This is a genomic window from Streptomyces sp. NPDC056231, from assembly GCF_048270745.1.
Classification (GTDB): domain Bacteria; phylum Actinomycetota; class Actinomycetes; order Streptomycetales; family Streptomycetaceae; genus Streptomyces.
Genome location: NZ_JBLVKW010000001.1, coordinates 57,257 through 113,520, shown reverse-complemented (window position 1 = coordinate 113,520; position 56,264 = coordinate 57,257). Strand labels below are relative to the sequence as shown.

At 71.0% G+C, this 56,264-nt stretch carries 52 protein-coding genes and 1 other RNA gene (2 of these 53 running past the window's edge); 24 read left to right on the top strand and 29 right to left on the bottom strand.

The window, feature by feature from the left end:
- The 3 genes in view from ACNPQM_RS00505 to ACNPQM_RS00495 are tightly spaced (each overlapping or abutting the next) and all read left to right on the top strand, a layout consistent with a single transcriptional unit that may run on beyond the window.
- Positions 1-393 carry the 3' portion of a Nif3-like dinuclear metal center hexameric protein gene (locus tag ACNPQM_RS00505; RefSeq protein WP_358859516.1) on the top strand. 453 nt of this gene lie to the left of the window's left edge, so the window shows 393 of its 846 coding nt (coding positions 454-846); the start codon falls outside the window, past its left edge; it ends in the stop codon at positions 391-393.
- A complete protein-coding gene (locus ACNPQM_RS00500) occupies positions 390-1,133 on the top strand; it encodes a zinc ribbon domain-containing protein (RefSeq protein ID WP_358859567.1) in 744 nt (247 codons plus the stop codon). The genes ACNPQM_RS00505 and ACNPQM_RS00500 overlap by 4 nt, the downstream gene beginning before the upstream one ends.
- On the top strand, positions 1,133-2,359 hold the full coding sequence (locus tag ACNPQM_RS00495) for a bifunctional RNase H/acid phosphatase (RefSeq protein ID WP_418082377.1): 1,227 nt from the start codon (positions 1,133-1,135) through the stop codon (positions 2,357-2,359). Before ACNPQM_RS00500 ends, ACNPQM_RS00495 begins: the two co-directional genes overlap by 1 nt.
- A gap of 106 nt (positions 2,360-2,465) precedes the next feature.
- Here ACNPQM_RS00495 and eda read toward each other — a convergent pair whose 3' ends face one another.
- Both eda and yaaA read right to left on the bottom strand, forming a co-directional pair.
- Positions 2,466-3,089: a bifunctional 4-hydroxy-2-oxoglutarate aldolase/2-dehydro-3-deoxy-phosphogluconate aldolase gene (gene eda / locus ACNPQM_RS00490; RefSeq protein ID WP_358859514.1), complete on the bottom strand. Its 624-nt coding sequence runs from the start codon at positions 3,087-3,089 to the stop codon at positions 2,466-2,468.
- Positions 3,090-3,162: 73 nt separating this feature from the next.
- Positions 3,163-3,963, bottom strand: a complete 801-nt coding sequence (gene yaaA, locus ACNPQM_RS00485; RefSeq protein WP_418082376.1) for a peroxide stress protein YaaA — start codon at positions 3,961-3,963, stop codon at positions 3,163-3,165.
- Positions 3,964-4,187: 224 nt separating this feature from the next.
- Between yaaA and ACNPQM_RS00480 the strand changes: the two genes are divergently transcribed.
- Positions 4,188-5,630, top strand: a complete 1,443-nt coding sequence (locus ACNPQM_RS00480; RefSeq protein WP_418082375.1) for an RNB domain-containing ribonuclease — start codon at positions 4,188-4,190, stop codon at positions 5,628-5,630.
- 109 nt (positions 5,631-5,739) lie between these two features.
- An RNA gene (gene rnpB / locus ACNPQM_RS00475) (RNase P RNA component class A) lies at positions 5,740-6,141 on the top strand.
- A gap of 200 nt (positions 6,142-6,341) precedes the next feature.
- Here the strand turns inward: rnpB and ACNPQM_RS00470 are convergent.
- Both ACNPQM_RS00470 and ACNPQM_RS00465 read right to left on the bottom strand, forming a co-directional pair.
- Complete coding sequence (locus ACNPQM_RS00470; RefSeq protein WP_418082374.1) at positions 6,342-6,989, bottom strand: protein-L-isoaspartate(D-aspartate) O-methyltransferase; 648 nt, start codon at positions 6,987-6,989, stop codon at positions 6,342-6,344.
- A 7-nt stretch (positions 6,990-6,996) separates the two neighbouring features.
- Positions 6,997-7,293, bottom strand: coding sequence for a hypothetical protein (locus tag ACNPQM_RS00465; RefSeq protein WP_418082373.1), 297 nt, complete (start codon positions 7,291-7,293; stop codon positions 6,997-6,999).
- A 260-nt stretch (positions 7,294-7,553) separates the two neighbouring features.
- Here ACNPQM_RS00465 and ACNPQM_RS00460 point away from each other — a divergent pair, with 260 nt between their 5' ends.
- Positions 7,554-9,710 carry a hypothetical protein gene (locus ACNPQM_RS00460; protein WP_418082372.1) on the top strand — a complete coding sequence of 719 codons (2,157 nt, stop codon included), beginning with the start codon at positions 7,554-7,556 and terminating at the stop codon, positions 9,708-9,710.
- 283 nt (positions 9,711-9,993) lie between these two features.
- Here ACNPQM_RS00460 and ACNPQM_RS00455 read toward each other — a convergent pair whose 3' ends face one another.
- The 4 genes from ACNPQM_RS00455 to ACNPQM_RS00440 all read right to left on the bottom strand — a co-directional run bounded on the left by ACNPQM_RS00455 (position 9,994) and on the right by ACNPQM_RS00440 (position 13,665).
- Entirely contained in the window at positions 9,994-10,896 is a 903-nt protein-coding gene (locus tag ACNPQM_RS00455) for a MauE/DoxX family redox-associated membrane protein (protein WP_358859508.1), read from the bottom strand.
- A gap of 31 nt (positions 10,897-10,927) precedes the next feature.
- Positions 10,928-11,542: a cell wall protein gene (locus ACNPQM_RS00450; protein WP_418082371.1), complete on the bottom strand. Its 615-nt coding sequence runs from the start codon at positions 11,540-11,542 to the stop codon at positions 10,928-10,930.
- An 11-nt stretch (positions 11,543-11,553) separates the two neighbouring features.
- Positions 11,554-11,976, bottom strand: coding sequence for a hypothetical protein (locus ACNPQM_RS00445; RefSeq protein ID WP_358859506.1), 423 nt, complete (start codon positions 11,974-11,976; stop codon positions 11,554-11,556).
- A 336-nt stretch (positions 11,977-12,312) separates the two neighbouring features.
- Positions 12,313-13,665: a phosphoribosyltransferase family protein gene (locus tag ACNPQM_RS00440; RefSeq protein ID WP_418082370.1), complete on the bottom strand. Its 1,353-nt coding sequence runs from the start codon at positions 13,663-13,665 to the stop codon at positions 12,313-12,315.
- Positions 13,666-14,477: 812 nt separating this feature from the next.
- Between ACNPQM_RS00440 and ACNPQM_RS00435 the strand changes: the two genes are divergently transcribed.
- Entirely contained in the window at positions 14,478-15,953 is a 1,476-nt protein-coding gene (locus ACNPQM_RS00435) for an AAA family ATPase (RefSeq protein ID WP_418082369.1), read from the top strand.
- 63 nt (positions 15,954-16,016) lie between these two features.
- Here the strand turns inward: ACNPQM_RS00435 and ACNPQM_RS00430 are convergent, their stop codons facing one another.
- The 3 genes from ACNPQM_RS00430 to ACNPQM_RS00420 are packed head-to-tail and all read right to left on the bottom strand — an operon-like array spanning position 16,017 to position 18,867.
- A complete protein-coding gene (locus tag ACNPQM_RS00430; protein WP_418082368.1) occupies positions 16,017-17,444 on the bottom strand; it encodes an RtcB family protein in 1,428 nt (475 codons plus the stop codon).
- Between the two features lie 5 nt (positions 17,445-17,449).
- Positions 17,450-18,433: a CapA family protein gene (locus ACNPQM_RS00425; protein ID WP_358859502.1), complete on the bottom strand. Its 984-nt coding sequence runs from the start codon at positions 18,431-18,433 to the stop codon at positions 17,450-17,452.
- A gap of 26 nt (positions 18,434-18,459) precedes the next feature.
- On the bottom strand, positions 18,460-18,867 hold the full coding sequence (locus ACNPQM_RS00420; RefSeq protein ID WP_358859501.1) for an archease: 408 nt from the start codon (positions 18,865-18,867) through the stop codon (positions 18,460-18,462).
- Positions 18,868-19,487: 620 nt separating this feature from the next.
- On the opposite strand from ACNPQM_RS00420, the gene ACNPQM_RS00415 reads away from it, so the two are divergent.
- The 4 genes from ACNPQM_RS00415 to ACNPQM_RS00400 all read left to right on the top strand — a co-directional run bounded on the left by ACNPQM_RS00415 (position 19,488) and on the right by ACNPQM_RS00400 (position 23,178).
- Positions 19,488-20,012: a DUF2231 domain-containing protein gene (locus ACNPQM_RS00415; RefSeq protein ID WP_418082367.1), complete on the top strand. Its 525-nt coding sequence runs from the start codon at positions 19,488-19,490 to the stop codon at positions 20,010-20,012.
- Positions 20,013-20,242: 230 nt separating this feature from the next.
- Complete coding sequence (locus ACNPQM_RS00410) at positions 20,243-21,172, top strand: LLM class F420-dependent oxidoreductase (protein ID WP_358859499.1); 930 nt, start codon at positions 20,243-20,245, stop codon at positions 21,170-21,172.
- A 674-nt stretch (positions 21,173-21,846) separates the two neighbouring features.
- Positions 21,847-22,656 carry a hypothetical protein gene (locus ACNPQM_RS00405; RefSeq protein ID WP_418082366.1) on the top strand — a complete coding sequence of 270 codons (810 nt, stop codon included), beginning with the start codon at positions 21,847-21,849 and terminating at the stop codon, positions 22,654-22,656.
- Between the two features lie 81 nt (positions 22,657-22,737).
- Positions 22,738-23,178, top strand: coding sequence for a GNAT family N-acetyltransferase (locus ACNPQM_RS00400; RefSeq protein WP_358859497.1), 441 nt, complete (start codon positions 22,738-22,740; stop codon positions 23,176-23,178).
- A 54-nt stretch (positions 23,179-23,232) separates the two neighbouring features.
- Here the strand turns inward: ACNPQM_RS00400 and ACNPQM_RS00395 are convergent, their stop codons facing one another.
- The 5 genes from ACNPQM_RS00395 to ACNPQM_RS00375 all read right to left on the bottom strand — a co-directional run bounded on the left by ACNPQM_RS00395 (position 23,233) and on the right by ACNPQM_RS00375 (position 28,050).
- A complete protein-coding gene (locus ACNPQM_RS00395) occupies positions 23,233-24,135 on the bottom strand; it encodes a glycosyltransferase family 2 protein (RefSeq protein ID WP_418082365.1) in 903 nt (300 codons plus the stop codon).
- A 159-nt stretch (positions 24,136-24,294) separates the two neighbouring features.
- Positions 24,295-24,957: a ScbR family autoregulator-binding transcription factor gene (locus ACNPQM_RS00390; RefSeq protein WP_358858532.1), complete on the bottom strand. Its 663-nt coding sequence runs from the start codon at positions 24,955-24,957 to the stop codon at positions 24,295-24,297.
- Between the two features lie 185 nt (positions 24,958-25,142).
- Positions 25,143-26,021, bottom strand: a complete 879-nt coding sequence (locus ACNPQM_RS00385) for a PhzF family phenazine biosynthesis protein (protein ID WP_418082364.1) — start codon at positions 26,019-26,021, stop codon at positions 25,143-25,145.
- Between the two features lie 172 nt (positions 26,022-26,193).
- The gene (locus ACNPQM_RS00380) at positions 26,194-26,967 is read right to left on the bottom strand and encodes an SDR family oxidoreductase (RefSeq protein ID WP_418082363.1); all 774 of its coding nucleotides are present in this window, start codon (positions 26,965-26,967) and stop codon (positions 26,194-26,196) included.
- Positions 26,968-27,048: 81 nt separating this feature from the next.
- Positions 27,049-28,050 carry a Gfo/Idh/MocA family protein gene (locus tag ACNPQM_RS00375; RefSeq protein ID WP_418082362.1) on the bottom strand — a complete coding sequence of 334 codons (1,002 nt, stop codon included), beginning with the start codon at positions 28,048-28,050 and terminating at the stop codon, positions 27,049-27,051.
- Positions 28,051-28,129: 79 nt separating this feature from the next.
- On the opposite strand from ACNPQM_RS00375, the gene ACNPQM_RS00370 reads away from it, so the two are divergent.
- Complete coding sequence (locus ACNPQM_RS00370; protein WP_418082570.1) at positions 28,130-29,437, top strand: multidrug effflux MFS transporter; 1,308 nt, start codon at positions 28,130-28,132, stop codon at positions 29,435-29,437.
- A gap of 317 nt (positions 29,438-29,754) precedes the next feature.
- Here ACNPQM_RS00370 and ACNPQM_RS00365 read toward each other — a convergent pair whose 3' ends face one another.
- The gene (locus ACNPQM_RS00365; RefSeq protein ID WP_418082361.1) at positions 29,755-31,083 is read right to left on the bottom strand and encodes a hypothetical protein; all 1,329 of its coding nucleotides are present in this window, start codon (positions 31,081-31,083) and stop codon (positions 29,755-29,757) included.
- A 177-nt stretch (positions 31,084-31,260) separates the two neighbouring features.
- Here ACNPQM_RS00365 and ACNPQM_RS00360 point away from each other — a divergent pair, with 177 nt between their 5' ends.
- Complete coding sequence (locus tag ACNPQM_RS00360) at positions 31,261-32,262, top strand: small ribosomal subunit Rsm22 family protein (RefSeq protein ID WP_418082360.1); 1,002 nt, start codon at positions 31,261-31,263, stop codon at positions 32,260-32,262.
- 56 nt (positions 32,263-32,318) lie between these two features.
- On the opposite strand, the gene ddaH is transcribed toward ACNPQM_RS00360, so the two are convergent.
- On the bottom strand, positions 32,319-33,158 hold the full coding sequence (gene ddaH / locus ACNPQM_RS00355; protein ID WP_358858526.1) for a dimethylargininase: 840 nt from the start codon (positions 33,156-33,158) through the stop codon (positions 32,319-32,321).
- 245 nt (positions 33,159-33,403) lie between these two features.
- On the opposite strand from ddaH, the gene ACNPQM_RS00350 reads away from it, so the two are divergent.
- Together ACNPQM_RS00350 and ACNPQM_RS00345 are read left to right on the top strand one after the other, a co-directional pair.
- Entirely contained in the window at positions 33,404-34,018 is a 615-nt protein-coding gene (locus tag ACNPQM_RS00350; RefSeq protein WP_358858525.1) for a TetR/AcrR family transcriptional regulator, read from the top strand.
- A 182-nt stretch (positions 34,019-34,200) separates the two neighbouring features.
- Positions 34,201-34,947, top strand: a complete 747-nt coding sequence (locus ACNPQM_RS00345) for a bifunctional DNA primase/polymerase (RefSeq protein ID WP_418082359.1) — start codon at positions 34,201-34,203, stop codon at positions 34,945-34,947.
- Between the two features lie 63 nt (positions 34,948-35,010).
- Here the strand turns inward: ACNPQM_RS00345 and ACNPQM_RS00340 are convergent, their stop codons facing one another.
- The 4 genes from ACNPQM_RS00340 to efeO are packed head-to-tail and all read right to left on the bottom strand — an operon-like array spanning position 35,011 to position 39,322.
- A complete protein-coding gene (locus ACNPQM_RS00340) occupies positions 35,011-35,946 on the bottom strand; it encodes a hypothetical protein (RefSeq protein ID WP_418082358.1) in 936 nt (311 codons plus the stop codon).
- Complete coding sequence (efeU, locus tag ACNPQM_RS00335; RefSeq protein WP_358858522.1) at positions 35,879-36,850, bottom strand: iron uptake transporter permease EfeU; 972 nt, start codon at positions 36,848-36,850, stop codon at positions 35,879-35,881. The genes ACNPQM_RS00340 and efeU overlap by 68 nt, the downstream gene beginning before the upstream one ends.
- A gap of 34 nt (positions 36,851-36,884) precedes the next feature.
- Entirely contained in the window at positions 36,885-38,165 is a 1,281-nt protein-coding gene (gene efeB / locus ACNPQM_RS00330) for an iron uptake transporter deferrochelatase/peroxidase subunit (RefSeq protein ID WP_358858521.1), read from the bottom strand.
- Positions 38,166-38,185: 20 nt separating this feature from the next.
- On the bottom strand, positions 38,186-39,322 hold the full coding sequence (efeO, locus tag ACNPQM_RS00325) for an iron uptake system protein EfeO (protein WP_418082357.1): 1,137 nt from the start codon (positions 39,320-39,322) through the stop codon (positions 38,186-38,188).
- 326 nt (positions 39,323-39,648) lie between these two features.
- On the opposite strand from efeO, the gene ACNPQM_RS00320 reads away from it, so the two are divergent.
- A complete protein-coding gene (locus ACNPQM_RS00320) occupies positions 39,649-40,332 on the top strand; it encodes a PhzF family phenazine biosynthesis protein (RefSeq protein ID WP_358858519.1) in 684 nt (227 codons plus the stop codon).
- 113 nt (positions 40,333-40,445) lie between these two features.
- On the opposite strand, the gene map is transcribed toward ACNPQM_RS00320, so the two are convergent.
- A complete protein-coding gene (map, locus tag ACNPQM_RS00315; RefSeq protein ID WP_266986302.1) occupies positions 40,446-41,303 on the bottom strand; it encodes a type I methionyl aminopeptidase in 858 nt (285 codons plus the stop codon).
- A gap of 58 nt (positions 41,304-41,361) precedes the next feature.
- On the opposite strand from map, the gene ACNPQM_RS00310 reads away from it, so the two are divergent.
- On the top strand, positions 41,362-41,592 hold the full coding sequence (locus ACNPQM_RS00310; protein WP_327249565.1) for a hypothetical protein: 231 nt from the start codon (positions 41,362-41,364) through the stop codon (positions 41,590-41,592).
- Between the two features lie 198 nt (positions 41,593-41,790).
- On the opposite strand, the gene ACNPQM_RS00305 is transcribed toward ACNPQM_RS00310, so the two are convergent.
- Positions 41,791-43,110 (bottom strand): MFS transporter, encoded by a 1,320-nt coding sequence (locus ACNPQM_RS00305; protein ID WP_418082356.1) that lies wholly within the window; start codon positions 43,108-43,110, stop codon positions 41,791-41,793.
- Positions 43,111-43,175: 65 nt separating this feature from the next.
- On the bottom strand, positions 43,176-43,778 hold the full coding sequence (locus tag ACNPQM_RS00300; protein WP_418082355.1) for a hypothetical protein: 603 nt from the start codon (positions 43,776-43,778) through the stop codon (positions 43,176-43,178).
- Between the two features lie 136 nt (positions 43,779-43,914).
- On the opposite strand from ACNPQM_RS00300, the gene npdG reads away from it, so the two are divergent.
- Both npdG and ACNPQM_RS00290 read left to right on the top strand, forming a co-directional pair.
- The gene (gene npdG, locus ACNPQM_RS00295) at positions 43,915-44,625 is read left to right on the top strand and encodes an NADPH-dependent F420 reductase (RefSeq protein ID WP_358858516.1); all 711 of its coding nucleotides are present in this window, start codon (positions 43,915-43,917) and stop codon (positions 44,623-44,625) included.
- A 98-nt stretch (positions 44,626-44,723) separates the two neighbouring features.
- Positions 44,724-44,897, top strand: coding sequence for a hypothetical protein (locus ACNPQM_RS00290; protein WP_358858515.1), 174 nt, complete (start codon positions 44,724-44,726; stop codon positions 44,895-44,897).
- A gap of 23 nt (positions 44,898-44,920) precedes the next feature.
- On the opposite strand, the gene ACNPQM_RS00285 is transcribed toward ACNPQM_RS00290, so the two are convergent.
- Positions 44,921-45,721: a site-2 protease family protein gene (locus ACNPQM_RS00285; protein ID WP_418082354.1), complete on the bottom strand. Its 801-nt coding sequence runs from the start codon at positions 45,719-45,721 to the stop codon at positions 44,921-44,923.
- Between the two features lie 209 nt (positions 45,722-45,930).
- Here ACNPQM_RS00285 and ACNPQM_RS00280 point away from each other — a divergent pair, with 209 nt between their 5' ends.
- A complete protein-coding gene (locus tag ACNPQM_RS00280) occupies positions 45,931-49,308 on the top strand; it encodes an AfsR/SARP family transcriptional regulator (protein WP_418082353.1) in 3,378 nt (1,125 codons plus the stop codon).
- Between the two features lie 12 nt (positions 49,309-49,320).
- Here the strand turns inward: ACNPQM_RS00280 and ACNPQM_RS00275 are convergent, their stop codons facing one another.
- The 3 genes from ACNPQM_RS00275 to panB form a co-directional block, all read right to left on the bottom strand.
- Positions 49,321-50,172 carry an ABC transporter permease gene (locus ACNPQM_RS00275; protein ID WP_418082352.1) on the bottom strand — a complete coding sequence of 284 codons (852 nt, stop codon included), beginning with the start codon at positions 50,170-50,172 and terminating at the stop codon, positions 49,321-49,323.
- A complete protein-coding gene (locus ACNPQM_RS00270; protein WP_418082351.1) occupies positions 50,169-51,194 on the bottom strand; it encodes an ATP-binding cassette domain-containing protein in 1,026 nt (341 codons plus the stop codon). The genes ACNPQM_RS00275 and ACNPQM_RS00270 overlap by 4 nt, the downstream gene beginning before the upstream one ends.
- Positions 51,195-51,441: 247 nt before the next feature.
- The gene (gene panB / locus ACNPQM_RS00265) at positions 51,442-52,326 is read right to left on the bottom strand and encodes a 3-methyl-2-oxobutanoate hydroxymethyltransferase (protein ID WP_358858510.1); all 885 of its coding nucleotides are present in this window, start codon (positions 52,324-52,326) and stop codon (positions 51,442-51,444) included.
- Positions 52,327-52,481: 155 nt separating this feature from the next.
- Between panB and ACNPQM_RS00260 the strand changes: the two genes are divergently transcribed.
- The 4 genes from ACNPQM_RS00260 to ACNPQM_RS00245 all read left to right on the top strand — a co-directional run.
- Entirely contained in the window at positions 52,482-54,092 is a 1,611-nt protein-coding gene (locus tag ACNPQM_RS00260) for an MFS transporter (RefSeq protein ID WP_418082350.1), read from the top strand.
- A 150-nt stretch (positions 54,093-54,242) separates the two neighbouring features.
- On the top strand, positions 54,243-54,941 hold the full coding sequence (locus ACNPQM_RS00255; RefSeq protein ID WP_418082349.1) for a TetR/AcrR family transcriptional regulator: 699 nt from the start codon (positions 54,243-54,245) through the stop codon (positions 54,939-54,941).
- A gap of 295 nt (positions 54,942-55,236) precedes the next feature.
- On the top strand, positions 55,237-56,154 hold the full coding sequence (locus ACNPQM_RS00250; protein WP_418082569.1) for an endonuclease/exonuclease/phosphatase family protein: 918 nt from the start codon (positions 55,237-55,239) through the stop codon (positions 56,152-56,154).
- A gap of 81 nt (positions 56,155-56,235) precedes the next feature.
- Positions 56,236-56,264, top strand: partial view of a globin domain-containing protein gene (locus tag ACNPQM_RS00245; protein WP_418082348.1) — the 5' end (the start) only. It continues 1,177 nt past the right edge of the window; the window shows 29 of its 1,206 coding nt (coding positions 1-29); it begins with the start codon at positions 56,236-56,238; its stop codon lies beyond the right edge, outside the window.

Genomic DNA, 56,264 nt, shown 5'->3' with positions numbered 1-56,264 from the left:
GAGACCCTCCGCGACTTCGCGGCCCGCGCTGCCGCGCGGCTGCCCGCCACCGCGCAGGGCATCCGCATGGCCGGCGACCCGGACGCGCTCGTGCGTACCGTCGCGGTCAGCGGCGGCTCCGGCGACAGCCTCTTCGACGCCGTGCGCGCCGCGGGCGTCGACGCCTTCCTCACCGCAGATCTGCGCCACCACCCGGCGTCCGAGGCCGTTCAGCAGTCTCCGATCGGCCTGATCGACGCCGCGCACTGGGCCACCGAATGGCCTTGGTGTGAGCAGGCCGCGGCGCAGCTCGACGCGATTTCCGACCGCCACGGATGGGACCTGCGGGTCCATGTCTCGAAGCAGGTCACCGACCCCTGGACCACCCACCACTCTTCTGGAGCCCCCAACTGAACGCCGCGCCCGCCGACCAGATCCGACTTCTCGACGTCCAGGCCCTCGACGTACGGCTGTCGCAGCTTGCCCACAAGCGCAAGTCGCTGCCCGAGCACGCCGAGATCGACTCGCTCACCGCCGACCTCGCACAGAAGCGTGACCTGCTGGTCGCCTCGCAGACCGAGGAGAGCGACACCGCCCGCGAGCAGACCAAGGCGGAGCAGGACGTCGACCTGGTGCGCCAGCGCGCCGTCCGCGACCAGCAGCGCCTGGACTCCGGCGCGGTCACCTCGCCGAAGGACCTGGAGAGCCTGCAGCACGAGATCACCTCGCTGGCCAAGCGCCAGGGTGACCTGGAGGACGTCGTCCTCGAGGTCATGGAGCGCCGCGAGTCCGCACAGGAGCGCGTCACCGAGCTGACCGCACGGGTCTCCGCCGTCCAGGCCAAGGCCGACGACGCGACCGCCCGCCGGGACGCCGCGACGCGGGAGCTCGACGACGAGGCCGCGACCGTCACGAAGGAGCGCGAGCTCGTCGCCGCCTCCGTACCGGCCGATCTCCTCAAGCTGTACGACAAGCTCCGTGCCCAGTCGGGCGGGGTCGGCGCCGCCCGGCTCTACCAGCGCCGTTGCGAGGGCTGCCGGCTGGAGCTGAACATCACCGAGATCAACGACGTGAAGGCGGCGTCCCCGGACACGGTGCTGCGGTGCGAGAACTGCCGCCGCATCCTGGTCCGTACGGCGGAATCGGGCCTGTAATGACGGAGCCGCGTCAGTTCGTCATCGAGGCCGACGGAGGCTCCCGGGGCAACCCGGGGCCCGCCGGGTACGGCGCGGTCGTGATCGACCCGGTCACGGGGGAGACGCTCGCCGAGGCCGCCGAGTACATCGGCATCGCGACGAACAACGTGGCCGAGTACAAGGGCCTCATCGCGGGCCTGAAAGCCGCGAAGGCGCTGGTGCCGGACGCGTCGGCGGACGGTGCGCTGCGGGTGCGCGTCCGGATGGACTCCAAGCTGGTCGTGGAACAGATGTCGGGCCGCTGGAAGATCAAGCACCCCGACATGAAGCCGCTCGCGGCGGAGGCGGCCCGGATCCTTCCGGCGTCCGCCGTCACGTACGAGTGGATCCCGCGCGAGAAGAACAGGCACGCAGACCGGCTCGCCAACGAGGCGATGGACGCGGGCCAGCGAGGCAAGCAGTGGGAGCCGTCGGCGTCGACGGCCGCACTCGACCTGCCTCCGGTCAGCGGTCCTCCCGGGGACGCGGCGGCAGGCGCCGCGAAGGCACGGGCGGCGATGTCCACCCGTCGTGAACCCGCGGCCACCCCACAGGTCGGCTGGGGTGCCGCCCCCGACCTGGGTGCGCCCGCGACGTTCGTCCTGCTCCGTCACGGCGAGACGGCCCTCACCCCCGAGAAACGGTTCTCCGGCAGTGGTGGCACCGACCCCGAACTCTCGGCGGCCGGCCGCCACCAGGCGGAGCGCGTGGCCGAGTACCTCGCGGCCCGCGGCACCATCCAGGAGATCGTCAGCTCGCCCCTGCGCCGATGCCGCGAAACGGCGGCGACGGTGGCCGCGCGCCTGGGCCTGACCGTCGAGATCGAGGAAGGCCTGCGTGAGACGGACTTCGGTGCCTGGGAAGGCCTGACGTTCGCCGAGGTCCGTGAACGGTACGGCCCCGACCTGGACGCCTGGCTTGCCTCCACGAGGACGCCCCCCACGGGCGGCGGCGAGAGCTTTGCCGAGGTGGCCCGCCGGGTCTCGTCCACCCGCGACCGCCTGACCACCCGCTACGCGGGCCGCACGGTGCTCCTGGTCACGCACGTGACCCCGATCAAGACCCTGGTCCGCCTGGCTCTGGGCGCCCCGCCCGAGTCCCTGTTCCGCATGGAACTCTCGGCGGCGTCGCTGTCCGCGGTGGCGTATTACACGGACGGCAACGCGTCACTACGACTGCTGAACGACACATCGCACCTCCGGTAGAAAGCGGAAGCCGCCGCTTCCCCGGGACACGGAGTCCTCCGTGACCCCTCGGCACCCACCGGGGTCCGGGGCGGAGGCCCGGCTCGGGAAGGGGCGGGGCGGGGAATCAGCCGCGCAGCGCCGCCGCCTCGCCCGCCAGCCGCTCCACCCGCGCCCAGTCCCGTGCCGCCACCGCGTCCCTGGGCACCATCCAACTGCCGCCCACGCAGCTGACGTTCGGCAGTGCCAGGTACGACGGAGCCGAGGCGAGCGAGATGCCGCCCGTCGGGCAGAACCGGGCCTGGGGGAGCGGTGCGGACAGCGCCCCGAGGTAGGCCGTGCCACCCGCCGCCTGGGCCGGGAAGAACTTCATCTCGGTGACCCCGCGCTCCAGTAGAGCCACGACCTCGGACGTCGTCGAGACGCCCGGCAGGAATGGCACCCCCGACGACTTCATCGCGTCCAGCAGCACATCCGTCCAGCCCGGGCTGACCAGGAACCGGGCCCCGGCCGCCACCGTCTCGGCGACGTTCTGCGGGGAGATCACGGTGCCCGCGCCCACCACCGCATCCGGCACCTCGGACGCGATCGCCCTGATCGCGTCCAGCGCCGCCGCCGTCCGCAGTGTCACCTCGATGGCCGGGAGCCCGCCCGCGACCAGGGCCCGGGCCAGCGGCACTGCGTCGGCGGCGTCCTCCAGGACGACTACGGGAACTACGGGGGCGAGGTCCAGCACAGAGGAGGAGGGCATGGCCACATCCTGCCGCGCTTACAGCACAGTACGCAACGAGCGTTGCACATGCTGCAACGGTATGTGTTCGGTGTCAGTGGATCTCCGTCACGACCACATCGAGTGCCCACGGCCGCCCCGCCCGCACCGGAGCCTCCGCCTCCACCACGTATCCCAGCTCCCGCAACGCTTCCACCAGCTCCGCAGGCCCCTTCGGCCGGTCCCCCGACTGCAGCAGGTCGCGGACCATCCGCCCCTTCGTCGCCTTGTTGAAGTGACTGACCACCGACCGCTTCTCCACCCCGTCCACCATCTGGGAGTGCAGCACCCGCACGCTCGCCGTACGCTCCGCCACCGCACCCTTCGGCTTCCACGCCGCCGTGTACGCCGACGACCGCAGATCCAGCACGAGCCCGTCCCCGGCCGCTTCCGGCATCACCTCGGCCATCGGCGCCCGCCAGTACGCGCCCAAGGCGCCGAGCCCCGGCAGCTTCACCCCCATCGAGCAGCGGTACGACGGAATTCGGTCGCCCACCCGTACCGCGCCCCACAGCCCGGAGAAGACCAGCAGCGACTTCCCGGCCCGCCGCCGGGCCGCCGTGTCCAGGGACGCCAGGTCCAGGGCGTCGTACAACACCCCGGTGTAGATCTCCCCGGCGGGCCGTGTCCCCGCCGTCCGCAGCTCGACGTTCTTCGCGATCTCGCCGCGCAGCCCTTCGCTGAGACCGAGCACCTCGCGGGCCTTCTCGTCGTCCGCCACGCACAGCTCGACCAGCTCGTCGACGACCGCGGTCCGGGCCTCGGCGAGCCCCGGCAGCGACAGCGACTCCGGCTTCAGGGGTGCTCCGCGACCCGAGGCGGCCTTTCCTTCGGAGGGCGGCAACAGCACGAGCACGGCGGTTCTCCTTCATACGAACAGGGAAGCGGCCCCGCGACTGCCCAAGGCCCGCCTGCCAGAGTAAGGGGACGCCCGGACCGCCCGGCCCGGCCCCCGGACCGCAGGCGCACGGCAGCCGGACCGCAGCACCACTCGTCCCGGACCGCACGACCACCCGTCCCGGACCGCAGACGGCCCGCACCCGGGATGCCGGTCGCCCCGCTCCGCCATACGCTCGGTCCATGCCCCGCCGCCATCTCCACATGACCGGCGCAGCCGACACCCCGCTGCGGGCTGCCCTGCGCGGACTGCGCACCACGCTCGGACTGCCCGCCGATTTTTCGCGCGAGGTCCTCGCGGAGGCGGCGCAGGCGGCGAAGTCTCTCGTCCTGACCGGACACCAGGACGCGACCGACCTCCCCCTCTTCACCATCGACCCGCCCACCTCCACCGACCTCGATCAGGCGATGCACCTCGAACGCCGGGCGCACGGCTTCCGGGTCCACTACGCCATCGCCGACGTCGCCGCCTTCGTCCGCCCCGGCGGCGCACTCGACACCGAGGCCCACCGCCGGATGACGACCCTCTATTTCCCCGACGGCAAGGTGCCGCTGCACCCCGCCGTGCTCTCCGAGGGCGCAGCCAGCCTCCTTCCCGGGCAGACCCGCCCCGCCGTGCTCTGGCGGATCGACCTCGATGCGGAGGGCCGCGCGGGCGCCACCGACGTACGCCGGGCCCTGGTCCGCAGCCGGGCCAAGCTGGACTACGCGGGCGTCCAGCGGCAGATCGACGCGGGCACCGCCGAGGAATCCCTGGCCCTGCTGAAGGACATCGGCCGGCTCCGCGAGGAGCAGGAGGTCGACCGAGGCGGGATTTCGCTCGATGTGCCCGAACAGGAGATCGTCCAGCGTGACGGCGCGTACGGCCTGGAGTACCGGGCCCCGCTGCCCGCCTACGGCTGGAACGCCCAGATCTCCCTCCTCACCGGGATGACCGCCGCCCATCTGATGACCGAGGCGGGCACCGGCATCCTGCGTACGCTTCCGGTCGCCCCGGACGGTGCCGTCGCCCGGCTGCGCCGCTCGGCCGAGGCGCTGCACATCGACTGGCCTCACCACGTCCCGTACGCCCAGGTCGTTCGGTCGCTCGACCCGAAAAGGGCGAGCCATGCCGCGTTCCTGCAGGAGTGCACCACCCTGCTGCGCGGCGCCGGATACACGGTCTTCGACCACGGTGAACTCCCCACCCCCGCCGTCCACGCCGCCGTGGCCGACCTCTACACGCACTGCACCGCGCCGCTGCGCCGCCTCGTCGACCGGTACGCGGCCGAACTGTGCGTCGCGGCAGTCGCGGACCAGGAGCCGCCCGCGTGGGTGACGGCCGCGCTCCCCGTCCTCCCGAGGGAAATGGCCGAGGGCGCCCGCCGCGCCAACACAGTGGAACGCGAGTGCGTCGACCTGGTCGAGGCGGCACTCCTCAGCGGCCGGGTGGGCGAGGTCTTCGACGCGTATGTGGTCGACGTACAGGACCAGGAACCCACCATCGGCACGGTCCACATCGAGCACCCCGCCATCGTGGCCCGCATCGACGGCGGCACGACGAAGCTCCCCCTGGGCGAACGGCTTCGGGTCCGCCTCACCCAGGCGGACCCGGGGGCGGCGAAGGTACTGTTCGCCCCCGCGTGAGAGCGGTGACGGCGGCGCGCGGACGGCCGGCCCCGGGCTGATCCACGAAGATCGACAGGACAGGACCTGGGCCTCCCGCGCGTCCGGGTAGCATGGTCGACACGGCAGACGAGCCGGGCGGACGGCCGCGTGGGGATTTTCGGATCCTCCCGAGGAACGTCCGGGCTCCACAGGGCAGGGTGGTGGCTAACGGCCACCCGGGGTGACCCGCGGGACAGTGCCACAGAAAACAAACCGCCGGGGACTTCGGTCCTCGGTAAGGGTGAAACGGTGGTGTAAGAGACCACCAGCGCCTGAGGTGACTCAGGCGGCTAGGTAAACCCCACCCGGAGCAAGGTCAAGAGGGGCCGTCTCAGGACGGCCCTGCGCGAACGTCCGAGGGCTGCCCGCCCGAGTTCGCGGGTAGACCGCACGAGACCGGCAGCAATGCCGGTCCTAGATGGATGGCCGTCTCCCCGGCCGCCGCGAGGCGACCGGGTGACAGAACCCGGCGTACAGCCCGACTCGTCTGCCGCCTTCTCACTGCCTGGAGGTGCTTCCTCCGGGACCGGGCGTCCCCGTATCAGGCGGTCCAGCCCCAAGGGGGAACCTCGGAGGGGAGAAGGCCGGCCGTGTGTGGGAGCCGAGTCGCAGCGGCACACCGGCTCAGTGGCCAGATCGGACGCGACGGCCTGTCCGCGGAAAGAGGCGGCGGTCTGTCGGTCTGCCGGTCTAGGGAAAGCCGTACCGCCCCCGCAGACGCACGAAACGGGCCGCCGTCAGCAGCCGCACGGTGACCAGCCCCGAGGAGGTGCGCCGGAAGGACATGACGTCCTCGTCCCCTCCCGGCCCGATGGGCTGTACCAGACGGCCGCCGAGCCGCAACTGCTCAATCAGTGGCACGGGGACATCGGGGAACGCGGCGGACACGAGGATGGCGTCATAGGGAGCGAGGTCCGGCACGCCGCCGCTGCCGTCCCCGATCCGTAGTTCCACGTTCCGGATGTCCTGGCCGGCCAGATTGCGCCGGGCCTGAGCCGCGATGTCCGGCCACATCTCGATGCTCACCACGTCGGCTGTCAGCCGGGCGAGCAGCGCGGTCTGGAAGCCGAGTCCCGTACCGACCTCCAGTACGTGCTCGTCCCCGTCCAGGCCGAGACTCTCGATCATCATGGCCGACAGCGAGGGCTGCGTGGTCACCTGCTCGTAGCCGATCGGCACCGGTACGTCGTCGTAGGCGGCCGCCGCACGGTTGCTGGGGACGAACTGCTCTCGCGGCGTCGTACGCACAGCCTGGAGCAGGCGCTCATCGCCGATCCCCGCCGCACGAAGGGCCCGTACGAGATCATCGGGAGTACGAGCAGAATCTCGCGAGCGCACCGGGTGCTCAGGTGTGATCGACGAGCTGCGCGAACCTCTGCCGGTAGGCGCAGTGCGCACAGCGGAAGAACTGCCCCTCGGCCTGCAAACCGCAGTCGGGAGTGTGGCTCCGACAGTCGGTGCACACCGGAGCCAACTGCGGGGCAGCGCGTTCCGCACTGTCGGGGACGTGGACAGCTCCCTCCGCCGCTACCTCGAAAGAGGTCAGTGGGATGCGCTCGGGGGGACCCTCGCGCCGGCGGACCCCCGGTACGAACCGTGGGTCCCAGCGGACCCGGTGACAGATCTGGTCGATGGTCCGCATCACGCCTCCTTTTCCGCCCTCACACCTTCTCTTCCTCCAGGGTGCCGCGTGCACCCTGTCCTTTCGATGCCGTCGCCGCCACGCTCACGCTCCGCTGCCGCGCGGGCGTCCCCGAAGGGTGCCTTCCGTACCCGTCGTCCGTACTCGGCTGTCTTTCCCTTCTCGGCGCCTTGTCGGCGCTGGGCCCGGCTTGCCCGCGGCCGGTAGCGTGGGCAGCGGAGACGGAGCCCTGAGAGAGGCAAGAGCGGGAAATCATGCGGATGATCTTCAATCCCGCGGAGGAGAACGAGTACGAGGCGGCCTGTGATCTCTTTGTCCACCGGTTCGACCGGTGGGCCCGGGAGAACGGGATCGACGCCGATCCGTTTGTCGCCGAAGCCGCTCTGGAGTACCGCCATATCGGTACGCCGGACGGCAGGCTGGGACTATGGGACCAGCGGCACATCGAGGAGTTCCTGCTCGACTGGGTTCCGCGGTCGGTGACCGTACTTCCCGACGAGGAGCCCGCCGATGCGCCGGGCACTCTGCGGGCCCTGCTGCGGTATCTGGATGCCGTCCACCTCGCGGATCCCCGAGGGGCGTCCCTGTCCGAGGGGCTGGAGGCCGTCGAAGCGGCAGCGCCGCGCTACGCGGATGCGATGGCCGACCGCAGCCGCTGGGGCATGGCGAAGTTCTGGGTCACCACCGCCGCGGAGCAAGGCGTCGACGTCCACGACGAGCAGGCGTTGCAGGACTTCGTGGCGAGGGCACAGCGCGAAGAGGTGACCTACGACCCCGAGGTGCTTCAGGCCGTCGTCGAGCGGCAGTTGCGCAGTTCCGGGCCCGTACGGTCCGAGCCGCAGCTCCCGATCGCGCTCCCGGGCGACGACGTCCTGCGGGAGCAGGCCGAGCGGTCACCGGTGCTGCGGCAGCTGCGCGGCCTTGCCGAATGGGCGGGGCGCGAGGGCCGGGCGCTCACCGGCTCCGGCAGGCTGCGGCTGTCCGATGCGCGGGAGCTCGCGGAGCGGCTGGACACCGGAGACAGCCCCGACTCGGTCCGCTCGTCCGCGGATCTGCCGCGCCTCAACCTCCTTGTGGAGTGGGCCAAGACAGCGAGGCTGATACGAGTCGCCAAGGGCAAGCTGTACGTGGTGGCCAAGGCGGAGCCCGTGCTGAACGACCCGCTTGGACTGTGGCGGCGCGCCTTCGACGCGTTCCGCGAGCTGCGCGGGCCAGTGAGGGGCGCGCGCGGTGGCAGGTCCGGAAATTCCGTGCTGTCCGCCTACGACGCCTACGACGCCTACGACGTGTACGACGTCATCCTGCCCGACGTACTGGCAACCCTCTACAGCCTGCCGTACCCCATGCCCTGGCCCGCGTTGCGGGACACCGTCCACCTCGCCCACCGTTCGCGTTCGCTGCTCGGCGCCTTCGCCACGTTCGAGCAAGCCGACGACGATCTGCGCACCGTGCTGGCTGTGCTGGAGAGCCTGGGGGCGATCGAGTGCCACTGGGGGATGGCCGATCCCGTCTTCGCGGATCCGGCGACGAGCGAGAACGACATCGCGGGGTGGGCCGGAATACCGACCGAGGACGATGGCGACCCCGAGACGTCGCCCGGCGTGCTGCCGGGGATGCCGACCGGACGTGCCGGACTGCTGGGCGACGTCCTGTCGGATGACGCCCTGTTGGACGGCGCCCTGTTGGACGAGGAGGCTACCCGGCGGGCCCGGAAACTGAAGTCCGAACTGAGCGCCGGTCCTGTTGAGTTGATCCTCCTCACCGACCTCGGATCGGACTCCGTGCGTCGTCGGCTGCTGGCCGAAGGCCGGGACGCACCTCTGATCGGTGAGCTTGCCCAGGCCCCGGCGGCCGGCCTGCTGGGCGTCCTCGCCGATGACTACGATCCCGAGTCCGCCCGGGCGGAGCTCGCCGGGTGGATCGCCGTCCACGGCGCCCGGCCCGCGGCGCTGGAGCAGCTCGTCCACACGGTGCGGACCATGCCGTTCCGCACCCGGGCCGAAGCCATGCTCGACGTCCTCGTCTCCTCCCTCGACGACGGGGAGCGGCTGCTGCGAAGTCTCCGTTCGGACCCATCGCTGGCTCCCACCGCGCTGAGCCTCCTGGCCCGTCGGGAGATTCTTTCCCCCGAGGACCTGACGGAGCCGGAAAGTCTGCTCATGGTCGCTGAAAGCCTGTTGCAGCTCTGTGAGGCGACTGGCGCCGACAGGATGAGAGAGGTACTGCACCAACAGGGCCGTGAGGTCGAGGAAGCACTGCGGGCGGCTCTGGCCTCCGGTCACCCGGACCGGGAGGGCCTCACGATCCTTCAGGCCCTCGCCGAGCGTGTGTCCCGGGAGCGCAAGGCCCACGTCGCCCTTGTTCGGCAGCGCGGCCACCGAGAGAACGGCAGACGGGGCGGCAAGCGGCGCCGCTGAGGACCTGGCGTTCAAGACCGGCCGGGCGACCGTATGACAGCGGCGAGTCAGCCGCCCGCACCTCGTGTCCGTCACCGAGCGGTGCCGAGAGGCAACGGAGAAATCTCCCGGCGAAGGTGCCGGTTGCCCCCGGCATACGGCCCGGCTCGTCTGCCGCTCGTACGGTCGGCCCGCTACGGCGCCCGGCAGGTATGGAGAAGAGGGCCGGACCCGCGGCTGTCGCGGGTCCGGCCCTGTCGTGCTCCTCAGGACTGTGGGGCGCCGAGGTGCCCGTCCGAGGGTGTCAGCCCGCCATCGGCAGGCTCTTCCGCGACGGCACCGCGCCCAGCTCGTCCACGGCCACCGCCTCCCCGCTGTCCGCGTCGATGTAACTGACCCGGACGACCGGGTCGTCACCGGTGTCGCGGCCGGCCGTGGCGTCGAGTGCGAACACCACCGCGACCGGACGCGCGTTCTCCCCGTCCCCGTACACACCCGAGTACTGGAGAATGCGCCAGCCGTCGTCCTCCCAGTGGTCCAGCAGGGCGGACCGGACCACCGGTGCGGCGGCCTGCCAGGCAAGGGAGTTCTCCAGGAGTTCGACGCTCGCCGCGACCGGCACCTGGTTCCCGGTGGCGGTGCCGAGGAGCGGGTGCCCGAAGACGCGCAGCCTCGTCCGGCGCAGTGGCAGCAGCCACCACCGGTCGAGATCGGCCGAGAGAGCGATCAGGACCGCCGCCGCCCCGGCCAGGAAGGCAACGGAACCGGCCGGCCGCTCGGAGACCGCCGACCACCAGGTGCCCCGCGCCGCCACCACCGTGGCACCACCGATGAGTACGACGGCCGCCCGTGCGAACGCCCGCCAGGTGATGGGGGAGTCCTCACGTGCCGAGCAGCCGCAGGAGGACTCCGGAGCCATGGCCCGGCCGTAGCCGAGATAAGCGAGGAAGCCCGCCCCGAGGACCGCCGCGGCGGCCCCCGGCACCGGGTTCGCCGGGGCCGCCAGCAGACCTGCGGCGATCAGGAGTTCGCCCGCCCCGGTTGCGCGCAGCACTGTCGTGGCCCGTTCGCTGCTGCGGAGCATGCGGGCCAGCGCCGTCTTCGGCGCCTGCTGTGCGGTGCCCCGGCTGAACGCCTTGACCGCTCCGGTCCACCCGAGCAGGCCCGCGAGGACCAGTGGGGCGAGGCCCGTTGTCAGTGACAGCATCTCTTCCTCTCTCTGTGCCCTCGGTCCCGCCTCAGTGCCCGACGGAGATGCGGACGACGTCCACCGAGTTGTCGGACGGCCGCCAGGCACCGAGCACCTGGGCGCTCTGCCCGATACGCAGTCGGGACAGGTCGGACGTCAGGGCGCGGCCCGCGTAGGAGGCGGTGGCGTCCGGGGCGACGTGGCCGACCAGTTCGTGCTGCCCATGGGCGAGGTGCAGCCGGTTCTTCGCGATGCCGCGGATCTGCGTGTCCAGGTTCACGATGTTCACCCACACCGCGTCGGCGGCCACGGTGCCGTCGGGCATCGTGACGCCGCGCGCGTAGAGCCCGTCGCCGACCTCGATCACCTCGGCCGTGGTGGCGCGAACCTTCCACACGCTGGTGACGTTGGTCATCTGCACCCGGGAGTGGCCGCCGTTGGAGCCCGCCACCTCCAGGACGCTGCCGGTGATGCCCGTGATGCGGCCCTCCACGAAGGCGGACCTGGCTATCGCGGGGTCGAGCGAGGGCTCCGCGGCGAAGGCGGCCTCGACGTCGAGGCCGCCGAGCGCGGTCGCGCCGACGATGGTCGCGCCGCCGAGGGCGGCAGTGGTGAGGAAGCGCCGACGCCGCATCCCGTCGGCCCGGTCGTGTCGTACGGTCATGGCCGTCCCCCTCACTCGTAGATGTAGACCGGCAGCTTGCCGGAGCTCAGGTTGCCGATCGCCGAGAAGGCGGCCGGGGTCAGGTCGAGGACGCGGTTGGTGCGGCAGGTGCCGTTGCAGCACGTCGCCTCTCCGCACCAGTCCTTGGTGCGTGGGCCGCAGTCGGTGATCGTGATGCACACCGTCGCGCCCGAGCACTGGTGTTTCACGTTCATCACCGCACCGCAGCCGCGTCTGGGAATGTTCTCGCCACAGAGGTCGGGCCGGGTGATGTTCCAGCATGCCTGTGAGGCGTTGGGCCACGCGCCGTGGCGTGCGCTGGACTGGCAGTTGCCGCAGGCGCCGCCACCGGCGCTGGAGCACGGGCCCCAGGCGTTGCCGCAGCAGAACCAGCTGGTTTCACCGGCCCACAGGCTGGTGGATCCGCAAGCCATCGTGTTGCCTCCCCTAGAAGATGACAAGTGCATGACAAGTGCGGCGGCGGCCGACAGGCACAAGTCGAGCGGGGATGCCCACGCCGCCGCCGGGGACAGCTGTGCGAGTGAAGCAACCCAATGATGCGCGTAGACAAGCGGGTTGCATAGATGGCCGCCTTCACCGGGCCCCGGTCCGCTCGGAGTACGGCCGCCGCACTAGCCCGGGTGCCGGGGCATCGGCTCCGTTCGCGCGCCGCCGCCCTTCACGCACCGCGCCCATCTCGACACGGACCCGTGGGCGTACGTACGGAGCTGCGCGTCAGCGACGCGGCGGCCGCGCCGGCGCGCCGACGCTCAACCTCCCGGTCCTGCGCGCCGGCCCAGGTGGCCGGTGAACCACTCTGTTGCCAGGTGCGCCACCTGTGCGAGAGCACCGGGCTCCTCGAACAGGTGAGTGGCGCCGGGGACCACGGCGAGCCGGCTCTCGCAGCGCAGCTGTGCCTGAGCCTGGCGGTTGAGGTCCAGCACCACCTCGTCCTCGCCTCCGACGATGAGCAGCGTGGGCGCGGTCACCGCCGGCAGGCGGGGCCCGGCCAGATCGGGCCTGCCGCCGCGGGAGACGACCGCCACGGCCGGGGAGCCCGGCTCCGCCGCCGACCACAACGCGGCGGCCGCGCCGGTGCTGGCGCCGAAGTAGCCCACCGCGAGGCCTTGGGCCTCGGGCTGTTCGAGCAGCCAATGGGTGGTGTCGGTCAGGCGGCGGCCCAGCAGGGCGGTGTCGAAGACGTTGGCCCGGTCCAGCTCTTCCTCCGCAGTGAGGAGGTCGAACAACAGCGTGGCCAGGCCGACCCTGTTCAGCGAGTCCGAGACGGAGCGGTTGCGCGGGCTGTGCCGGCTGCTGCCGCTGCCGTGAGCGAACACCACGAGGCCCGTGGCCCCTTCGGGCACGGCCAGCTGCCCGGCGAGCCGGACCGGTCCGGCGTGCACAACCACGTCCGGATCCGCGACGGGCGGAGCGGCGGATCGTGCGGCATCCTGCGCGGCCGAGCCCAGCGGACCGCTCCCTGACAGCCGCTCTGCCGCCCGCTCGAGGCAGGCGATGACCTCGGAGTCGGTGGTCTGCGCGAAGTCCTCGTAGAACTGCCCGATCCCGAGGAAACCGACCGGGGTGCTCGGGCACACCAGCTCATCGGCGGCGTCCTGCATCTTGGCGGTCCAGCCCTCCGGTGCCACGGGGACGGCGAGCACCACCCGGGCCGCTCCCTGGCCGCGCGCGATCAGGCAGGCGGCCCGGGCGGTCGACCCGGTGGCGACGCCGTCGTCGACGACGACCACCGTCCGGCCCCTGACGCCGGTACGCGGCCGGCTGCCCCGGTAGCGCCGGGCACGCCTGTCCAGCTCTGCGCGCTCCCGCTCCTCCACAGCGGCCAGTTCCTCCTCGGTCGTTCGCGTCGCATGCATCACCTCCTCGTTGACGACGCGCACGCCGTCCTCACCGATGGCTCCCATGCCCAGCTCCGGCTGGAAGGGCACGCCGAGCTTGCGCACCACGATGATGTCCAGCGGCGCTCCGAGGGCCTCGGCGACCTCCGCCGCCACCAGCACGCCACCACGGGGAAGCCCGAGGACGACGACGTCCTCGCCCGCGAGGTTCGTCAGCAGCCCGGCCAGTCGCCGCCCCGCGTCAGTGCGGTCAGCGAAGTGCATGGTCCAGCCTCCTCGATGCGGCAGAACCCGGCCGCGACTCCCCGCGCGGACAGCTGCGCCCGGGGATTCCCGGGGCGGCAAACGTGCCGCTCACGGTCGCTCCTCGTCGGCGATGCGGCACGCTCGCGGCTCCTGCGGGCCGTCGGAGTCACGCTGCCGGTGAGGGGTGCGGCCCGTCCGGGACGCGCCCGTCCGTCGAGCCGGTCTCTTCGGTTCGCCACCGACCCACGAGCGGTGCGGAGGGGGGCTGATGTCAGCCGACTCCATCGACTGCTCCGGCAGTACCCGTCGGCCGCCGTCGCTGCTCCGCCCGCGGCTCCCACGCTCGTGGAGGGCAGCCGGCTTCTTGCCGGCCCTGCCTCACGCCCCACGCTACTCGCGTTCCGCGCAGGCGCGAGCGCCGAACGGCTTCACCACCGGAGCCCACCGTGACCGCCGCCCCGGCGCGCCAGGGACGCATCCCGCCGAACCCGATGAATCCGGATGAACGGATGATGCGGCCGGTACCTCGGTGGGGTGCCGGACCTCGGACGGGGCAGGTCGTGGACATCCCGTTCGCGTCGCTCCCGGACCGTCCACCGTCGCGGGCCCGTGCCGCCCGGTGGACGGTGTCGTCGCTGTCCACCCGGCCCCTTCGCTGCGCCTGGGACACCCACGTCGACACCGGACCACCGTGTGCGCGGCATCATCGGTCTGCACACCGCATCCCGCCACTGACTTGCACTGCCCGGTCCCGCTCGTTGGGAGGCGCGGCGGCCACCCCGGAGGTCTACTGGCTCTGGGGGCTGCCGCCGAACGATGGGAACCCACCCGTGCGATCCGCCACCGCCACTGCTGCCCGGCCGAAGGAACTCTTCGACCGTGAGGCCGAATGGGACGCGCTCGTCGCCTTCGCCCGCGATCCCCGGCCCGGGCCCGCGGTCGCCATCGTCACCGGGCCCCGACGGCAGGGCAAGAGTTTCCTGCTCCAGCAACTGACCTCGGCGACCGGCGGCTTCTACTTCGGAGCCCAGGACGTGGCGGAAGCGGAGTCCCTCCGGCGGCTCGGCGACCAGCTCGCCCGCCACACCGGTGCCACCCGCCCGACCCGCTGGAGCTGCTGGGCGGATGCGCTCGACGCCTTCGCGGCCCTCGCGAGCGAGCATCCGCTGCCCGTCGTCATCGACGGCTTCCCCGAACTCGTCCGGCAGAGCCCCGCACTGCCCTCCGCCGTCAGCGGTGTCTGCCGCCGGCTGCGCGAGGCGGGCCGGCCCAACCGGGTGCGGCTGCTGCTGTGCGGCAGCGCCATGCCGATGATGCGCCGACTGCTCGGCACAGACTCGACCTCGGCAGACCTTCACCTGAAGTTCCTGCCCCTGGACTTCCGGCAGGGCGCGCGGCTCTGGAGCATCGACGATCCGCGCCTCGCCCTCCAGGTCCACGCCGTCGTCGGCGCAAGCACCGCCTTCCGGTACGACCCGGCCGGCGAGGACATCCCGGCCGGTCCCGACGATTTCGACGCCTGGGTGTGCCGGACCGTCCTCAACCCCCGTCTTCCGCTGTTGTGGAAGGCCGGACACATCATCGAGCAGGAGCCCGACGGCTGGGACCGCGGCCTGTGCCACTCCACCCTGGCCGCCATCGCCGAGGGCTGCACGACGCCCGGCGCGATCGCCCACTGGCTGGACCGCCCGGCCACCGAGGTGCCCCACATCCTCTCCGTACTGCGTGACTACGGCCTCGTCGAGGGCGTACCGGATGCCTTCCGGCCGGGTGTGACCCGCTACCGCATCACCGAGCCGCTGCTCGCCTTCGACCACGCCGTCATCCGCCCCAACCGCATCGCGCTGGGGCAGCAGGGCCCCGCGGAGGTCTGGAAGTCGGCGCGGTCCGTCTTCGAATCCGCGGTGGTCCGGCCGCATTTCGCCCAGGTGTGCCGGGACTGGGTGACCGGGTTCGCATCCCGGGACACCTTCGGCCTCCGGCCTGTCACCGCCTCCACCGGGTCGCTTCCAGGGGTCCAGGGGCACCGGCCGGTCGACGTCGATGTGGTGGTCCGCGGCGAGGTCCACGGCCGTGCGGGGGTCCTGCTCTCGGTCGGCAGGGCGTGTTGGGACGAGGTCATGGACATGCACCACCTGCACGAGCAGCGCCAGATCCTGGCCGAACTCGCCGACCGCGGCGAGGACGTGAGCCGGGCTCGGCCGGCCTGCTACAGCGCAGCCGGGTTCAGCCCGCACCTGCGCGAGGCCGAGGCGCGCGGCGAGGTGGTCCTGGTGGATCCCCACCGGCTCTACCACGGAGAGTGAGAGGCGGCGTCCGGCTTCCCGGCGTGCTCTGAAAAGCGCCCCTCCCTCCCGCTCCGTGTCGGCTCATCCCTTGACGACGCCCAGCGGCACCAGGCGGGCGATCAGCCGGGCGAGTCCCGCGCCCTCGGTGACGGCGGCGACCGCGTCGACGTCCTTGTACGCCTCCGGCGCCTCCTCGGCGAGACCACGCCAGGAGGAGGGGCGCACCGCGATGCCCCGGGCCTCCAGCTCGCCGCGCAGCCGCTCCCCGCGGACCATGCGCAGCGCGTGGTGGCGGCTCCAGACCCGGCCGGCGCCGTGGCAGGCGGAATGGAAGGCGTCGTTGCCGGGCAGGCCGACCATCACGTACGAGGCGGTGCCCATCGTCCCGGGGACCAGTACCGGCTGGCCCGCCCCGACGAGGTCCTCGGGCAGGCCCGGGTCGCCGGGCGGCAGTGCCCGCGTGGCGCCCTTGCGGTGGACGCACAGAGGACGTGCCACACCGTCCACTTCGTGCGTTTCGAGCTTGGCGGTGTTGTGCGAGATGTCGTAGACCAGCTCCAGACCGACGTCCGCAGCCGTGGCGAAGGCATGGCGGGCGGCTTCGGACAGCAGCTGGCGATTGGCCCGGCCGTAGTTGGCGGCCGCCGCCATCGCCCCCAGGTAGGCGCGGCCGCGCGGCGAGTCGACCGGCGTGCAGGCCAGCTGCCGATCCGGTACCCGGATGTGCGACCGGTGCAGTTCCTGGTCCATCACGCGCACGTGGTCGGTGCACACCTGGTGTCCCAGGCCGCGCGAGCCGCAGTGGATCATGACGCACACCTGGCCCACCCGCAGCCCGAAGGCCGTCGCGGTGGCCTGGTCGTAGACCTGGTCGACCGCCTGGACCTCCAGGAAGTGATTGCCCGAGCCGAGGCTTCCCACCTGGTGGAGGCCGCGCTCGACGGCGCGCTTGCTCACCTGCCCCGGGGCCGCGCCGTCCAGGACGCCGTAGTCCTCGCAGCGCGCGAGGTCGCGCGGCACACCGTGGCCGCACTCGACCGCGTAGCGAGCGCCGCCGACCAGCAGCTCGTCCATCTCCCCGGCCCCCGACAGCTTCCACAGGCCGCCGCGTCCCATGCCGCGCGGGATGGTGCGGTCGAGGATGTCCATCAGCCGCCGCATCCGGTCGTGGCCGAGCGCCTCGCGGTCGATGCCGGCGGCCAGCAGCCGTACGCCGCAGGAGATGTCGAACCCGACGCCGCCGGGCGAGATGACCCCGCCGTGGGAGATGTCGGTGGCGGCCACCCCGCCGATCGGGAAGCCGTAGCCCCAGTGGACGTCGGGCATGGCGAAGGACGCGCGGACGATGCCGGGCAGCGTCGCCACGTTCGCCACCTGCTCCAGCGCCTTGTCCCCCGCAGCCTGCGGCAGCAGAGCCCGCGAGGCGAACACCACCCCGGGTACGCGCATCGGCTCCCGCTGCTCGATCCGGAAGCGGTACTGGTCCTTCTCCACCAGCGTGATCTCCACGTCCCTCACCTCCAGTCGACCGTCAGCCGTCCGGTCCGATCGGCGACGGCGGTGCCGAACTCGGCGCAGGCGGTGGTGAGCCGCTCGCGGATCCACTCCCGGTCCTCGCCGAGCGCCAAGCGGGTGTGGCAGTAGTCCAGGGCCAGCGGCACCGCCTCCACCTGCGCGGGAACCAGATGCGCGGCATCCGGGCCGTCCAGGGTCACCAGGAAGAGGAGCCCGAGGTCGTTGCGCAGGACCGGGTCGACGGCGTAGTCGTCGACGAAGTCACCCAGGTCGTAGAGGATCCGGTCGGCGATCCCGTGGAAGACATGGGCGGAGTGCCCGGCGACCAGCGTCGCTCCCGCCGCCAGCAGCTCCGGGGCCGCGGCCGACACGTGGCGCGGCGGCCGGGAGGTCATGTTGGGACCCCAGTGCGGAGTCACCAGCACGACATCCGCTGCCGCAGCGGCCCGGGCCACCGACTCCGTCAGCCAGCCGGGCACGCCCGCGTGGAGATCGGCCCAGGCGACACCGGGACTGTCCTCCCCGGCCGCGAACTCCTCCGGGTGGTCGGTGACGCCCACCACCGCCAGCCGCACTCCGCCCGCCTCCAGCACCGCGAACTCCCGGGCCGCTCCTGCGTTCGCCCCGGCACCGACCGCGTGGACGCCCGCCCGGTCCAGCAGGGTGAGGGTGTCGGCCATGGCATCGAACCCGTAGTCCAGAGCATGGTTGTTGGCGAGCGTCACACCGTTCACCCCCAGTTCGGCCAGCACCTTCGCGGCGGCGGCCGGAGCGCGGAAGAAGAAGGCCTTCCACGGGTCGGGCCAGCGGTGCCCGCGGTCGGAGACACAGCACTCCAGGTTGAGCACGAACAGGTCCGCTTCCGCGATCGCCTCCCTGACCCCTGCGGAGACGAGCGTCTCCGGCGTCGCCGAGCGGCGCAGCCCCTCGGCGACGCCGCGCCCGAGCATGGTGTCGCCGGCCAGTGCCACCGTGAGCGCCATGATTCCGTCCCTTTCCCGCCCTGCACTCAGACGTCGAGGGTCACCCGGCAGGTCCAGCCGCCGGGGCCACCGCGCAGCTGCAGGTCGTGCAGCGAAACGGCCTTGGGTACGGCACCGATCGGCACGGCGGTGCCGACGTCCGCCATCCGGAAACGGACCGACAGCTCCCGGCTGCCCTCCGCCGGCCGGATCGGCCCCACCTCCACATCGAGCGGGATCTCACCGTCGGCATCCATCCGGTAGACGACCTCCTCCAGGACGGACACCAGCAGGTCCTCGTCGGACTCCCCCGTGACCGCGTATTCGCGTTCGCCGGTGGCTGCGGCCCCGGACGTGTCGGCGAAACCCTCCACCACCGCGCGCACCGCCTCGCCGATGCAGCCTTCGGCCGTCGGCGACCACGCCTCCACCCGCATGTCCGCGGTGTGTGGCACAGCCCGGTGGCCACGCGCGCCGGGCCGCTTCCCCACAGGTTCCCGACCGTCCACGGCCGGCACCTCTCCGTAGTCTCCGGATGCACAGCCTGACGGCGAGTCCTCCGAGCCGCAGGCGATGCCTCCTCCAGAGTCGTCCCGTCCACCGCTTCGGGGCAACCCGCACAAGGCGACGCACGCGGCCACTGTCCAGGGCCCGGCGGTTTCACCTCGAGGGGACGCGCATCGTCCGGTCCGCCATCGGCAGGGCCGAGCTGCTGCGGGGCGGCAGGGCAGATGTCCGGCCCGTACGCGTCGGGCTGTTCGTGTGGGGAAGACGCGGCAGGGAGAACAGTCCCCAGGGCCGTACCCCCAGGGGAGGTCCGTTGCGGCGGCGATTGGAGCACATGGCGGTCTGTCACCCATCTGACCACGTTGAGCAACGCTACGTATGGGGGGATGAAGCGAAGACAGCCGATGGCCCGGTGAACCTGACGGCCGGGGAACCCTGCTTCGCGGGCCGCTCGCCTCGCGCCCCGCTCCGGAACGTCCCGAGCAGAGCGCGAGGCACTCCCCTAAGTGTCCCTGCATGCACACCGCGTGCCCTGTGCCCCAAGCAGCGCTCTGGAAGGAGCAGATCTGTGGAACCCGCCCTGATCAACGGCATCCCCGCACACGCACTGCTGGTCCACCTCGTCGTGGTCTTCGTGCCACTCACCGCACTGGCTCTCGTGGTCTGTGCCGCCTGGCCCCCCGTCATGCGCCGCTTCGGCCTGGCCCTGCCCCTCCTGGCCCTCGTCACCCTGGTCTCGGTGCCTCTGACAACAAGCGCCGGCGAGTGGCTGGAGAAGCGCATCGCGCAGAACGTCTTGGTGGCAAGGCACGCGGATCTGGGCGACGGGCTCCTGCCGTGGGCCGTGGGCCTGTTCGTCCTGAGCGCAGCCCTGTGGTGGTTCTACCGGCGCGCGTACCCAGCTACCCCCTCGTTCGGCGGCGGCAGGGGTTCAGCGGCAGGGGTGAGTATTCCCCTGCGGGCGACATCGGTGGTGCTGTGTCTGGCCGTGGCAGTCGGCGGGGTCGTGCAGGTCTACCGCATCGGTGACTCGGGCGCCAAGGCCACCTGGATCAACAGGTTCTCCGCCGCAGCCGGCGACAACAGGGGCTGAACGCCGCCGCCTGACTTCCCGCAGCGCGACCAGGGTCCGGCACGCCGACACCAGCGACGCCGCGGGCGTCGGCTGTGTGCTCCGGCCGAAGGACTGCAGCACGACCTGGGAGCCACCCGTCGATCACCTGTCAGCGCACATTCACCCGCCCTCATCCGCCTTGCTGACCTCAGGCAATCGACGCATGACATACGGTAGTTGTCTCGTCGTCCTCGCTAAGGAGTGCACGCATGCCGGTCTCGCTCGGTCTCGGTCTTCCGCAGATGAAGCAGTACGACATCGGTCGCGACGTGGCCACGGTGGCACGTGCGGCGGAGGACGTCGGGTACGAGAGCCTGTGGGTCTTCGAGCGGGTGCTCTTTCCGGAGCCGGCCACCCAGGGGCTGTACGGCGTGCCGGGGCTGCCGTGGCCCGACCAGTACCGCAGCGTCGCCGACCCGCTGGTCACCCTCACACTCGCCGCCGCGGCCACCGACCGGGCCCGGCTCGGCACCAGCGTCCTGGTCGCCCCGCTCCACGTACCGTTCCAGCTGGCCCGATCGCTCGCCTCGCTCGACGTCGCGAGCGGCGGCCGGGTGGTCGCGGGCCTCGGAACCGGCTGGTCACTCGACGAGTACGCGGCCGCCTCGGTCGCCCCCTTCGAGAAGCGCGGCGCGGTCCTGGACGAACTGCTGGACGTCTGCGCGGCCGTCTGGGGCCCGGACCCGGTCTCGTACCAGGGCGAGCTGACCACCATCGCACCGGCCGAGGTCGGCCCCAAGCCCGCTCGCCCCATCCCGGTCTATCTGCCGGCCAACAGCCCGCGCGCCACCCGCCGGCTGGTGGACCGGGCGGACGGCTGGATGCCTGTGGCCATGGGCACCACGGAACTGGCCGAGCAGTGGCGGCGGGTACAGGACCTGGCGGCCGAGCGTGGCAGGCAGAAGCCGATCGAGGTGTGTGCCCGTGCCAACGCGAGATACAGCGCCAAGCCGTTCGAGGGCGCGGACCGGCAGCCCTTCCACGGCAGCGTGGCCCAGATCGTGGAGGACCTGGCGGCCCATGCGGCAGTGGGCGTGACGGAGATCCTGCTGGACCTCCAGGGAACGACGCGAGACGCCGCCGAACTGGCCGACGTGGCAGCCGAGGTGTATCGGGCGGCCCGGGCGGCGGGCGTCTGACGGTCGCTTGCGCCGGCATCTGTCGAGACCGGCCTGGGGCTACGCGGTGCTGGGCTACGCGGTGCTGGGCTGCGGCAGTGTGACCCTCGGCTTCAGCTCGTATGCGGGTGACCGTCGGCGGTGTCTTGGGTCTGCTCCAGGACCATGGGGTAGGCCGATGGGCCGGCAGGGCTGCACAGCGTGTCCGGGGCGCGGTGGGGGCGAAGGTCCCTGAGGACCGACTCGACTTCACAGAGGAAGGACTGATAAGAGGTCAGGCGCTGCCATTCGGAGTCGGGGATGCCGGGCACCGTGGCGGCGCATGCCGACCAGCTTGCCACCAGTTCGGCGTACAGCGGTGTGTCACTTGCCGTCTCTGCATAAGACTGACCCGGCATGAACGCCCGGGAGAGCTGCTCGCGTGATGCGCGTGCTCCGTGAGCCACATCCAGCTGGGGCCTCGGACGCGGCCGGGCATGAGAAGGGCGTGAGGCCTGCGAGGGGTGCGGAATGGATGCCGCCGAGCCCCTGCCGATGGCGGTAGCGGAAGTGGGTGCGTTCATGACGGTGGTAACGATCAGCCTCCATTTGGGTAACTACCGTCCGACACGGCAAGATTAGATGGAGTTTCACCTTTCTTGGTGCCTTTCGGTCGAAAGTCGCTTCAAATCCTGCGGCGGGACGTTGGTCCCGACATGGAACCGAGGGAGCTGTGGGAGCGTCACGCGGTACTGGCGCGGGCGTATTTCAGGAATGACGAGGACGTGCGCGATGCGCAGAGCACCCTCGACGAGCAACAGGCGAACCGCATGCGGACGCTGGCTGCGTTCGCGGTGACGCTGGGGAGCGACGGGACCGTCGCGGATCTCCTCGGGCTCCATGAACGCGAAGTGCGCATGGCTCGCCGCACTGTGGGAAAGGACGACGCCCGGGCCATCGCCAAGGCGCTCCTGGACCACCACGCCGCCGATGCGCACGAGCTGCCTTCCGAGGACGCGGACAGGTGCCAGGATTACCCGGGCCCGGAGGAAACGCCGGTGTCCCATGAGACTCCGGCCCCACCCGCATGCCCCCCTCAGGCCCCGGGCACCCCGGACGCTGCCGACGAGGCGGTCCAGGGAATGGTGTCGTCGTCGGCCGTGGACGCGGTTCTGGTCGGTGCGTGGAGCACCGGGGCCGACCTCTCCGTACTCGCAGGCGAGCTCGGTCTCGATCTCCCCCGCCTCGTCGCCCGCACCCGGTACCTGGAGGCGCAGGGCCGCCTCACCCACGGTGCGCAACCGCTGGACCGTTCCGGCCGCCACCGCCGTGTCGACGGCGCCGAGGCGCCCAGCGTGACCCAGCCCCGGCAGTGGTACTACCCCACCCAGCATCGCTCGTCGCACCAGGAGACGACGTGGGACCAGCAGGCTTCTCACACCACCATGAACTCCGCACCGATGCATGACTGGGACGGCATCCTCGATCAGTGGCAGGTCACCACCAGCCCCACGCCCTCCTGGTAGGAAACCGCAGCAGAGCTCCCGGCGGCCGAGACTCCGATACCGGCGGTTGACGTCCCACCGCGCGCACGGTTTCCTGCTGTGATGAGTGATCTTCGCTTCGAACAGGTGGATGCCGAAGCCACCCTTCAGGACTGGCGGCATGTTCACAACACCATCATTCCCACGGCGGTGTTGTCTCTGGACGAGGTGCGTGAGCGTGTCCGGCGCAACCGGTTGGAGGTGGCCTATCTCGACGATGCTCTCGTGGGCTGTTCGACGGTGCGGCCGCCCACGGGTGAGGCATCGGTGGCCACCGTCATCGCCCGGGTGCTCCCCGCCCACCGGCGGCAGGGGATCGGTGCGCAACTCTACGCACGAGGGCTGGAGCAGGCGCGAAAGCTGGGCGCGGACGTCATCGAGACGGTTGTCCTGGCGACCAACCCGGACGGGCTGCGGTTCGCGCACGCGCACGGCTTCGTCGAAGTCGACCGCTATGTGCTGCCGGGTGACAGCGTGCCCTTCATCGATCTGCGACTGGCCTGAGCGAGCTTGTCGGCGGGCGCCCGTGCGAACCGGGCGCCCGTCGACATGTCCGGGTCAGATGACCGGTGGCCGCCCCAGCATCGTCATCCGCCACACCGTCCGCCACCGCATCGGCTGCCGACGCCCGCACGGGGTGCGGACCCCCTCGGCGAAGCCGGCGGCCCAGGCGCGCAGTCCTGTGGCCGAGCGGGTGCGGGCCACGGTGAGGAGGGTCCAGGTGCCCAGATAGGCGGGGACCAGAGGGAGCGGCAGATTGCGACGGGCCAGCCAGACGCGGTTGCGGGCCGTCATCCGGTAGTAGACCGAGTGCCGGGCCGGGGACGTCTTGGGGTGCTGGAGCAGCAGATCGGGCTCGTACAGGATCTTCCAGCCTGCGTCGAGCGCCCGCCAGGAGAGGTCGGTCTCCTCGTGTGTGAAGAAGAACTCCGCCGGCCAGGGGCCCGTTTCCGCGAGCATCTTCATGGAGAGGGCGTGGCCACCGCCGAGGAACGCCGTGACGGGGCCGCGCCGCATCGGGTCCGTGGCGCGCAGCCGCGGGACGTGGCGGCGCTGCGTCTCGCCGTGTTCGTCGGCGATACGGAACCCGATGATGCCGAGCTGCGGGTCGGCGGCGTACAGCTCCTGGACCTTGCGCAGCACACCGGTGTCGACGAGCAGACCGTCGTCGTCCAGCTCGACGACGACATCCACGTCCCCGAGTTCAGCCAGTGCCGCGATGGCGACGTTACGGCCGCCGGGGCAGCCGAGGTTCTCGTCCAGCTCGATCGTGGTCACGCCGCCGGCGAGGCCCGACAGGCCGGGGAAGCCGGTGAAGTCCGGCAGCGGTGAGCCGTTGCCCACGACGACGAGACGGGACGGCAGCACGTCCTGCATGGCCACCGAGGCCAACAACGCCTCGACCTGCTGCGGGCGGTCGCCCATGGTCACGATGGATACGCCGATGCGCGGTTCGGACAAGGTCAGCACTCCTGAGCTCGCTGCGGTGCCCGCGATCGTAGTCCCTCGATGTTCAGCTGTCGGTCGCTGCCCTGCCACGTGCCGGATGCCGCCGCCCGGTAGCGGAGCGGCCGTCAGGAACCGGGGGCGCCGTCCGTCTCGCCGGTCCGCTCCGGGCATTCAGCCGGTGGCGCCGGCCTGGCTCGGTACGGATTCCAGCTGTGAGAGCAGCCGCCCGCCGCGATCCTCGGACATGTCGAGCGTGGCCAGCACGGCGGGCGTCGAGATGCTCGGCAGGACGTAATGCAGCAGTACGGAGATCCGGCGCCCCAAGTCCTCACGTCGGCACAGGACCTGGGACATCACCTGGATTCCGGAGAAGGCGCCCGCCAGCAGCTCGGCGGTCTCACGCGGATGCACGTGCGGCAGCAGCTCGCCCTGGCTCCTGGCAGCGCTCAGCAGATGTTCGAGCCGGTCGATCCAGGCCCGGAACGGCGTGCCCCGGTCGAGCCCCTCGACCGCCTGGTCCATCGCCAGCCCGACACTTGCCCTCACCAGAGGTTCGTGGCGGAGCCGGTGGGCGAGAATCATCCCCTGGTCCACCAGCTCCTGAAGCTTCGTCGGCCGCGGCGGCAGCGGGAAACTGTCCAGCTGGACGTCCATCACGCCGAGCGCCAGCTCTTCCTTCGAGTTGAAGTGGAAGTACAGTGCGCCCTTGGTCACCCCCGCCCGGGCGAGGATCTCGCTGATGGTGGCGCTGCTGTAGCCACGCTCGTCGAACACGGCGGCGGCCGCCACCAGGATCGAACGTCGAGTCTGGATCGCGCGCGCCTGCTGGGCCATCAGCTACGAGTCTCTCTAGTCATGGCGTGGTCGGCGCCACAGGGGTCTGACTGAAAGGGGAAACCGGACTGCCAGCATCTTAGACCGACCGGCAATTGGGGGGCGGCGTCGCGCGAGGGGCTTCGGCGCCGCCCACGCCCGGCACACCCCTCGGTGACGTCAGCAGTCCGGCCTCGGCCGGTTGCTCACTCCGCGGCGGGGATACGCGTTCCCGTGCCGCTCACCCGCACCCGCGCGTCGCCCGGGCGCAGTTCGACCGCGAGCGTGCCGGGGCGGCCCATGTCCTGGCCCTGGTGGAGGGTGAGGACCGCGGCGTCCGGGACGAGCGCCAGCTCGCGCAGGTACGCGCCGAAGGCGGCGGCCGCCGCACCCGTCGCCGGGTCCTCGACCACGCCGCCGACCGGGAACGGGTCGCGGACGTGGAAGACGGTCGCCGACTCGCGCCACACCAGCTGGACCGTGGTCAGGTCGAGCCGGTGCATCAGCGCTTCGAGGCGGGCGAAGTCGTAGTCGAGGTCGGCGAGGCGCTCCCGGCTTCCGGCGGCCAGCACCAGATGACGGGCGCCCGCATAGGCGATCCGTGGCGGCAGGGCCGGGTCCAGGTCGCCGGCCGGCCAGTCCAGGGCGGCCAGCGCCTCGGCCAGGTCGTCCGGGGCGACATCCGTGACGTGCGGTTCGACGCTCGTGAGGGTGGCGCGGAGTTCGCTGCCGTCCCGGGTGACGGTAACGGGGACCGTACCCGCCTGAGTGGTGAACACCAGGTCGCCGGGTCCGTTGCGCTCGGCGAGGGCGATGGCTGTCGCGACGGTGGCATGGCCGCAGAACGGGACTTCGGCCTTCGGGCTGAAGTAGCGGATCGTGTAGCCACGACCGCCCGATTCACCCGAAGTGCCCGGTCCGGTCAGGAAGGCCGACTCGCTGTAGCCGAGTTCCGCCGCGATCGCGAGCATCGCCGCGTCGTCGAGACCGGACGCGTCGAGGACGACCCCGGCCGGATTGCCGCCCTGCGGGTCGGCGGAGAAGGCGGTGTAGCGCAGGACCTCGGTTCCTGGAATCTCACTCATGACGCTGCTCAACCCCGCCGCGGTCCAGGGCATTCCCGCCCGGGGCGGCCGACGCCCCGGATCCCGGCCCGCGGGCCCAGTGACAGTTCTCGACGGCGGTGCCCCCTTCGTCCGGGAGCAGGAGTCCAGGAGCGCGCCGCTCGGCTCGATCGGCGGCGCGCGCAAGGAATCGTCAGCCCCGGCCCACGTACGGCATCGTCGTGGCCAGGACCGTCGCGAACTGCACGTTGGCTTCGAGCGGCAGCTCGGCCATGTGCACCACCGTCCGGGCCACGTCCGCCACTGCCATCACCGGCTCCACCGCCAGTTCGCCGTTGGCCTGGAGGGTGCCGGTCTGCATCCGCTCGGTCATCTCCGTGGCCGCGTTCCCGACGTCGATCTGGCCGCAGGCGATCCGGTACGGACGGCCGTCCAGCGACAGCGACTTCGTCAGCCCGGTCATCGCGTGCTTGGTCGCCGTGTACGCGACCGAGTGGGGGCGCGGCGCATGTGCGGATACCGAGCCGTTGTTGATGATCCTGCCGCCCTGCGGGTCCTGCTCCTTCATCTGCCGGTACGCCGCCTGCGCGCACAGGAAGGCCCCGGTCAGGTTCACATCGACGACCGTGCGCCAGTCCTCGTAGGAGAGCTCCTCGACCGGGACGGAGCGCGGACCGAACGTGCCCGCGTTGTTGAACAGCAGGTCGACCCGGCCGGTCCACTCCCGTACGCAGGAGAAGAGAGCGTCCACGTCCTCGGGGTGGGAGACGTCGGCGGGGACGGTGATCGCCCGGGCATCCGGCCCGGCCATCTCCACCGTCTCGGCGAGGGGGTCGGGGCGGCGGCCGGCGAGCGCCACCGACCAGCCGGCGCCCGTCAGGGCGAGAGCCACCGCGCGGCCGATCCCGGAACCCGCGCCCGTGACGACGGCCGTCCTCGCATCAGAGTTCAACAATTTGTTGCTCATGACGCCGCAGCGTACGCCTTTCGCCTCAAGAGTCACCGCATGGCGGCCGGCTCGGGCTCCCAGGGGTGGTTCTCCGAGCGATCAGCCGATGTCGTCCGCCGGGTAGCGGACGCCGATGCGGTCACGTACCGCATCGAGCGTCCGCATCACCGCCAGCGATCCGTCCAGCGGCACCAGCGGCGACTCCGTCTCACCCGCCCGCAGCGCGCGCAGGACCTCCGCCTGCTCGAACTGCATCCCGCGGAGCCCGTTGCCCGTGGTCCCCGCGGTGAACTCCTCCGGGTCGCGGCCCTCCCGGTGCAGCACGAAGCGCTCCGGGTAGAAGAAACCGCGCGGGAAGTCGATCCGCCCCCTGGTGCCCGTGACCGACGCGGTCTGCGGGGTGTCGGCGGTGACCGAACAGCTCAGCAGCGCCGTGGCCCCCGACTCCCAGCCCAGCAGCATGCCGGTGTTCAGATCGACGCCCTCGGGGGAGAGCAGGGCATCGGCCTGGACACGGTCCGGCTCACCCAGCAGCAGATGCGCGAACGACACCGGGTACACCCCGAGGTCCAGCAGCGCGCCGCCGCCGAGCGCCCGGTCCCGCAGCCGGTGGTCCGGGGCAAACGGACCCGCGAGCCCGAAGTCGGCCTGCACGGTACGGATCTCGCCGATGGCGCCGTCGGAGATCAGTGTGGTGAGCCGCCGGACGACCGGGTTGCAGTACGTCCACATCGCCTCCATGAGGAAGAGGCCACGGTCCCGGGCGAGCGCCACGAGCTCCTCCGCCTCGCGGTAATTGAGGGTGAAGGCCTTCTCGCACAGCACGTGCTTCCCGGCCTCCAGGCAGAGCGCGGTGGCCTCCCGGTGCGCGGAGTGCGGCGTGGCCACGTACACCACGTCGACCTCGTCGTCGGCGGCGAGGTCGGCCCAGCTGCCGTACGCCTTCGGTATGCCGAACCGTTCGGCGAACGCCTTCGCCGCCGTGTCCGTACGGGATGCCACGGCGACCACTTCCGTGTCGGGCATCGCCTGCAGGTCAGCGGTGAAGGTCGCGGCGATGCCACCCGTAGCCAGCACGCCCCAACGCACGGTACTGCTCATGCCTGCTCCCAAGAAAAGGTCTCGACCACTCCGGCTGAGCTGAGAGCATAGAGGCGGATTCAACTATTTGGAGATGAGAATGCCGGAGACCGGCGTGAGCCGAGCCCAGCACGCAGACATATCGAATGCCACAGCCGGGACCGGGACCGGCTGGGACGCCGGTGGCGGGCCCGCCGCCACCGCCGCGACCCGACGCACCGCACTCCTCGTCACCCTCGTCCTCGGCGGTCTCACCGCACTCCCGCCGCTCTCCATGGACATGTACTTGCCGGCGCTGCCGGCGGTCACCGACGCCCTGCACGCCCCCGCGGCCACCGTCCAGCTCACCCTCACCGCCTGCCTCGCCGGAATGGCGCTCGGCCAGGTCGTCGTCGGACCGATGAGCGACCGCTGGGGCAGGCGCCGGCCCTTGCTCCTCGGCATGGCGGTCTACGTACTCGCCACCGCGATCTGCGTCTTCGCGCCCACCGTGGAACTTCTCATCGGCTTCCGTCTCCTGCAGGGCCTGGCCGGCGCGGCCGGCATCGTCATCGCCCGGGCCGTCGTCCGTGACCTGTACGACGGCGTGGAGATGGCCAGGTTCTTCTCCACCCTGATGCTGATCTCCGGCGTCGCACCGATCGTCGCGCCACTGATCGGCGGACAGGTGCTGCGGTTCACCGACTGGCGGGGCATCTTCGCCGTCCTCACCGTCGTCGGCATCGTGCTGACCCTCGTCGTCTGGAAGTGGCTGCACGAGACGCTGCCGCCGGAGGAACGGCATACCGGGGGGATCGGCGACGCACTGCGCACCATGCGCGGGCTCCTCGGCGACCGGGTCTTCACCGGTTACATGATCGCGGGCAGCCTCGCCTTCGCCGCGCTCTTCGCCTATGTGAGTGCCTCGCCGTTCGTGGTCCAGGAAATCTACGGCGCCTCGCCGCAGACCTTCAGCCTGCTCTTCGGTATCAACTCGATCGGCCTGATCACCGTCGGCCAGATCAACGGCAAACTGCTGGTGGGCCGGGTCAGCCTGGACAAGGCGCTCGGCTTCGGGCTCGGCGTCATCGTCCTCGCCGCAGGTGCGCTGCTGCTGATGACGTCCGGGGTCTTCGGCGAGGTCGGCCTGATACCGGTCGCCGCGGGGCTCTTCGTCCTGATGTCGGCGATGGGGCTCGCGATGCCGAACACCAATGCCCAGGCGCTCATGCGTACCAAGCACGCAGCGGGTTCCGCCTCGGCGCTGCTCGGTACGTCGTCGTTCCTGATCGGGGCCGCCGCCTCACCGCTCGTCGGGATTACGGGGGAGGAGACGGCCGTCCCGATGGCGGTCGTCCAGGTGGTGTGCGCGGTCGGCGCGATGGCCTGCTTCCTGGTCCTGTGCCGACCTTGGCAACGGCAGTCGTAGAAGCTACGGGCTGTCCCGTAATCCCTGGCGGGCGCACGACGACAGCTGCGGCACCTCGCTGCGTTGTCGGAACGCCCGAATACGCCCAGTATGAGGACGCCCCTCCGCCTTGCGATGCACCGCATCTGACGCCGCGCGCTGATCCACCGGGGATTACGGGACAGCCCTTAGGGAACGAGCCGGGAGTGTCCGGCGGATCACAGCTGGGGCCACGACACTCGAAGGGCTGGCAGGGAATCAAGGTGTTGCTTGCCTGCAAGCTCTTGCAGGCGCTCACAAAATGGGCGCCCGGCTCGCACCCCCTGTACCGGTCCGTCTCAGCGGGGCGCGCGCGGGTAGCCGAGCAGGTGCAGCCGGTCCAGCTCGTCCGTCCACCGGAACACGCCGACGCCTGCCTCCGCCTCCGCGCCCGGCAGCCGCACATTGGACGGCAGCCCCTCCGGGGTCCCCGTGACGACCTCGACGGCGACCGGGCGGCCGCTGCCGTTCAGGGCGTCCGTCGCGTTGCGCACGTTCGTCGCGCCGTACGCGATGCCCTCGTCCGTGACGGAGGCCAGCGTCAGCCGCTTCGAACCGTCCGGTGCCTCCAGGCAGAAACCCTTCTTCGCCGTCAGGTCGAAGGCGAGGTTCCCGGCCACCAGATAGCCCTGCGAGGGCGACATGACGGCCTCCGGGTACTGGCCCGGCTTGATGGCGACCTTGTTGCACTCCACCGTGGCCACCGGTTTCCCCGTCTCCGCGTCGTGCACCGCCCACAGGTCATGGGTCTGCGCCAGCTTCTGCCCCTTGGCGAGCTGCCACTTGGCCAGCACCCAGCCGGGGGCCACGGTCGTCGGGATCCCGCTGGTGCGGTCGGTGTTCTTCGGGGCGACGTTCCGGCTGAACCAGCCGCCCTGCACCCAGAACTCCCGTGCCCCGCTCACCAGGAGGCCCTTCTTCGTCAGTCCGAACACCTCGGTGAGCTGCCTGCATGACGGGCAGTCCTTCGGGTACTTCAGCGCCGAGGGAGCGATCTTCGAGAAGCGTCCGGTCGCCGGGTCGACCACCACACTGGTCGTCCGGCCGTCGCTGATCAGGATGTCGGGGCCGGAGGCGATCACGCTCGGTGCGGAGGACCACGGCACCTCGATGCGCCGCCGGGCGCCGTCCTTCACGTCGTACACATCGAGGGAGACGATCGTGTCGGCCGGGGTCAGCGCGTTCACGCCGACCTTTCCGTACGACCAGGTGACGAAGTACTCCACGTCGTTCTTGGTGACCAGGATCAGCCTCGGGGAGTGCTTCGAGGCCGGCGGCCGCCAGTTCTCCCCCCTCCAGCCCGCCCTTCCGGTCTCCGAGTCGATGGTCTCCAGCCGGTACTGATCGTCGGCGACCCGCAGCAGATAGCCGAGGCGTCCCGTCGTCCGGGAGATCGCGTAGTCGGGGGAGGTGTTGACGAGCTCCCAGCCGCTTTGCGTGGTGTACGCGGGAGGAACCGTGAGCTGTGTCGCCGGGCCCGGACCCGTGGGCGTCGGCACCGGTTTCGTCGGCTTGTCGGCGCCCTTCCGGTCCTGGCTGCCCCCGGCACCGCACGTGGCCAGCAGAAGCAGCAGGGCGAGCACGAGCACCCCGGCGACCAGAGTCAGGCGCACGATCTTCTGTCTCATGGTCCCCTCCGATGAGCAATCCTGGCGTCGCGCCGGTCAGCGTAGCAACTGGCCAGGGTTTACCAGCAGTTCGGATTCGGCGCTGTTCCGCGAAGAGCCCGTGCCGGGTGACGGGGCGCAGGACGGAACAGGCACCGGCCGGGGGAACAACCGGTCGAATCCGCCTACAATTTCTCGGTGAACGTCACCCACTCCATCGCGGAAGCCCTGCGCACGGCGCTGGCCGGACTCCTCGACGGGCTGCCGCCCAAGCAGGCCGCGCAGGCCGTCGACCGGCTCATCGCCAATTACCGGGGGACCACCCCCACCGATGCCCCGGTGCTCCGCGACCGCTCGGACGTCGCCGCGTACGCCGCGTACCGCATGCCCGCGACCTGCGAAGCGGTACGGTCCGCCCTCGCCGCCCTTCGTGAGGCCGCTCCGGAGTGGACGCCCGCCACGCACACCGACATCGGCGGCGGCACGGGTGCGGCGAGCTGGGCCGTCGCCGGGGCCTGGGAAGGCCAGCGGACCACCGTCCTGGACTGGGCCGAGCCCGCGCTCACCCTCGGCCGCGAGCTCGCCGAGGCCTCCGGCATCGAGGCCCTGAGCACCGCCGAGTGGCGGCGGGCCCGGATCGGTGCAGGACTGGAGCTCGACCCCACGGACCTGGTGACCATCAGCTACGTGCTCAAGGAACTGACGGCGCAGGCGCGCACTGAGCTGGTCGATGCCGCGGCGGCCGCCGCACAGGCCGTCGTGATCGTCGAGCCCGGCACCCCCGACGGCTACGCCCGCGTCATCGAGGCCCGTGACCGGCTGATCGCTGCCGGACTGACGGTCGCCGCCCCGTGCCCGCACAGCGACGCGTGCCCCATCGAGCCGGGCACCGACTGGTGCCACTTCTCGGCCCGGGTCAGCCGCTCCTCGCTGCACCGGCAGGTGAAGGGTGGCTCGCTGCCGTACGAGGACGAGAAGTTCAGCTATGTCGTGGCGACCCGCTTCGCCACCGAACCGGTGCCCGCCCGGGTCACCCGCAAGCCGCAGATCCGCAAGGGGCAGGTGCTGCTGGACCTGTGCACCCGCGACGAGGCCCTGCAGCGCTCCACGGTCACCAAGCGGCACGGCGAGCTGTACCGGGCCGCCCGGGACATCGCGTGGGGCGACGCCTGGCCGCCGCCCCACGATGAGGGTGACTAGGGCGTGTTTCGAAAGTAGCGTCGTCCGGCCCTAGGGCGGGACTTTCGAAGCACGCCCTAGGGCCGCAGCTCCTGGGTGCAGCACTTCACGCTGCCGCCGCCCTTGAGCAGCTCACTCAGGTCCATCGGGACCGGTTCGAAGCCGCGCGCCCGGAGCGGGTCGAAGAGGCCCGCGGCGCCCTGCGGCACCAGCACGTGGAGCCCGTCGCTGACGGAGTTCAGGCCGAACGCGGCGGCGTCCGCCTCCTCGGCGATCAGTGCGTCGGGGAAAAGCCGCCGCAGCACCGACCGGCTGCCCGGTGAGAACGCGCCCGGGTAGTACATGATCTCGTCGCCCGCCTCGTCGAGCACGCAGAGGGCCGTGTCCAGGTGGTAGTAGCGCGGGTCCACCAGATCGAGGCCGATCACCGGCCGGCCGAAGAACTCCTGGGCCTCGTTGTGCGAGAGCGGACTGGACCGGAAGCCGCGCCCGGCCAGGAGGTACGAGGAGGTGACCGCGAAGTCGCCCTCGCCCTCGTTGACGTGGTCCGGCTCACGGATCTCGGTGAAGCCGTGGTCCCGGAACCAGTCCCGGTGCGCCTCCGCCTCCGCGTACCGCTCCTGGTAGGCGAACCGGGCGCCCAGCACCCGCCCGTCGACGACGGTGGCGCCATTCGCGGCGAAGACCATGTCGGGCAGATCGGGGCGCGGGGTGAGCAGCTCGACGGTGTGGCCGAGCGCACGGTAGCGGTCGCGCAGGTCCTCCCACTGGGCCTGCGCCAGCGGCAGATCGACCGGCTTGGTCGGGTCCATCCACGGGTTGATGGAGTAGGTGACCTTGAAGTGGGCCGGGGCGCACATCAGGTAGCGGCGCGGCGTGGCTGTACGGGGCGCCGGAGCAGTGGCTTCGCGAGGCAAGGGGACGGCGGCTTCACGAAGCGAGGAGGGTGTGGCTTCACGAGGCAATGAGGGCTCCTCACGGACGGCAGGGATTGCCTGCAGGGTGCCGGGGCTCGCACGGGTCTGTGCGTGAGCTCATGGTGCGCCGTTCGGAGCTACCGCGCAGTGAACCGATCGGGTGGTTCTGCAGGATGCTCCGTAACGTCTATGGAGAGATACGGAGACGATACGTCTCGCCTCGCCCTGCTGCTACCGTGACGGGCATGGCAGAAAACCGGCCGCCCGACCCCGGCCGCCGCAGCGAGCGCTCCCGCCGGGCGATCTACGACGCGGCACTCGGTCTCGTCGGTGAGGCCGGCTACCCGAGGACGACGATCGAGGCCATCGCCGCCCGCGCCGGTGTCGGAAAGCAGACGATCTACCGCTGGTGGCCCTCCAAGGCCGCCGTCCTGCTGGAGGCCTTCGTCGACCTCGGCAACCGGGCCGCCGAGCAGGCCGGAGAGGCCGGGTACGCCATCCCGGACACCGGCGACCTGGCGGCCGACCTGAGGACCGTCCTGCGGGCCACCGTCGACGAGCTGAACGATCCGGTGACCGAGGCACCCACCAGGGCGCTGGCCGCCGAGGGGATCGTCGACGCCGCGCTCGGCGCCGAATTTGTCGAGAAGCTGCTCGAACCGCAGCTGCAGCTCTACGTCAACAGGCTGCGCGCCGCCCAGGAGGCGGGCGACGTACGCGCCGAGATCGATCCGAGGATCGCCGTCGAGCTCCTCGTCGCCCCGCTCACGCACCGCTGGCTGCTGCGGACCAGGCCGCTCACCCATGCGTACGCGGACGCGCTCGTCGACTACGCCCTGCACGGTCTGGCCGCCCGCTGAGTCACGACGCGCGGCACAGCCGCACCGAACCGGCCACAGCCACGCCTGTCATTTCCGGACAAAAGATCACAAAAGACCCTGTTCAAGGCGTCGGTCGACGCCCCCGCTTCAGGACTCTGGCCACCCGGGGCGCAGGATGGTGGGACGATAGGGGCAGGGGCAACGCTGAGGTAAGGGGATAGATGGGCGCCGATTTCGGCCGTTCTCGCGGCACAGAGAGCAAGTTTTCCCAATGGCTGCGCCGGCGACCCAAACCGCAGCAGCGCGCGGGCGACGACACCGCCCGGGAGGCGCTGCTCCTGGCCGTCGCCGAGGCCGGAATGCCGATCGCGCCCGCCGCCCACCCGATCGGCTACCGATGTTCGTGCGAGCGCATCGGCTGTCCCACTCCCGCCAGGCACCCCGTCTCCTTCGCCTGGCAGACGCAGTCCACCACCGACCGTGCCCAGATCGAGCGCTGGGCCCGCAGTCAGCCGCAGGCCAACTTCATCACCGCGACCGGCATGATCCATGACGTCCTCGACGTGCCGTTGAGCGCGGGCAGCCAGGCACTGGAGCGGCTCATCGCCGCGGGTATCGACGTCGGCCCGGTAGCCGTGTCCGGCGAGGACCGGATGCTCTTCTTCACCGCCACCCGCGGCACCCCCGAGGACGAGGACGAGTGGTGGCCCTGCGAGCTGGACTGCCACCCCGAGACCATGGACGAGCACCCGGGACTGCGCTGGCACTGCCGCGGCAGCTACGTGCTCCTGCCGCCCGCCCTGCTCCCCGGTGAGCTGGACGTGCACTGGGTCCGCGGGCCGGAGAACCCGCTGCCGGACCCGCTGACACTGCTGGAGACGCTCACCGACGCCTGCGCGCAGTACGCCGATGCGGCGGACCAGAGCGATTTCGAGCACGGGTCGGTGGCCTGGCCGCTCAGCCGCTGAAGCCGGAGCGCGGGGCCTGACGGGCCCTGCGCCCCCGTCTCGTGGGCCCACAGCGTTACGGTGTCACGAGCCCTTCGCCGCCGTGAGCCCCGGCAGTCGGTTCAGCATGATCACCTTGGCGCCGTTCGCAGCGCCCTTCTTGGGGACGTACACCAGCTGGCTGGAGACGCGCTCCTTGGTAAGGGTGGTCTTCACCTCACCGGTCAGCAGTGCCTGCACATCCGCGTTGACCGGCGGACGCAGCCCCTTCGCCGCGGTCTGCTGCTCGAAGTGCTTGCTGCTGAAGAAGACCAGCGCCCCGCCGTCCTCGGTCTCGAGGCCGAGCGGACCGAACGCACCGCTGTCCAGCGGCTGGTCGATGTACTGGTACGAGAAGCCCGCCTGGCGGGTGGTCCTGCGCGTGTCCCGCCAGCCCGAGGTGGCGACCCCGGGGGCGAACACGTCCGGCGTGCCCTTCTGCAGATACTCCGTGTACTTGGTGCCCAAGTCCTTGGGTGCCACGGAGAGTTCACTGCTGTCCGTGGCCACCGGCCGGGCCCGCCCGTCGCTGTCCTTCGCGAAGGCGGGCACCGCGGCGGGCGCCACGACCGACAGATAGGCGGCCCGCCACCCGGCGTCCGGCCCGGACCGCAGGAAGACGATCAGCCAGCGGGTGTCCTGCTTCCCGCTGTCCTGGTCGCGGTTGGAATCGGTGTCAGCGACGAACCAGCGCGGCCAGCCTGCCTTCTTCGGGATGACGTAGGTGGCGTCGGTCAGCTCCAGCGGCCTGTGGTTGGCATTGCCGCCGGGGTAGTTCTTCTGCCGCGCCCTCAGGCCGGCCTGGTTGATCGCGCCGAGCGAACCGGTCACCCGGTCCGCGTCGAGCGCGGGATCGTAAGCCTTGTCCGCTGCGTTGTACGCGGCGGTGAAGTCCGCGAGGGCCTTCGCGGCCTCAGACTTCGTCGCCGCCGGTACGACTTCCAGCTCGCCGTGCACCGTCACGCACCCGCTCGCCGTCATGCTCAGCACTGTCGCTGCCGCGAGCCCCGTCGCCAGCCGAATCGGCCTCAGGCTTCTCATCCGTTGCTTTCTGCGCCTTCTGATCCGTCGCCCCCACTGACCGTCCGAACCCTACCGGGGCCAGGAACAGTGCGAGCGTGGGGATCAGATACAGCGCCCACACCGTGACTTGAAGAACGGTCGGGTCGGGCTGGAAGTTGAAGGTGCCCTTCAGCAGCGTGCCGTACCAGCTGTCCGGCGGAATCGTGGCGCTGATGTCGAACGCCTGGTTGTGGATGCCGCCCAGGAACTCGGCCTCCTGCAGGTCGTGGACGCCGTACGCGAGCACACCGGCCGCGACGACCACCAGCATGCCGCCGGTCCAGGTGAAGAACTTCGCCAGGTTGATCTTCAGCGCACCTCGGTAGAACAGCCAGCCCAGCACCACGGCGGCGGCGAGCCCGAGGAACGCGCCGATCATCGGATGCCAGCCGTCGTCCGCGGCGTGCACCGCGCGCCAGACGAACAACGAGGTCTCGAGCCCCTCCCGGCCGACCGCGAGCAGAGCCGTCGCGACCAGCGCCCCGGTGCCCATCGCGAGTGCCGCGTCCAGCTTGCCGTGCAGCTCCTTCTTCAGATGCCGCGCGGTGCGCCGCATCCAGAACACCATCCAGGTGACCAGACCCACCGAGATGATCGACAACGAACCGCCGAGCGCCTCCTGCGCCTTGAACGTCATCTCCTGCGAGCCGAATTCGAGACCGGCGCCGAACGCCAGGCTGATGACGACCGCGATGCCGACACCGATCCAGATCGGCAGCAGTTTGTTCTTGTTGCCGGTCTTCACCAGATAGGCGATGAGGATACAGACGACCAGGCTCGCCTCAAGGCCTTCGCGCAGGCCGATCAGGAAGTTACTGAACACGTTTCGGTTCTCCTTATGTCCGCTTCGAGTCCCGTTACGAGAACAGCGCCCGGCCCCACCAGTCGTCCTTGTCGCGGACGCCCGGCGGGACGGCGAAGTGCGCCGAACCCACGTGCTGGATGTACTCGTTGAGTGCGTCGTGTGCCGCGAGGCGGCGCTGCAGTGGGATGAACGCCTTACGGACATCGCGCTGGTAGGCGAGGAAGAACAGCCCGGCGTCGAGCCGGCCCAGCCCGTCCGTACCGTCCGTGAAGGAGTAGCCGCGGCGCAGGATCGTCGCACCGTCGTTGCTGTCCGGGTGGGCGAGCCGCACATGGGCGGTCGGCAGCATTGCCTTGAGGAACGGCTCGTCGCGTTCCTTCGCCTTGCCCACCGGTGCACCCTCGCCCTTGTCCCGGCCGAAGACGTCCTCCTGCTCCTGGAGCGGGGCCCGGTCCCAGGTCTCGATGTGCATGCGGATGCGCCGGGCCACCAGGTACGAACCCCCGGTCATCCAGCCCGCGTTGTCCTTCTCGCCGACCCATACGTGCTTGTCCAGGGCCGCGGTGTCGGTACCGGAGATGTTCCGGGTGCCGTCCTTGAAGCCCATCATGTTGCGCGGAGTCTGGGCGTCGGGCGTCGTCGAGGACGTCTTGCCGAAGCCCAGCTGCGACCAGCGGATCGCGGTGCGGCCCATGCCGATCCTGGCGAGATTGCGGATGGCGTGCACCGCGACCTGCGGGTCGTCCGCGCACGCCTGGATGCACAGGTCGCCGCCGCTGCGGGCCGTCTCGAGATTGTCGTGGGGGAACTTCGGCAGATCGACGAGTGCCTCCGGGCGCCGGTCCTCAAGACCGAACCGACCCTTGGCGAACAGCGAGGGGCCGAAGCCTATGGTGAGGGTGAGCCGGGACGGCTTGAGCCCCAGCGCCTCGCCCGTGTCGTCCGGCGGTGCTTCGGCGAGGCCACCGTATGCCCCGTCGCCGACCGCATGACCGGCCGTCATCCGCTCGGCCGCCCGCGTCCACTCCTTGAGCAGCGCGATCAGCTCGGCCCGGTCCTTCGTCGTCACGTCGAACGCGGCGAAGTGCAGCCTGTCCTGGACGGCGGTGGCGATACCGGCCTGGTGCACACCGTGGAACGGCACCGCGGCGCCGGTGTCCGCGGTCGGTACGGTATCGGTCTTCGTACGCACCGCGGCGACCGCGCCACCGGCCGCGACCGCGCCGAGCGCCAGCCCGGCACCGCCCCAGCCGAGCAGGGCGCGGCGGGACGGGGCGCGTCCGCCGGCAGCGGCCTCTTCGCCGTCGACGGTTTTCTGTGTCTCCTCGGACATGTGCGAAGCCTCCCCGCTCGTTACTTCGTCACCGCGGCAGCGAGCCGCGACAGCGGCTCGGCCAGGGCGTTGACGGCGTCCGACAGTTCCTTGCGGTCCGCCTTGCCGACCTTGTCGTACGAGGTGAACTCGTACGAGGTCTTGTCCGCGCGGTACTTGTCCAGCAGCGTGTTCAACGACGCGAACTGCTTGTCCAGGGAGGCGGTCAGCGCCGGGTCGTTCTTCGACGCGATCGGCTTCAGCAGCTCGTACGACTTCTGGGCACCTTCGACGTTGCCCTTGAAGTCGATCAGGTCGGTGTGGCTGTAGCGCTCCTCCTCACCCGTGACCTTGCCGGTGGCTACCTCGTCGAGGAGCTCCTTGGCGCCGTTGGCCATCGAGGTCGGGGTGATCTCCGCCGTGCCGATCCGCTTCTGCCAGTCGAGCAGGTCCTTGTAGAGAACCGGGGCGAGAGCCTTCTCCTCGGCGCCGAGCTTCTTGTCGTGCCACAGCGCCTTTTCCAGCCGGTGCCAGCCGGTCCACTTCTGGCCGGCCTCCAGGCCGTCCTCGCGGAGGTCGACCTTCGGGTCGATGTCACCGAAGGACTCGGCGACGGGCTCGGTGCGTTCCCAGCCGATGCGGGACTCGGCGTACGCCTTCTTCGCGGCCTCGATGTCACCGGCGGCGACGGCGTCCGTGAAGACCTTGGCCTTCGGCAGGGTCTCGTCGGCCTGCGCCTGCACATAGGTGCGGTACTCGCTGACGGCCTTGTCCATCTCGGGGCTGCGCTTGGCCGTGGTGCCACCGGTGATCTCGATCTTCTGCCGGTAGCCGGCGCCCTTCATGCCGGGCTTGCAGACGATGTCGTAGGAGCCGGCCTTGACCTCGGCCGTGATGGTGGCCCTGGTGCCGGGGCCGATGTTCTCGCGCTCGGCGGCGATGCGGGCATCCGGGAAGAGCAGGTAGACCTCGGTGACCTTGGAGCCCTTGTTCTCGACGGCCAGTTCGACGTGGCCGGCCGGGAGCTTCTTCTTGGACACCGTGCAGGAGTCGTCCTTCGCCACGACGCTCAGAGCGCCCTCGCCCTTGCCGTCACTCTTCTCGGCGCAGCCCGTGACGGCGGTCAGGGCTGCCACGGTGGCGGCAGCGGTGACGACGGAGAGACGAACGGCTCGCATACGGGCTCCACACAGGCTGAAGAGAGAAAGGACTGGAACGGGACAAAGGCAAGGCAGGTGAGGCGAACCTAACTTAACCGAGGCTTACCTGACTGATGCCCACTCGTGCAGTGATTCAGCTCTCACTTGGGGTGTGGAGGAACGAGGTGATCACGGGCGACCCATGGGTGACCCAAGGGATGGTCAAGAGAGGGTCAAGCGGGCGGGACTCTTCTCGGAACTCCGGACTTCACAGGAGTTCTGGGCTCCACGGGTGCCTCGGCCCGGCAATCTGCCGGTCCTGCCCTGTGGCGCGGCCTGCGCCCGCGCGGTGCTTGAATGCGCACGTGAATGACTTCGACGTACCCGCGGGCATCGACGTACTGCGGGTGTTCTGCGGCCCCGACGGCCGGCACGGCAACGCCCTCGGGGTCGTCCGCGACGGGAGTGCGTACCCCGACGAGGCGTCCCGGCAGGCGCTCGCCGGACAACTCGGTTTCAGTGAGACCGTGTTCGTCGACGACCCCGAGCGGGGGCGCATCGACATCTACACGCCGGGACTCCGGCTGCCCTTTGCCGGGCATCCGCTCGTCGGCACCGCCTGGCTCCTCGACCTGGAGATTCTGGAACTGCCGGTCGGGGAGATCTTCGCCCGCCAGGACGGGGAGTTCACCTGGATCACCGCACGCCCCGAGTGGGCGCCGCCGCGCACGCTGGAGCGCTACGCGTCCGTCGCCGAGGTCGAGGCGCTGACCGGACCGCCGCCCGGGGAGGGCTGGCTCTACGTCTGGGCGTGGGAGGACGAGGCGGCGGGGCGGGTCAGGGCGCGGGCGTTCCCGCGGCGGACCGGGGCCGGCGCCGGGGGGATCGTGGAGGACGAGGCGACGGGCGCCGCGGCGCTGCTGCTCAGTGCGCAGCTGGGCCGCGCCCTCAACATCACCCAGGGGTGCGGCTCCCAGATCCTCACCGCACCCGCACCGGACGGCACGGTGGAGGTCGGGGGCCGCGTCCTGCTGTCCGCCCGCGGCTGAGTGTCCGGCGGATCCCGGCCGGGACGTGGGCCGCTCACGTCTGCCGGGCCGGAGAGCGCGTACCTCCGGGTCACCGCGCGCTGGGCGGGAACGCCTCTCCTCGCGTACGAGGGCTACGGAAGGGTGAGGATCTCCGCGCCCGTCTCCGTCACCACCAGCGTGTGCTCGAACTGGGCGGTGCGCTTGCGGTCCTTCGTCACCACGGTCCAGCCGTCGTCCCACATGTCGTACTGGTGCGTCCCGAGCGTCAGCATCGGCTCGATGGTGAAGGTCATGCCGGGCTGCATCACGGTGGTCGCGTGCGGGCTGTCGTAGTGCGGAATGATCAGGCCGGAGTGGAACGAGGAATTGATCCCGTGCCCGGTGAAGTCCCGGACCACGCCGTACCCGAAGCGCTTGGCGTACGACTCGATGACCCGCCCGATCACATTGATCTGGCGCCCGGGGCGGACCGCCTTGATGGCGCGGTTAAGCGACTCCTCGGTGCGTTCCACGAGCAGCCGGGACTCCTCGTCCACATCGCCGCAGAGATAGGTGGCGTTGTTGTCGCCGTGCACACCATTGATGTATGCGGTGACGTCGAGGTTCACGATGTCGCCGTCGCGCAGCACCGTGGAGTCCGGGATGCCGTGGCAGATGACCTCGTTGAGCGACGAACAGAGCGACTTGGGGAACCCTCGGTAGCCGAGCGTCGACGGATAGGCGCCGTGATCGCACATGAACTCGTGGGCGACCCGGTCGAGTTCGTCCGTCGTCACGCCCGGGGCGATGTGCTTCGCGGCCTCCGCCATCGCCTGCGCGGCGATCCGCCCCGCGATGCGCATGCGCTCGACGGTGTCGGCGTCCTGGATCTCCGGGCCGGTGTACGGCGTGGGAGCGGGCTTGCCCACGTACTCGGGACGCCGGATGTTTCCGGGTACGGAACGGATGGGAGTGATCTCCCCTGGTACGAGGAGCGACTGGCCAGACATATCAGCGAGTCTAACCAGCGTGCTTGGGGCAGCATGGCCCCGAGGAAAGGAGTCGACGATGGCCCTGTTCAAGAAGCGCACGGCCGGCAAGCCGGGCGAGTGGTACTACTGCCTGGAGCACAAGAAGGTCGAGGAGGGCCCGGAGTGCCCGGCGAAGGACCGGTTCGGGCCGTACACCACGCCCGAGGAGGCTCGGCACGCCATGGAGACGGCGCAGGAGCGGAACCTGGAGTGGGAGAACGACCCCAAATGGCACGACCGCTCCACGCCCCCGGAGGCCGACGCGTAAGGGCTGTCCCGTAATCCCTGGCGGGACAGCGCGCGGCGTCGGATGCGGTGCATCGCAAGGCGGAGGGGCGTCCGCATACGGATGTATTCGGATGTTCCGACAACGCGGCGAGGTGCCGCATCTGACGCCGCGCGCCCGTCAGGGATTACGGGACAGCCCTGAGGCCCGGCCCCGGGGCTCCGCCCCGGACGCCGCATCTCACGCGCCGGAGGTGCCTGACTGTCCGGTCGCCGGGACACCGGGTACTCCCGCCTGCCGCCGCCGTTCGGCGTCCTCGTCGGTCCCGGAGTCGTACGTGAGCAGCTTCGGCAGCGCCGCCGCCAGCAGCGCGACGGAGGCCACGCACGCCACCCCGCCCGACCAGATCGCCGAGCGGGTGCCCGTCCAGCCCGCCATGGCGCCCGCCCGCACCTGACCCAGCTGCGGCCCGACGCTGTACGACAGCACCTCGATGCCCGCCAGTCGCCCGCGCAGCTCCTCCGGGATGGTCTGGTTCCAGATCGTGGAGCGGCCGAGCCCGCTGAGCATGTCGCCCGCGCCCGCCGCCGCCAGGCAGCCCAGCACCAGCCACACATTGCTGAACCATCCCGCCGCGGCGATCGCCAGCCCCCAGACGGCGGCACCGAAGACCACGAACAGCCCGTGCCGTCGCACCCGTGAGGTCCAGCCGCTCGTCAGCCCCAGCACCAGGGACCCGACCGACCCCGCCGCGTACATCAGCCCCAGCGACCACTCGGCGTGCAGCTCGTCCGCGAGGAACGGGAAGATCGTGTTCGGGAAGGCGAAGAACATCGCGGCCAGATCGATCGCGTATGTCCCCAGCAGCACCGGCCGGCTCCACGCGTACCGCGCGCCCTCCGCGATCCCGCGCAGCGACGGCTTCCGCGCGTGCTCGGCGGGCGGTGCGGGCGCCAGCCGCAGACACAGCAGCACGGAGACGGTGAACGTGACCACCGTGACCGTGTATGCCGTGGCGTGCCCGGCATAGGCCACCACCAGACCGGCCACCGCCGGGCCCGTGATCGCGCCGAACTGCCAGCGCAGCGAGTTCAGCGCGGCGGCCGCGGTGAGCTGGTCGTGCGGCACGATCCTGGCCATCAGCGAGTCCAGCGCGGGCCGCTGCAGCCCGGCAAGCGCGGAGACGCCGCCCGCGACGAGATAGAGCGGCCAGAGCGCAGGGTCGGGCAGCGCGGCATTCGCCAGGAGGACGACGGCGAGCAGCCCCAGCCCCGCCTCGGTGCCCAGGATCACCTTGCGGCGGTCCGCGGAGTCGGCGAGTGCCCCGCCGTACAGGCCGAAGACGACCAGCGGCACCAGCTCGACCGCACCCATCGCGCCGACGGCGAGCGGCGAACCGGTGAGCTCCTTGATCTGGAGCGGTAGCGCGATCAGCGCCATGAAGCTGCCGAAGTAGGTGATCAGGCCCTGGACCCACAGCAACCGGAAGTCGGCCGAGGACCGCCAGGGCGAGAGGTCGGGCAGTAGCGCGCGGGCGGGCCGGGCGGAGGCGGAGGTCACGAGGGGTCATGGTCCGGTGCCGTACGTGCCGCCTGCAACCGGTTTTGGCCGCCGAGCGCGGGCCTTCACCACCTCGGTGACGGTGGCGCTGTCAGCTGGTCGGCGAGCCGGCACAGCCGGTCCCGGAAGCCGCGCCGACCCCGCGGCGCCGGGGCGCTGTTCTCGCCGGCCGCCGCGCTCACCAGATGCTGCACGGTGTCCAGGTCCACATCGTCGGTGCCGGTCACCGCGAGCGTCTCATGAGCCAGCCCTCCCACCTCCGGGTCACCGTTGTCCAGCGAGAGCACCGTCGCCCCGGCCCGGCGTGCGGCGTGCACCCGCTCCAGCAGCCCGGCCCCGGGCCGCTCCGGGGCCACCAGGAGCAGCGTCTCGCCCCGCCCGGCCGCCTCGATCCGGCCCAGCCCGACGGCCAGATGCGCCGGATCGCCCGGTCCCACCCGGTGCCGCACAAGCGTGGGAGTCAGCTCCGGCAGCCCGGACCAGGTGGACTCGTCGACGAGATGGGCCGCCAGGTGCCACGGCTCGTACGCCGCCGTCCCCACCAGCAGCAGCCCGCCGCCGTGCGGAACGACGGACGAGCGCAGCGTCCCCGCGAAACGCCGGGCCGCGGCGGGCCACTCGGTCCCGGCGAGCACTTCTCGGAGCAGGGCGACGCGTACGGCATCCATGGCCCGGCATCATGCCGCAGAGCCCGTCCCCGGCACCGGCGAACGCCACCGAACCAGCCGAACGGGTCCTAAGTGACCGATGTCGCAGGAGATCGGCCTGGCCTTCCCTTCCAGGGCGGGCAGTAATGTCGGCGCCATGACTACGAACGACAGTGGCAGCGCGCCCAAGCCCCCCGCCAAGGACCCCTGGGACCTTCCCGACGTATCCGGTCTGACCGTCGGTGTGCTCGGCGGCACCGGTCCGCAGGGCCGCGGGCTCGCCTACCGGTTCGCCCGCGCCGGGCAGAAGGTGATCATCGGCTCGCGCGTCGCCGGCCGCGCCGAGGCCGCCGCCGGCGAGCTGGGCCTCGGCGTCGAGGGCGCGGACAACGCCGACTGCGCCCGGCGCAGCGATGTCGTGATCGTCGCCGTGCCGTGGGACGGCCACGCCAAGACTCTGGAGTCGCTGCGCGAGGAGCTCACGGGGAAGCTCGTCATCGACTGTGTCAACCCGCTCGGCTTCGACAAGCAGGGCGCGTACGCCCTGAAGCCCGAGGAGGGCAGCGCCGCCGAGCAGGCCGCCGCCCTGCTGCCCGATTCCCGGGTCACCGCCGCCTTCCACCACCTCTCGGCGGTACTGCTCCAGGACGAGGCGATCGAGGAGATCGACACCGATGTGCTGGTGCTGGGCGACGCCCGCGCCGACACCGACCTCGTCCAGGCGCTCGCCGGCCGGATCCCCGGCATGCGCGGCATCTTCGCGGGCCGGCTGCGGGGCGCCCACCAGGTCGAATCGCTCGTCGCCAACCTGATCTCGGTCAACCGCCGCTACAAGGCGCACGCAGGCCTGCGTACCACCGACGTCTGAGCCGGCGGACTGCCACGGCCGCACCCTGCGGAGAGCGGAACGGGGCATGAGGGACACTGGACGGGACCGTGCACCGCCCCCGGACAGGAGCTGCCCCCATGCCCCGCCTCGCCCTCTACGCCCTCGCCGTCTGCGTCCTCGCCGTCGGTGCGGCCGTGGCCTCCTTCGTCCAGGGCAGCTGGCTCGGGATCGTCTGGGTGCTGCTGGCCGGGCTCTCGTCCAACATGGCGTGGTACTACCTGCGCAAGCAGCGCGCCGGGGCCGCGGGCTGAGGGCTGTCCTCGGGGGACAGCCCTCAGGGCCTGTCGACGGCGCAGACCGGATTCGCCGTGCTCCAGAACTGGTAGGCATCGCGTCCGCAGTACGTCCTGAATTCACTCACGCCCAGTGACTGCAGCAGGCTGTGGATCGCGTCGAAGAACACGTGGTTGATCTCCGGGATCCACAGCACGCCGAAGACCGCGATCAGTCCGAACTGTGCGAACGGCTCGAGCTGGCGGCGGATCCGGTACGACAACCAGGGCTCGATCACCCCGTACCCGTCCAGGCCGGGGACCGGCAGGAAGTTCAGGATCGCCGCGGTGACCTGAAGCAGTGCCAGGAACGCCAGCGCGTACCGGAACTCCCTCGGGACCCCGTCCAGGGCGTGCAGCCAGAACGGCGCCGTGCAGACGAGCGCGAACAGTACGTTCATCAGCGGGCCCGCCGCCGAAATCAGGCTGTGCTTCCAGCGGCCGCTGATCCGGCCCCGCTCGATGAAGACCGCGCCACCGGGCAGACCGAATCCACCCATGATCACGAACAGTACCGGCAGCACGATGCTCAGCAGTGCGTGCGTGTAGGCGAGCGGGTTGAGCGTGAGATAGCCCTTCTCCCCGATCGAGATGTCCCCGCTGTGCAGCGCGGTGCGGGCGTGCGCGTACTCGTGCAGACAGAGCGAGACGACCCACGCCGCCGTGACGAAGAGGAAGACCGCGAGCCCCGGGGGATGCCCGAAGTCCGCCCACACCGCCCAGCCCGATACCGCCATGGCGGCGACGATCCCGAGAAAGACCGGGCTGATCCGCCGGTCGCTCCGGGCTGCTGCAGTGGTCATCAGCGGACTCCAGGTGGCTGGGTGCGGGGAGTGCGTCGGGGCAGGCACGAGCCCTGACCGTACCGGTGGCACGGAGGGAACGTCCCGCGCCGACGCGGTGGTTCCGGACGGGGTGGGGACCCGGCGAGCAGGGCCCGTCCCACGTGGACTGCGCGCGCCGCCGCGCGAGATCTCTCTTCGGACAGGGAGCAGTCAAGGAGAATAGGCGCGTGCGCTACAGCATCCTCGGCACCACACAGGCACTCCATGACGACGGCACGGCCGTCGTCATCGGTGGGGCGCGGCTGCGCGCCCTGCTGACCGTTCTCGCGCTGCGCCCCGGCCGTGCCGTCCCGGCCACCGTGCTCGTCGACGAGGTGTGGGACGGCGATCCGCCCGCCGACGCGGTCGGCGCCCTGCAGGCGCTCGTCGGCCGGCTCCGACGCGTCCTCGGCCATGAGGCGATCACTTCGGCGGAGAGCGGCTACCGGCTCGCCGCCGACCCGGACGCGGTCGACCTGCACCGCTTCGGGCGGCTCGCCGGGGACGGGACGCGCGCACTGGAGGAGGGCGACCCGGCGAAGGCCGTGGCGGTGCTCGACAACGCCCTCGCACTCTGGCGCGGACCGGTTCTCGCCGATCTGCCGGACCGGGGCGCCGTCGCCGCCCGCTGGACGGCCCGCTGCCTGGACGCCCGCCGCGCCAGGCTGACCGCGGCGCTGGCGCTGGGCCGGGCCGATGAGGTCCTGCCCGAGCTGGTCGCGCTCTGCGCGGACCACCCGATGGACGAACCCCTTCAGGCGCTGCGGCTGCGGGCGCTGCGGGACGCCGGACGTACGGCGCAGGCACTGGCGGCGTACGAGGAGGTACGCACCGTGCTCGCCGACCGCCTCGGCGCCGACCCGGGCCCCGAACTACGCGCACTGCACGCGGAGTTGCTCCATCAAGAGCCGGTGCGCAGACCGCCGAACCGGACGCCGGGACAGGAGCCGGCCCACGTCACGGACCGGACGCCTGCCCCGGGCCGGGCGCCTGCGGAACCGGCCCGCACCCACACCCGCCACGCCCACGGCAACCTGCGCGCCAGGCTCACCAGCTTCGTCGGGCGCGAAGACGACATCGACGCCATCCGTGACGACCTCGCGCAGGCCCGGCTCGTCACCCTTCTCGGGCCCGGCGGCGCGGGCAAGACCCGGCTCTCCCAGGAGGCGGCCGAATCCGTCGCGTCCGCCTGGCCGGACGGTGTCTGGCTGGCCGAGCTCGCCCCCGTCGACGACCCGGAAACCGTCCCCGAAGCCGTACTGACCGCGCTGGGTGCCCGCGAGACGGTGCTGCGCGGCGCCGGCGCCGAAGAGCTCCGGGCCGCGGAGCGCGGCGCGGGCGACCCGCTCGTCCGGCTCACCGAGCACTGCTCCCGACGCCGCATGCTCCTCCTCCTCGACAACTGCGAGCACGTCGTCGAGACCGCCGCCGCGCTCGCCGACCATCTGCTCGCCCACTGTCCGGACCTCACCGTCCTGGCGACCAGCCGCGAACCCCTCGGCGTACCCGGCGAGTTCGTCCGCCCCGTCGGCCCGCTGCCCGACCCGATGGCGCTGCGCCTGCTCGCCGACCGCGGCGCCGCCGCGAAGCCGGGGTTCCGGACCGACGCGGATGAGGAGACCGAGGCGGCCGCCACCGAGATCTGCCGCCGGCTCGACGGACTGCCGCTCGCCATCGAACTCGCCGCCGCCCGGCTGCGCATGCTCAGCCCGCGCCAGATCGCCGAGCGGCTCGACGACCGGTTCCGCCTGCTGACCAGCGGGGCCCGTACCGTGCTGCCGCGCCAACAGACGCTGCGTGCCGTCGTCGACTGGTCCTGGGATCTTCTCGACCTGTCCGAACGCGCCGTCCTGCGCAGGCTGTCGGTCTTCGCAGGCGGCTGCACGCTCGCCGCGGCCGAAGCCGTCTGCGCGGACGGGCCGCAGGACGCGCGCGAGGTCGCCGGACTGCTCGGCTCACTCGTCGACAAGTCCCTCGTCGTCGCCGCACCCGCCGACGACGGCGAAATGCGCTACCGGCTGCTGGAGACCGTCGGTGAGTACGCCGCCGAGCGGCTCGACGAGGCCGGGGAGCGGACCATCGTCGAGCGGCACCACCTGGTGCACTTCCGGGAACTGGCCCGTACCACCGACCCCGAACTCCGGGGCGCCGGACAGCGGGCCGCCATCGACCTCCTGCAGCGCGAGTACGAGAATCTGCGCACCGCGCTGCGCCACGCCGTCGCCGCCCGCGACGAGCAGGAGGCACTCTGCATGGTGCTCTCGCTCTCCTGGTACTGGCAGATGCGCGACCTGCGGGCGGACGCCCTGCAGTGGGCGGACGCCGCAGCCGCGCTGGGCCCCGACCCCTTCACCTCACCCGCCACCCCCGCACCGTCGATCCACGAACGCTGCACCGAGGCGCCGCCGCCCATGTCGCCGGAACTGCTCCAGGAGGCCAGGCGCGAGGTGGCGCTGGTCCAGTTGGTCAGCATGGACCACGCCATGGACGAATGGACCGACGAGACGAGCATGGCGCGGCTCCGTGTCATCGCCGACACGTATCACCCGGGCCAGCCGCAGACCTGCCGCGCTCCGGCATCACTCTGGTTCTTCGCGGTCATGCTCACCGGCGACCTGGGCGAGCTGCGCGAGCTGCTGGACGAGACGGTCCGCTCCTGCCGCGAGCTGGGCTACGACTGGGAACTGGCCGCCGCGCTCCAGATGCGTGCCAATATGCTGGCCAACCGCCCCAGTTGGTCGGACGAGGCGCGCATCGACGCCGACGAGAGCCTGGAGATCTTCAGCCGGCTCGGCGACGACTGGGGCGCCGCCGAATCACTCTCCTCGCGGGGCGAGGCGAACGAGCGGTGCGGCGAATACGCCCGCGCCGCCGAGGACTTCCTGGCCGCGATCGGCTATGCCGAGAAGCTCGGCGCGCAGTCCCAGGTGGCGGTGCTCCGTACCCGCTACGCCTCGGTGCTCACCGAGCTCGACCGCGGCGCGGAGGGCGAGCGGATCCTGCGGGACGTGCTCTCCCAGGGGCCACAGGCGGGCCACGAAGCGATGCCCACAGCCCGGCTCTTTCTTGCCATGTGGCTGGGCCGCTCCGGCCGGACGGCCGAGGCCCGTGAGCAGATGCTCGCTCTGCTTGACCACTTCCGCTCGGAGACCATGGCCATCTTCGAAGGCTTCGCGCTGGGAGGCATGGCCTGGCTGGACAATCAGGATGGGCTGTACGCCGACGCGCTGGCCCGCGGCAGGACGGCGCTGGCCCGGTCCGGGGACCCGCTCTCGCAGATGGTCGCGCCGCAGATGACCGTCATCCATCTCGTCACCGTGGCCAGGGCCCTGGCCGGACTCGGCGACGAATGGGCGGCCGGGCTCGCCGCACGGCTGCTGGGCGCGGGCGCGCGACTGCTGCCGGCCGGACATGTGCCGACGTCGATGGAGCGGGACAACCTGGCGCGGGCAAAAGCCCTGGCCGCGGCGGTCCTCGGCGAGGCCGCGTACGACTCCGCGTACGCCGAGGGCGACGGCCTCGCACTGGAGGAGGCCGTCGCCCTGGTCGACGCGTACCGGGAGTGAACCGGAGGGGTGTCAGGTCCTCTTGCGGAACTTGGCGACCGCGAGCGGCGCCGTCACCAGGGTGATGGCCGCGGCCCAGCCGAGCGTCAGCCACACCGAGTGCGCCACCGGACCGCCGAGCATCAGCCCGCGCGCCGCGTCCGCGAGATTGGACAGCGGGTTGTAGTCGGTGAAGGCCTGGAGCCAGCCGGGCATCGTGGCCGTCGGGGCGAAGATCGATGAACCGAACTGCAGTGGCATCAGCACGAGGAACCCCATGGCCTGAACCGACTGGGACGTCTTGAGGGACAGCCCGAGCAGGATGAAGATCCACATGATGGCGGCGCCGAACACCGCCGACAGTGCGACCGCCTCCAGCAGGCCGACCACCGAGGTCTTGATCTCCAGGCCGAGGGCGAAGCCCATGGCCAGCAGGATCACCGTGGCGACCATCATCCGGCCGAGCTCGACCACGATCTTTGCGATCAGCACCGAGGAACGGGCGATCGGCATGGTCCGGAACCGGTCCATGACGCCCTTGCGGAAGTCGTCATTGACACCGGTGCCGACCGCTGAGGCGATGTTCATGCCCATCATCGCCATCAGACCGGGGATCAGATAGTTGATGTACTCCTGCCGGCCGCCGCCCAGGCTTCCGCCGACCGAGCCGCCGAAGACGTACACGAACAGCAGCGTGAAGATGACCGGCATCAGGAGCGCGTCGAACATCGACTCCGGGTCCTGCTTGATCTGGAGCAGATTGCGCCGCACCAGCGCCCCGATGTGCCGCAGATTGCCGCGCAGTCCGATCCGGCCCTCGTCGGGGAGGACCTTCGCCGGTGCGGAGCCGGTCGGGGCGTCGGGTGTCAGAGTCGCCGTGCTCATGCCGCGACCTCCTCGGGAATCGTGTCGGTCACGGACGGCGCGGTCTTCTCGCCGGTGATGGCGAGGAACACCTCGTCCAGACTGGGAAGCACGGTGGCGATGTGCGCGATGGAGAGACCGCGGTCGGCGAACAGGCCGATGACGGCGGTCAGTTGGTCGTCGCTGAGGATCGGTACGTACAACATGCCCTCGTCCGGGACGGCCTGTGAACCAGCCACTCCGTCGAGACCGGCCTCGGCGAGCGCCCGGGCCATGGCGGGCAGCAGGCCCGGGTCCGTGGGCCGGATCTGCAGGGTGCGGCCGCCGACCTTCGCCTTGAGTTCGTCGACCCCGCCGCTGGCGATGATCCTGCCCCTGTCGATGACGGTGAGCTCGTCGGCGAGCTGCTCGGCCTCTTCCATGTACTGGGTGGTGAGCAGCACGGTCGCCCCTTCCAGGACCATCCGCCGCACCTCGTCCCAGACCTCGTTACGGGTCCGGGGGTCGAGCCCCGTCGTCGGCTCGTCCAGATACAGCACGGCCGGGCTGCCGATCATCGAGGCGGCCAGGTCGAGCCGGCGCCGCATGCCACCGGAGTAGTTCATCGCGGGCCGCTTGGCGGCTTCGGTGAGAGAGAACCGCTCCAGCAGCTCGTCGGCGCGGGCCCGCGCGGTCCTGCGGGGCAGGTCGAGGAGGCGCCCGATCATGTAGAGGTTCTCCCAGCCGGAGAGCTTCTCGTCGACCGAGGCGTACTGGCCGGTCAGGCCGATGACGCGGCGCAGCTGTCGCGGCTGCTTCACCACGTCGTAGCCGGCCACGGTGGCGTGCCCGGCATCGGGAACGATCAGCGTGGACAGGCAGCGTACGAGGGTGGTCTTGCCGGCGCCGTTGGGGCCGAGCACACCGAGGACGGTGCCCTCGCGCACATCGAGGTCCACACCGTCCAGAGCCTTGGTCGAGCCGTAGTGCTTGACCAGCCCCCGCACCTCGACGGCGTTGCCGCCGCTCCTGGGGTTCTTGTCGATTCGCGTCATGTCCACCATGGGACCAGCCGCCACCGACAGCCCACCGACATCCTGCCGACACGGCCGCCTACGGAACGCCTGCAGCGGCCGGCACACGCCGACAGCCCGCCGATGGGGGAAGTCGGCGGGCTGTCGTTGTGCGGGCAGTGGCCAGTGATCCCCCGGAGGGGACCGGCGGTCATGTCCTGGGGCCTCTCGTCCGGAAGGCTGTACACCTCCCGGCAGGCTTCGCCCCGTCGCGCCGCCCAGCACGCCTGCTCACGTGTCAGTGGAAGGTGTGCTCCGGCTGCGGGAACGTGCCGCCGACGACCTCGTCCGCAAACTCCTTCGCCGCGTCACCGAGCACCTTGCGCATGTTCGCGTACTGCTTGGTGAAGCGCGGGACCTTGCCGCCGGTCAGCCCCACCATGTCGGTGTAGACCAGCACCTGGGCGTCGGTGTCGGGACCGGCGCCGATGCCGACGGTCGGGATGTGCAGACTGCGGGTGATCTCGGCGGCGACCTCGGCCGGTACGAGCTCCAGGACGACGGCGAACGCCCCCGCGTCCTGCGCCGCCTTGGCGTCCCTGATCAGCCGGTGGGCGGCCTCGTCGCTGCGGCCCTGCACCCGGTAGCCCATGGTGTTCACGGACTGCGGGGTCAGACCGAGGTGCGACATGACCGGGATGCCGGCCGAGACGAGCAGCTCGGTCTGAGGGAGCGACCTTTCGCCGCCCTCCAGCTTGACCGCCCCGACGCCGGACTCCTTGACCAGCCGGGTGGCGTTGCGCAGGGCCTGGACGGGCCCTTCCTGGTACGCCCCGAAGGGCAGGTCGCCGACAATGAGGGCGCGCTTGGTGCCCCGTACGACGGCGGCGGACAGCATGGCGATCTCGTCCATCGTGACAGGCACGGTGGTCTCGTAGCCGAGGTGACAGTTGCCCATGGAGTCGCCGACGAGCATGACCGGGATGCCGGCCTCGTCGAAGACGGACGCGGTCATCGCGTCGTAGGCGGTGAGCATGGGCCACTTCTCGCCGCGCTCGGTGGCGGCGGCGATGTCGTGGACGGTGATGCGGCGAGTGCTCTTGCCTCCGTACAGCGCCTTGCTGCTGTCGGCGGGGGCCCCCGCGGGGGTTGCGGGCTGGTTCTGCGCAGCCTGAAGCGTCATGGTCAACGGCTCCTTCGTCATCTCGAGGCGCCCTGACGGCGTCCCCGGATCCCGTCCATGGTGGCATCCCGGGCCGTCCACGGGAAGTGGGCACGACTGGCAAAGACTTTCCAATACGAGACGGTCTCGTATCGAAATGGGATACGCTCGCCGTCATGTCGATATCCTCCGGCCCTCCGGCCGCCGTGCCTCGCGTTCCCGAGGCGATCCACCGTCGCCGCTGGGTGATCCTCACCGTTCTGATGTTCAGCCTGCTGATCGTGGTGCTGGACAACTCGATCCTGAACGTCGCGGTCAAGACCATCGCGAGCCCGTCGCCCACCGGGCTCGGAGCCACCCAGAGCGAGCTGGAGTGGGCGATCAACTCGTACACGCTGGTCTTCGCCGGACTCCTCTTCACCGCCGGTCTGCTCGGCGACCGCATCGGCCGCAAGAAGGTCCTGCTCTTCGGCATCATGCTGTTCGGTATCGGCTCGGCGCTCGCCGCGATGTCCGGTTCGCCCGGCGAACTCATCACCTGGCGCGCCGTGATGGGCTTCGGCGCCGCGTTCGTGATGCCCGCCACACTCGCGATCCTGATGAACGTCTTCGAGCGCGACGAGCAGCCCAAGGCCATCGGCATCTGGGCCGGCAGCGTCGGCCTGGGCATCGCCATCGGTCCGATCACCGGCGGACTGCTGCTCGAACACTTCTGGTGGGGCTCGATCTTCCTGGTCAACGTGCCCGTCGTCATCATCGCGCTGATCGCGATGGCGGTGCTGGTGCCGGACTCCCGGGACCCGAAGCCGGGCCGGATCGACCCGCTCGGGGTCCTCCTCTCCATCGTCGGTCTGGTCCTGCTGGTGTTCGGCATCATCCGCGGCGGCGAACTCGCCGACTTCGGCGACGCCGTCGTGCTCCTCTCGATCTTCGGCGGTCTCGCCGTCCTGGCCGGATTCGTCTGGCACGAGAAGCGCAGCAGCCACCCGGCCATCGACATCGCGTACTTCAAGAACGGCGCGTTCTCCGCCGCCGTCGCCGCTGTGGCGCTGGTCTTCTTCGCGCTGATGGGCGTGACCTTCTTCTCCGCCTTCTACCTGCAGAGCGTGCGCGGCTACAGCGCCCTGCAGTCCGGACTCCTGATCGTGCCGCTGGCCGCCGCACAGATGATCTTCGCGCCGCGCGCCCGGCTGGTCGTCGAGCGGTTCGGCTCCCGCGCGGTGTGCACCGCCGGCATGCTGCTGGTCGCGCTCGGACTGTCGGCGTTCGCACTCTTCGACGCCACCACGCCCATCTGGGTGATGTGTCTGGTCTTCTTCGTTCAGGGCACCGGCATGGCTCATGTCATGCCGCCCGTCACCGTCGCCGTGATGCAGGCGCTGCCGCGCGAGAAGGCCGGTTCCGGATCGGCCATCAACAACACGTTCCGGCAGGTCGGCGGGGCGCTCGGGATCGCCGTCCTCGGCTCGGTGCTGTCCACCGTCTACCGCGGTGAAATCGAGGGCCACCTCGGTATGCTCCCGGCCGCGGCCAGGGACGCGGCGGGAGAGTCGATCGAGGCGACCCTGGGCATCGCGGAGAAGCTCGGTCCGGCGGGCGCTCCGCTGGTCGGCGCGGCCAACGACGCGTTCGTCAGCGCCATGCACGTCACCGCCCTCGGCTCCGCGTGCGTCGCCCTGATCGGTGCGCTCGTGGTCGGAATCTTCCTGCCGGGCAAGCCGCCCGCCCGGCAGCGGTCCGGACAGGGCGACGACGACCGGGCCGTGCCCGTGGGCGCGCGCCGATGACGCCATGACGGCCACGGGCCCGGACGGCTGACAAGCCCCGCCCCGGTCACCCCGGACACACGGGGACGGCCGGGGCGGGAGCAGGACACCGCCCGGTCGGTGAGAATCGGGACAGGGACCCGGACGGGCGCGGCGAAGAGGTGGAGCCAGGTGCAGGTGCAGGGGCAGGCGCAGGACGAGGACCGGGAACCGCGGCGCGGCCGACCGCGCAGTGCGGCGGCGGAGCGGGCGATCCTGGACGCCGTCGTCGAACTCCTGGAGGCGGGCGAACCGCTCGCCGGGCTGTCCATCGAGCGCATCGCCCGGACCGCAGGCGTCGGCAAGGCCACCATCTACCGGCGCTGGAGCGGCAAGGAAGAGCTCTTCGTCGACGTGCTGCGCGCCATCGAACCCCCGGAACCGAAGATTTCCGGCACCGCCGGGCTCAGCGATCTCCGCGTGATGCTGGAGTCGCTGCGCAGGCGCGGACTCGCCCAGCGCACCTCGGTCCTCCTCCACAACGTCTTCGCGCAGATGAAGACCCACCCCAAACTGTGGGCCGAGTATCAGTGCACGGTGATAGCACCGCGGCGGGTCGCGATGGTGGCGGCCGTGCGGCGGGCGGTCGAAGCGGGCGAGCTCCGGGCGGACCTGGACGTGGAGCTGATGGACGACCTGTTCGTCGGTCCCATGCTCGTACGGACCATTCACCGGCCCGACGCGCCGCTCCCGGAGGACCTCGCCGACCGGATCATCCGGGCGCTGGTCGAGGGGCTGGCGCCGCGCCCGGCTTCCGACACCGCCCCGGTCCCCGCCCGGGCAACCGCCCCCGCCACCCTTCTGCCCGGCAAAAGCGCAGGCCAGGCATGACACGCCCGGCTCTGCCCGAATGTGATCGTTGTGTCACAACGCTCACAAGATCCCTCTGGCTGGAACTCGCCGGACCGCGTCCTTCGTCCTCGTGACAGTACGGCCGTCGTGGGCGGCAGGAAAGGCGTTGCTCATCGCCTAGGGTCGGGAAGCGCGGCGATGGGTACAGCGGAGCAGTGAGGACGGCGCAATGGTGCAGGCGTACAGGGCGGACACCGGGTACGGCAGCGCGGGACCGCAGCGCGCCGAGTCCCGCTTCCGGTACCTGCGCGACAGATGGACAAGTGGCAAGGGGATGTGGCGGCGCGGCATCGTCCTCGCCGCCTGCGCGGTGCTCCTCACCCTCGTGATGGTGTTCCACGCGGAGATCCCGAACACCATCGGCAACCTCGGCAGCCTCAGCGAGACGTTCCTGCCGTGGTTCGGCGTGTTCGTCCCGCTGCTGCTGATCCTGGGCCTGGTGCGTCGCTCGGCGACCGCGCTGATCGCCCTGCTGCTGCCGGTCGTGGTCTGGCTCAACCTCTTCGGCGGGCTGCTCACCGACAAGTCGGGCAGCGGCGGCGACCTCACCGTGGCCACCCACAACGTCAACGCCGGCAACCCCGACCCCGCGGGCACCGCCCGGAAGGTCGCGGGCTCAGGCGCCGACATCATCGCCCTGCAGGAGCTGCCGAGCGGCCAGGTGTCGACGTACGAGGCGGCGCTCGCCGACCGCTTCCCGCACCACTCGGTGCAGGGGACCGTCGGCCTGTGGAGCAAGTACCCGATGAGCAACACCCGGCCGGTCGACATCAAGATGGGCTGGACCCGGGCGATGCGTTCCACGGTGACGACGCCCAAGGGCGAGGTCGCCGTCTATGTGGCCCATATGCCGTCCGTACGGGTCAAGCTGCACGCCGGATTCACCGCCAACCAGCGCGACGACAGTGCAGACGCCCTGGGCGAGGCCATCGCCCACGAACGCCTCGGCAAGGTGATCCTGCTCGGTGACCTCAACGGCACGATGAACGACCGCTCGCTCAATGAGGTCACCTCGCAGATGAGGTCCACCCAGGGCGCGGCCGGCCACGGCTTCGGCTTCAGCTGGCCCGCGTCGTCCCCGATGGCCCGGATCGACCAGATCATGGTGAAGGGGGTCGAGCCGATGTCGTCGTGGACGCTCCCGGCGACGGGCAGCGACCACCTGCCGATCGCCGCTCGCATCGAACTGTGAGACCTGCCCCGTCGGGGGCTGGGGCGTGCGGAGTGCACATAGTGTGAAGAGTCAGGAACTTCGCGGATATTATTGCCCCCCGTGTCCATAAATACTGCACTCATCGAGTG

Bases quoted from the DNA above. Each gene is read 5' to 3' on its own strand.
- ACNPQM_RS00350 (WP_358858525.1), top strand. From the start codon at position 33,404: ATGGCAGAAAACCGGCCGCCCGACCCCGGCCGCCGCAGCGAGCGCTCC.
- ACNPQM_RS00460 (WP_418082372.1), top strand. From the start codon at position 7,554: ATGATCTTCAATCCCGCGGAGGAGAACGAGTACGAGGCGGCCTGTGAT.
- ACNPQM_RS00340 (WP_418082358.1), bottom strand. From the start codon at position 35,946: ATGACGGCGAGCGGGTGCGTGACGGTGCACGGCGAGCTGGAAGTCGTA.
- ACNPQM_RS00390 (WP_358858532.1), bottom strand. From the start codon at position 24,957: ATGGCCCAGCAGGCGCGCGCGATCCAGACTCGACGTTCGATCCTGGTG.
- ACNPQM_RS00425 (WP_358859502.1), bottom strand. From the start codon at position 18,433: ATGGCGCTCACGGTGGCACTGGCCGGCGACACCATGCTCGGGCGCGGC.
- npdG (WP_358858516.1), top strand. From the start codon at position 43,915: ATGACTACGAACGACAGTGGCAGCGCGCCCAAGCCCCCCGCCAAGGAC.
- ACNPQM_RS00260 (WP_418082350.1), top strand. From the start codon at position 52,482: ATGTCGATATCCTCCGGCCCTCCGGCCGCCGTGCCTCGCGTTCCCGAG.
- ACNPQM_RS00310 (WP_327249565.1), top strand. From the start codon at position 41,362: ATGGCCCTGTTCAAGAAGCGCACGGCCGGCAAGCCGGGCGAGTGGTAC.
- ACNPQM_RS00345 (WP_418082359.1), top strand. From the start codon at position 34,201: ATGGGCGCCGATTTCGGCCGTTCTCGCGGCACAGAGAGCAAGTTTTCC.
- map (WP_266986302.1), bottom strand. From the start codon at position 41,303: ATGTCTGGCCAGTCGCTCCTCGTACCAGGGGAGATCACTCCCATCCGT.
- ACNPQM_RS00290 (WP_358858515.1), top strand. From the start codon at position 44,724: ATGCCCCGCCTCGCCCTCTACGCCCTCGCCGTCTGCGTCCTCGCCGTC.
- ACNPQM_RS00385 (WP_418082364.1), bottom strand. From the start codon at position 26,021: ATGAGTGAGATTCCAGGAACCGAGGTCCTGCGCTACACCGCCTTCTCC.
- efeB (WP_358858521.1), bottom strand. From the start codon at position 38,165: ATGTCCGAGGAGACACAGAAAACCGTCGACGGCGAAGAGGCCGCTGCC.
- ACNPQM_RS00370 (WP_418082570.1), top strand. From the start codon at position 28,130: ATGCCGGAGACCGGCGTGAGCCGAGCCCAGCACGCAGACATATCGAAT.
- ACNPQM_RS00450 (WP_418082371.1), bottom strand. From the start codon at position 11,542: ATGACCGTACGACACGACCGGGCCGACGGGATGCGGCGTCGGCGCTTC.
- ACNPQM_RS00300 (WP_418082355.1), bottom strand. From the start codon at position 43,778: ATGGATGCCGTACGCGTCGCCCTGCTCCGAGAAGTGCTCGCCGGGACC.
- ACNPQM_RS00465 (WP_418082373.1), bottom strand. From the start codon at position 7,293: ATGCGGACCATCGACCAGATCTGTCACCGGGTCCGCTGGGACCCACGG.
- ACNPQM_RS00405 (WP_418082366.1), top strand. From the start codon at position 21,847: ATGGAACCGAGGGAGCTGTGGGAGCGTCACGCGGTACTGGCGCGGGCG.
- ACNPQM_RS00270 (WP_418082351.1), bottom strand. From the start codon at position 51,194: ATGGTGGACATGACGCGAATCGACAAGAACCCCAGGAGCGGCGGCAAC.
- eda (WP_358859514.1), bottom strand. From the start codon at position 3,089: ATGCCCTCCTCCTCTGTGCTGGACCTCGCCCCCGTAGTTCCCGTAGTC.
- ACNPQM_RS00445 (WP_358859506.1), bottom strand. From the start codon at position 11,976: ATGGCTTGCGGATCCACCAGCCTGTGGGCCGGTGAAACCAGCTGGTTC.
- ACNPQM_RS00480 (WP_418082375.1), top strand. From the start codon at position 4,188: ATGCCCCGCCGCCATCTCCACATGACCGGCGCAGCCGACACCCCGCTG.
- ACNPQM_RS00365 (WP_418082361.1), bottom strand. From the start codon at position 31,083: ATGAGACAGAAGATCGTGCGCCTGACTCTGGTCGCCGGGGTGCTCGTG.
- ACNPQM_RS00275 (WP_418082352.1), bottom strand. From the start codon at position 50,172: ATGAGCACGGCGACTCTGACACCCGACGCCCCGACCGGCTCCGCACCG.
- ACNPQM_RS00440 (WP_418082370.1), bottom strand. From the start codon at position 13,665: ATGCACTTCGCTGACCGCACTGACGCGGGGCGGCGACTGGCCGGGCTG.
- ACNPQM_RS00400 (WP_358859497.1), top strand. From the start codon at position 22,738: ATGAGTGATCTTCGCTTCGAACAGGTGGATGCCGAAGCCACCCTTCAG.
- ACNPQM_RS00250 (WP_418082569.1), top strand. From the start codon at position 55,237: ATGTGGCGGCGCGGCATCGTCCTCGCCGCCTGCGCGGTGCTCCTCACC.
- ACNPQM_RS00375 (WP_418082362.1), bottom strand. From the start codon at position 28,050: ATGAGCAGTACCGTGCGTTGGGGCGTGCTGGCTACGGGTGGCATCGCC.
- ACNPQM_RS00380 (WP_418082363.1), bottom strand. From the start codon at position 26,967: ATGAGCAACAAATTGTTGAACTCTGATGCGAGGACGGCCGTCGTCACG.
- ACNPQM_RS00495 (WP_418082377.1), top strand. From the start codon at position 1,133: ATGACGGAGCCGCGTCAGTTCGTCATCGAGGCCGACGGAGGCTCCCGG.
- ACNPQM_RS00455 (WP_358859508.1), bottom strand. From the start codon at position 10,896: ATGCTGTCACTGACAACGGGCCTCGCCCCACTGGTCCTCGCGGGCCTG.
- ACNPQM_RS00285 (WP_418082354.1), bottom strand. From the start codon at position 45,721: ATGACCACTGCAGCAGCCCGGAGCGACCGGCGGATCAGCCCGGTCTTT.
- efeO (WP_418082357.1), bottom strand. From the start codon at position 39,322: ATGCGAGCCGTTCGTCTCTCCGTCGTCACCGCTGCCGCCACCGTGGCA.
- panB (WP_358858510.1), bottom strand. From the start codon at position 52,326: ATGACGCTTCAGGCTGCGCAGAACCAGCCCGCAACCCCCGCGGGGGCC.
- ACNPQM_RS00410 (WP_358859499.1), top strand. From the start codon at position 20,243: ATGCCGGTCTCGCTCGGTCTCGGTCTTCCGCAGATGAAGCAGTACGAC.